Source organism: Pantoea sp. RIT-PI-b (assembly GCF_001187905.1).
In the GTDB taxonomy this organism is placed as follows: Bacteria; Pseudomonadota; Gammaproteobacteria; order Enterobacterales; family Enterobacteriaceae; genus Pantoea; species Pantoea nemavictus.
In genome coordinates this window covers 56,809-114,479 of the sequence record NZ_LGIS01000018.1, presented here as the reverse complement: position 1 = coordinate 114,479, position 57,671 = coordinate 56,809, and the positions used below count along the sequence as shown (strand labels likewise).

The following is a 57,671-nucleotide window of genomic DNA, read 5'->3' as shown; positions in this document are numbered from 1 at the left end:
TAAAAACCTCCTTTTATTACCCATGTGATTTGCTGGGGCGAACAACTTTGTGCCGCGTTCAGCACCAGCGTGTGTGCCGTAAGCTGCACGACTTGCCAGGGCGGCAGCGGAAAGGGTGTTTGCTCGGTCAGCCGATGACTTTTTCCCTGCGGAGAAACCAGCCACGCCACATAGTGCGGCGCTGCACCAATAATGCCCTGCAAACGCCAGCCTTGCGGCGCGGCAACCTGTGCCTGGCAAAGCCTTTCTGTCAGCGGCTGGAAAGGATCGCGCGCTAGCGCAAGGGAGCTGCAGAGCAGCAACAGCAGCGCGCTACTCCGCATCGTCACTCTCCAGCCAAAGTTGCGTGTTCAGTACGCCCTGCTCGGCTTGCAGCTGAAAACGCTGTGGTACGGCTAAGCGGGTCGTGGCGAGCTCGCTAAACAGCGGCAGAAACTGTGGCCAGATGAGCCGCAGCTGTAGCTGTTGCGGCTGGCTGTCCGGATGCCAGGCTTCCAGCTGGCTACCCCGTGCAGCAACAATTGTCTCCAGCGTTTGCTGCGCCGCCATGTCCGGCGCAGGTTGCTGCAGCGTGGCGATCTCATCCTGCAACAGATCAATGGCTGGAAAGAGTGCCAGCTGTTGCAAACGCTGTTGCTGCTGTTGCCTCATTTTTCCCAGCTGTTGCTGTTGCGCTTCATGCATCTGCTGCTGCGGACGAAGCACTACCCACCACATCAGCGCGAACAGCAGCAGCGATAACAGCAGTAATGCTACGATGCGTAGCGGTAGCGTTAACATCAGCCAGCGTTGCAGCAGATCATTCATCGGCCAACTCCTGTATGCGCGCATGCAGGGCGAAGCGATAATCGCCGCCGGACTGGCGCTGCACACCGCCCTGCTTCACGCTGCTGAACAACGGCTGCGTTATCAATTGATGACGAAAATCACTCACTGCCGCCATGCTCTGCGCCTGCCCCTCCAGCACCAACTGCCCTTGCCGCCGCTCAAGGCGATGTAGCCATAAGGTTTCAGGCATTAGTTCCGGCAATTGCTGCCAGAAATGCTGCCAGCGGTGGTGCTGATCTTGCCGCTGTTGCTGGGCGCGCTGCGCCTGAAGAAGTGACTCACGCAACTGCAGCAGCGATTGCTGCTGCTCAAGCTGCTGTTGCAGTGTGGTGAGGATGAAGGTGATATCCATCAGCGCTTCCGCCTGTTGCTGCCGTGCGATTGCGCCACGCCACCACAGCGCTGAAAGGATCAGCAAGGTGCACACCAACGTCAGTGCCAGCAGCGTGATGCTCTGCTGGCGCCGCCGCTGCCATTGCTGGATGCGCCAGGGAAGCAAGTTGACCGCCAGCATCAGGCATCCTCCGGGCGCAGTGCCAACCCAAGCGCGATAGCAAACTCCCCCTCCTGCTCGGGCAAAGGCGGTTGCAGATAGTGCAGCAGCGTAAACGGCTTGCAGCGTTTCACCTGCTCCTCAGGCAAGACCTGGGGTGACGTGCAGAGCACGCTCTCCATCTGTGGAAAGGTGTCACGCAGCTGCGCGAGAGTGAGGGGTTCGGTGGCTGCGCCTGAGGTGGTGCTTTCACCTGCCAGCGTCCATAGCCAGTGATCGCTAAGCGGATGAATCAATAGCTGATTGTGGCGTAAAGGCATGCGCATGCCGATTTGCGTCAGCGCCAGGCTACTCAGCTCAAATACGTCAGGTCTCAGACCCGCCTGTTTGAGCGGCGTCAGCCATTGGCCGATCACCTCGCGCCGCGCCGCAGTGACGCAAAGCTGCGAAGCCTTACCCGGCGATCGATAATCCAGCGATAGCGAAGCCGGCTCAACCGGGAAAAGACGCTGTGCGGAAGCCGCCACATAACGCCCTAATGCCGGTTCACGCAACGAGGTTTCCGGCAAGGGTAAGGTGCGTTGCAACACCAGCTGTGGCGGCAGACCAACGCGCAGCGAATAACGTTTCGGCAGATGGCGCTGCCAGCGTCCTAACATATCCAGTAACGCAGGCGTGGTTTGCAGCACACCGTTTCTTAACGTATCTTGCGGCAGCGTTTGTTGCCACCAGTGTCGCAACTGCCAACCATGACGACGGCGTTCAATGCCAAGGGCACAGATCTGCCCATTTTGGATGTCCAGTCCGATTTGCCAGCGCTCAAAAGCCATGCGCGCGATCTCCTTATCAATACCATTGAAGGGAATTAGGCCAATACTCGAAAGAATTGGCGTTGCAGGAAGTCGGCAATTGCATGAATCTCCAGCCGCTTACATGAGTTAGTGACTAGGGTGAGTACACCTGGCCAACGCACCGGCAACTTCAAGTCTGACGGGTATATCAAAGCGTCAGGCTTGTCTTTATACTACCGCGCGGTTGCTTATAAACTGCTCAAACGACAACAGATGGGAATTCTCAGGTGAAGTTCGTAAAGTATTTATTGATCCTTGCAGTGTGTTGCATTTTGCTGGGAGCCGGCACGGTTTATGGTTTGTACAAATACATAGAGCCGCAGCTGCCCGATGTGAACACATTGAAAGATGTGCGCCTGCAAACGCCTATGCAGGTTTACAGCGCGGATGGCGATCTGATCGCACAATACGGTGAGAAGCGCCGTGTGCCGCTGACCCTAAAGCAGATGCCGCCTGAGTTAATCAAAGCGTTTATTGCCACCGAAGACAGCCGTTTCTACGAGCATCACGGTGTCGATCCGGTGGGGATTTTCCGTGCTGCCAGCATTGCACTGATGTCGGGTCACGCATCGCAGGGTGCCAGTACCATCACCCAGCAGCTGGCGCGTAACTTCTTCCTCAGTCCAGAGCGCACCTTAATGCGTAAAATTAAGGAAGCGTTCCTGGCGATCCGCATTGAGCAGCTGCTGAGCAAAGATGAAATTCTTGAGCTGTACCTCAACAAGATTTATCTCGGCTATCGCGCGTACGGTGTGGGCGCTGCGGCGCAGGTCTACTTTGGAAAATCCATTGATCAGCTGTCGCTGAGCGAAATGGCGGTGATTGCCGGGTTGCCAAAAGCGCCTTCCACCTTCAACCCGCTCTATTCTCATACGCGTGCACTGTCGCGTCGTAATGTGGTGCTGGCACGTATGCTGGATCAAAACTACATCACGCAGCAGCAATATAACGAAGCGCGTAATGCACCGTTGACGGCCAGCTATCACGGCCCGGAAATCGCCTTCTCCGCACCTTATTTGAGTGAAATGGTGCGACAGGAGATGGTGAAGCGTTACGGCGATAAAGCGTATGAAGATGGCTATAAGGTTTACACCACCGTGACCCGCCACCTGCAGGAAGCCGCACAGCAGGCGGTGCGTAACAATGTGATGGCCTACGATATGCGTCACGGCTATCGCGGTCCGACTAACGTGCTGTGGAAAGTGGGTGAAGCTAGCTGGGATCAAACCCGCATCCAGAGCGCGCTGAAAAACTTGCCAACTTATGGCCCGTTGAATGCCGCAGTGATCACCAGTGCCAGCGTCGATCAGGCCACGGCTATGCTGAAAGATGGCAGTAGCGTCTCATTGAGCATGGCGGGCGTGCGCTGGGCGCGCCCTTACAAATCTGACACGCTGCAAGGCCCAACGCCGCGTAGCGTGACGCAGGTGCTGCAAGCCGGTCAGCAGATTTGGGTGCGTAAAGTGAATGATGATTGGTGGCTCGGCCAGGTTCCCTTGGTGAACTCCGCGCTGGTGTCGCTCAATCCTGAAGATGGTGCCGTACGCGCACTGGTCGGCGGTTTCGACTTCAACCAGAGCATGTTTAACCGCGCTACCCAGGCGCTGCGTCAGGTCGGCTCCAATATCAAACCGTTCCTGTACACCGCAGCGATGGATCGCGGTTTAACGCTGGCATCGATCCTCAATGACGTGCCGATTTCGCGCTGGGATGCGGGTGCAGGCGCCGACTGGCGTCCGAAGAACTCGCCACCTACCTATGCCGGTCCTATCCGTTTACGTCAGGGCTTGGGCGAATCGAAAAACGTGGTGATGGTGCGTGCGATGCGAGCAATGGGCGTAGATTACGCGGCGGAATACCTGCAGCGTTTCGGCTTCCCGGCGCAGAACATCGTGCATACCGAATCGTTAGCGTTAGGCGCGGCTTCGTTCACGCCAATGCAGGTGGTGCGCGGTTACGCGGTAATGGCAAACGGCGGCTTCCTGGTCGATCCGTACTTCATCACCAGGATTGAGAACGAACAAGGCGGCGTGATCTTTGAAGAGAAACCGAAAATTGCCTGCCCGCAGTGCAACTTGCCGGTGATCTATGGCGATACCAAAAAGTCGGTGGCGCTGAACGAAGAGAGCATTGAGAATGTCGCCACTTCCGAGCAATCGCAGAACCAAACTGTGCCGCAACCGGAGCTGGAGCAAGTCCCCGCGCAGCCGCAGCCGGGTGGCGATCAGCAATATGCACCGCACGTGATCAACACGCCACTGTCATTCCTGATCAAGAGCGCGCTGAACACCAACATCTTCGGCGAACCCGGCTGGATGGGAACCGGTTGGCGTGCAGGTCGTGACTTAAAACGTAACGATATCGGCGGTAAAACCGGTACCACCAACAGCTCGAAAGATGCGTGGTTCTCCGGTTACGGTCCGGGCGTAGTGACCTCAGTGTGGATTGGCTTCGATGATTCACGCGCGCTCGGTCGTTCAACGATGTCAGGCGCAATTCCAGATCAAATTTCCGGTTACGAAGGCGGTGCCAAGAGTGCTCAGCCAGCGTGGGATGATTATATGAAATCCGCGCTGGAAGGCGTGCCGGTTCAGCCGCTGACACCGCCAGATGGCGTAGTCACCGTTAATATCGATCGCGGTACCGGTAAACTGGCCAACGGCGGCAACTCGCGTCAGGAGTACTTCATCAACGGCACGCAGCCAACGGAATATTCGGTGCATGATGTAGGAACCACCATCATGGACAATGGCCAAAGCCACGAACTGTTCTGATCAAAAAAGCCGGCAACTCTGCCGGCTTTCTTTTTTTAAGCGATGCTCAAAGATTAGTAGCTTAAACGTCCCTGCTTCACCAACCATTCGCGCACCATAAACAGGGCGCTGACGTTACGCGCTTCGCGGAAATCAGGTTCCTCCAGCAGCGCCAACAGGTTATTTAACGGCCAGCGATGAACAATCAGCGGTTCCGGCTCATCACCTTCCAGCTTCTCTTCGTACAAACCTTCCGCGACCACAATGTTCATCTTGCTGGAGAAGTAAGAGGGCGCCATGGTCAGCTTGCCGAGCGCTTCCAGTTTAGTGGCACCAAATCCCGCCTCCTCTTTCAGCTCGCGGTCGGCGGCTTCAAAGGCGCTTTCACCGGGATCGATCAGCCCTTTCGGGAAACCGAGTTCATAGCTTTCCAGACCCACGGCGTACTCCTGTATCAGGATCACGTCATCGCCGATAATCGGCACAATCATCACCGCTTCCCGATCGGAAGGCTTCATGCGTTCATAGACGCGACGCGCGCCATTGCTGAAAGCGAGATCGACCGCTTCTATGGTGAACAAACGGGAGCGGGCAACCGCTTCCACATTGAGGATGTCAGGTTTTTTCATTGGGGTTTTCATATCAGCCTCAAACTTAGCACAACCCTGTGAAACGTGATGACGCCAGCATACCGAAGCCCGAACTATTGTGCGAGACGCGGTGTAGGTAAACTATGGTGACATACATTCACTCACTGCCGCTAACAACTTCTTGTTATCTATGCAGTTAAAAATTCACAATAAGTCAACGATGTTGTGCACAATTCAGATAATGCCGATATTTAATTGAGTTTTGTCTGGTTAACATCCCGTTAAGGAATAATCTACCAAACTATAATTAAATGATTTTGCGCGTTATTTTATCTGACTTTTCCCTTGTCAGAATCACTTCTGCTCGCCAAAATTGACTTGTATTGATGGATTCACCGGGAGTACATCGTTAACGTGAAGGCAGTTTTTTGGCTGGATTGAGCAAAGCATGAGCACTTACATTGTCATTCTGGCAGTCATGCTCGCCTGTTCGTTACTCGCAGGTATCGGCTATTGGTACGCTATGCGGCATCGTCCGCCGTTGGCGAAACCTCTGCCGTTTATCAGTCCGCCTCATCGCAAGCTTACTGACGAAGAACGTGATGCCGTTGAAAAGTACATTGCGTTGCTGGCCAAACAGCAGCAACACAGCAGTACCCGTTCCGCAAAGAAGTCACGCGAACCCGAAGCGCTGACGCTCACCGCGCAAAGCAGTAACGTTTATCCTGTCACTCGTTCCATCACCCGCTATGGCCTCTCCACCGACGATCCGCAGAAATGGCGCTACTATCTCGACGAAGTCGAGGTGCATCTGCCGCCGCTGTGGGAGCAGTACATCGCCGATGAAAACTATGTTGAGTTAATCCGTACGCAAACCCTGCCGCTGGTGATTTCGCTCAACGGTCATTCACTGGTGAGCTACGCCGTTGAACAACCGGCACTGCCGCCGCTGGTGCGACCGATGTCAACCAATGCGTCTATTCGTAAAGAAGAGAGCGAGAACGTTGAACTGCTGCAGGTGCGCAAAGAGACCTCGGAAGAGTATCAACTGTCACGCGCCGACGGCACGCGTGAAGCGGTCGCCATCTGTTTCGCTTTCCTCTTGTTCTTCCTTAGTCTGGTGCTGCCCGGCAGTCTGATGGTATGGATTGCCCTGCTCGGCTGCCTGATGATTGCCGTCAGCCTGTGGTTCCTCTACCGCTTCCCGGGTGCGAATGGTTTGCGTGACGTCCACTGCCTGCGCGGTGCGCCCAAGCGCTGGGGATTGTTCGGCGAATCAAATCAGGAGCAGAGCAACATCTCGCTTGGCATTATTGATCTGATCTACCCTGCACACTGGCAGCCTTATGTGGCGCATGATCTTGGCCAGATCACCGATGTTGAGATGTACCTCAATCGTCAGGTGGTGCGTCAGGGCCGCTTCCTGTCGCTGCAGGACGAAGTGCGTAACTTCCCGGTGCAGCGCTGGCGTAAAAACCTGGTGCTGGCGTGTGGTTCGCTACTGGTGTTGGTAATGCTGTTCACCTGGATTCCGCTCAGCATGCCGATCAAACTCAGCCTCGCGTGGGTAAAAGGCACCGAGAGCATCGAAGTGAACAGCGTTGATAAGCTGAATGCGCTGCCACTGCACATCGGCGACAGCCTGAAAGTGGGCGGCACCGGCATGTGTTCAGTGCCAGGCAACTACCAAAGCAATCGCAGCTACGCCTACATGCCGTTTGACTGCTCAGCCATTTACTGGAACAACGCCGCGCCGCTGCCACAGCCGCAATCGGATATCATCGATAAAGCTTCCGCGTTGCTCGACACCACCACGCGCCAGCTGCATCCGGAAACCAACACCGATCCGAAGCTCAACCCGCAGCTGGCCTCGGCGATTCAAAAATCCGGCATGATTCTGCTGGATGACTTCTCCGATCTGGTGCTGAAAACCCAGGAGCTTTGCAGCCAGCAGCAGGATTGTGTGCGCCTGAAAAATGCGCTGGTAAATCTGGGCAACGCCAAAGATTGGGATTCGCTGATCCACCGCGCAGATTCCGGCAAGCTGAATGGCATGAATGTGCTGCTGCGCCCGGTTAGCGCTGAAGCGCTGGAAAATCTGGTCAACACTGCTACTTCTACCTTCTTCGCGCGCGAGACCCGTCGCGCGGCAGAAAACCTCAATAGTCCGCCGCCGGGTGGTTTCCTGATCATCAGTGATGAAGGTCGCCAGATGGTGACGCAGCCGCAGCCGTCAGTTTCACTGTTTGATCTTGATGCCCCTTCGCAATGGCGTGAGCTACAGCGCATGTCTGAAATGCTGCTGCATACGCCATTCGCCGCCAGCGGCATCATCACCAGTATTACCACTGATGCTAACGGTACCCGTCATATCGCGCTGCATAACGAGCCAGATGCGATGGCACAATGGCGCTATTTAGGCACCGCGTTGCTGATGCTGGTACTGATTGCCAGCGCGGTGATCAACGGCTTGCTGGCGCTGCGTCGTATTCACCGTAATCGTCTGCGTATGGCGGAAATTCAGCAATATTACGACAAGTGCTTCAACCACAATCTGAACACTATGCAGAGCGTGCGCTCGCTGTTCTGAGCCCTTCCCTTCTGTGCTACCCTGTCGCCCACTTTTTAGCGGCGAGAAAGAAAATGCAGGTTACGCTTAACTGGTCAGAGATTGATACCGTGCTGCTGGATATGGACGGCACGCTGCTCGACCTCGCCTTTGATCGCCACTTCTGGCTGGAACACGTTCCGGAAACCTTAAGCCGTGAACGCGCGATCACGCTGGGTGAAGCCCATCAGCTGATTGAGCAGAAGTATCAGGCCGTGATGCATACGCTAAACTGGTATTGTCTCGATTACTGGTCGCAGGAACTGGCGCTGGATATTCGCGCCATGACGTGGGAAAAGCGCCATCGCGCCGCAATGCGTGAAGATACGCTGCCGTTATTGCAGGCGCTACGCGCCGCAGGCAAACGCACCATTCTGCTGACCAATGCGCATCCTTATAATCTGGATGTCAAACTGGAGCAGACCGGATTAGCTGCCCACCTTGATTTATTACTTTCCACCCATACCTTTGGGTATCCGAAAGAGGATCCGCGCCTCTGGCAGGCCGTTCAGCAGCACACTGCGTTTGAGCGTTCGCGCACGCTGTTCATTGATGACAGCGAAGCGATTCTGGATGCAGCGACAAGCTGGGGCATTCGCTGGTGTTTAGGCGTCAGCAATCCGGATTCCGGTCGGCCCGATCAATCTTTCCAGCGTCATCCGGCGGTACGAGATTATCGTCAGCTGTGTGAGACGCTGCGTTAAAGCAGGAGCCGCAATGAAAGAGAAAATCAGCGAAGGCGTCCGCCTCGACAAATGGCTGTGGGCCGCGCGCTTCTATAAAACCCGTGCGCTGGCTCGCGAGATGGTGGAAGGCGGCAAAGTGCATTACAACGGTCAGCGCAGCAAGCCCAGTAAACTGGTGGAGCTGAACGCCGAGCTGACGCTGCGTCAGGGCAATGATGAGCGCACCGTGGTGATCACCGCGGTCACCGATCAGCGTCGTCCCGCCACCGAAGCGCAAGCGCTGTATGCCGAAACCGACGCCAGTATCGAAAAGCGTGAGAAAACCGCGCTGGCGCGCAAGATGAATGCGTTAACCATGCCGCACCCCGATCGTCGCCCGGATAAGAAAGAGCGCCGCGATCTGATGAAATTTAAATTGTCGGGCGATAAATAACGCGCCCCCAACGAGAGAAACACTATGTCTGCAAACGATCAACTGCACCGCTACCTGTTCGAAAATGTCGCCGTGCGCGGTGAGCTGGTTAACGTGACGGAAACCTGGCGTGAAATTGTCAAAAATCACGACTACGTTGAGCCGGTAAAAACCTTGCTGGGCGAGCTGCTGGTGGCCACCAGTCTGCTGACGGCAACGCTGAAGTTTGACGGTGATATCACCGTGCAGTTGCAGGGCGATGGTCCGCTGACGCTGGCGGTGATCAACGGTAACAACCGCCAGGAGCTGCGTGGCGTGGCGCGCGTCAAAGAAGATGCCGAGATCGCACCGGGCAGCAGCCTGAAAGAGATGGTCGGTAACGGCTATCTGGTGATCACCATCTCGCCAGAGAAAGGCGAGCGTTATCAAGGCGTGGTGGGCCTGGAAGCGGATACGCTGGCGGGTTGCCTGGAAGATTACTTCATGCGCTCTGAGCAGCTGCCAACGCGCCTGTTTATCCGCACCAGCGAGAAAGGCGCGGCGGGCATTCTGCTGCAGGTGCTGCCAGCGCAAGAGCCGAGCCCGGATGATTTCAATCATCTCGCCACGTTGACCGAAACCGTGAAGAGCGAAGAGCTGATCGAACTGCCCGCCACCGACGTGCTATGGCGTCTGTATCATCAGGAAGAAGCCACGGTGTTTGATCCGTCGCCGGTTAGCTTCAAATGCACCTGCTCACGCGAGCGTTGCGGCGAAGTCCTGAGTACGCTGCCGATTGAAGAAGTGGATGAAATCCTCGCAGAGGATGGCAAAATCGATATGCATTGCGACTACTGCAATTCGCACTATGTGTACGATGCGGTGGATATTGCCGCCATTCGTAACGCGCCAACCAACAACAGCGATCAAGTGCATTAATTTCCTGCCGGGCGGTTCAGCCGCCCGCATTTCCCTCTGAACGTATCCCTATCATTTATCACGGTTATTAGCTAAATAACGCTGACTTTAATTACATAAGTGGCAGATTTCTCTACTTGTCACGTTCCAGCTCGCATTTCTGACTATCTTCTCTTTTCCGCTGTGCTCATAAGAGTACACTGCGCGCGATCTGCCCTGTGTGGCTATGCACGGCAGGCAGCAGAATCCCCCCATAAAAAATACGCAGTAACAGATACCGATTAAAGGAGCAGTCACATGCGCGTTAACGGCCTGACATCGCAAGACCTCGCCTCTATGGGCATCAGCGGCACCACCGAAGTGGTGTACAACCCTGACTTCGACACGCTATTTCAGGAAGAGACCCGCCCAGAGCTGGAAGGTTATGCGCGAGGCACTCTGACGCAGAGCGGCGCCATTGCCGTGGATACCGGCATCTTTACGGGTCGCTCGCCCAAAGATAAATATATCGTTCGCGATGACACCACGCGCGACACGCTGTGGTGGAACGATGTTGGCAACGGCAAAAATGATAACCAGCCGCTGTCGCAGGAAACCTGGCAGGCGTTGAAAGATCGCTGCACCCAGCAGCTTTCCGGCAAACGTCTGTTTGTGGTTGATGCGTTCTGCGGTGCCAATCCCGACACGCGCCTGAGCGTGCGCTTCGTGATGGAAGTGGCCTGGCAGGCGCACTTCGTCAAAAACATGTTTATCCGTCCGAGCGAGAGCGAGCTAGCTGACTTCAAGCCAGATTTCGTGGTGATGAACGCCGCGCAGTGCACCAATCCGGACTGGCAGGCGCAGGGTCTGCACTCTGAGAACTTCGTCGCCTTCAACCTCACTGAGCGCATGCAGTTGATTGGCGGCACCTGGTACGGCGGTGAGATGAAGAAAGGCCTGTTCGCCATCATGAACTACCTGCTGCCGCTGAAAGGCATTGCGTCGATGCACTGCTCGGCTAACGTCGGCAAAGCGGGCGATGTGGCGGTGTTCTTCGGCCTCTCCGGCACCGGCAAAACCACCTTATCCACCGATCCGGATCGCCAGCTGATCGGTGATGACGAACACGGCTGGGATGACGATGGCGTGTTCAACTTTGAAGGCGGCTGCTACGCCAAAACCATCAATCTGTCTGAGCAGGCGGAGCCGGAAATCTACCGCGCTATCCGCCGCGATGCACTGCTGGAAAACGTGGTGGTGCGCGCCGATGGCAGCGTGGATTACGCCGACGGCAGCAAAACCGAAAACACCCGCGTCTCCTATCCGATTGAGCATATCGAAAACATCGTGCAGCCGGTTTCCAAGGCGGGCCATGCGAAGCGGGTGATTTTCCTCACCGCCGATGCTTTTGGTGTGCTGCCGCCGGTTTCGCGCTTAACGCCGGAACAGACGCAGTATCACTTCCTGTCGGGCTTTACCGCCAAGCTGGCCGGCACCGAGCGCGGCGTAACCCAGCCGACGCCAACCTTCTCCGCCTGTTTCGGCGCGGCGTTCCTGACGCTGCATCCCACGCAATATTCCGACGTGCTGGTGAAGCGCATGGAAGCGGCGGGTGCGCAGGCCTATCTGGTCAATACCGGCTGGAACGGCAGCGGTAAGCGCATCTCACTGAAAGACACACGGGCTATCATCAACGCGATTCTGGCCGGTGAACTGGATAACGTGGAAACCGAACAGCTGCCGGTGTTTAACCTGCAGATGCCAAAGCATTTACCGCAGGTGAATAGCGCAATTCTCGATCCGCGCCGCAGCTGGCCAACGGAAGCGGCCTGGCAGCAAGCCGCGCAGGATCTGGCGCAGCGCTTTATCACTAACTTTGAGAAGTATACCGATAACGACGCCGGGAAGGCGCTGGTGCAGGCCGGTCCGCAGCTGTGATGTGACGTGGTTGAGGCCAAAAAAAAGCCGCTATCCTGCGAGGGATAGCGGCTTTGTTGTTTCTGCATCGACGGGTTTTGTAAGGTGATTTGTGCCCACATGGCCATCACGCGCTGTGGTTAATGCTCACCACTGCGCTGCTACTGCTGCCTTCGGGGATCGGCAGCCACGCGCGAATACGCAATCCGCCGCGATCGCTCTCACCAATCTCCAGCGAACCTTCATGGGCATCGATAATACGCTGCACAATCGCCAGGCCTAGGCCGGTTCCGCTGGTGCTGCGAGCGCTGTCGCCACGCACAAACGGCTGGAACAGATGTTGCAGTTGATCCGGTTTGATGCCGGGACCATCATCTTCCACCTGGAACCACGCGCGGTTCAGCTCTTTGCCGCTGCTAACCTTAATCCAACCGTTGCCGTAACGCGCCGCATTGACCACCAGGTTCGCCAGCGCGCGCTTAATCGATAACGGGTTGATATCCAGCATCACATCTTCGGACATTACCGCATTCTCAATCTCGCGCTCGTAGCCACTTTCAGCCGCCACCACTTCGCCCAGCACGCTGTTCAGGTCGGCACGTTCGGTCTGCATCTCCTGTCCGGTGCGCAGATAATCGATGAACTGCTCGATAATGGCGTTGCACTCTTCGATATCTTTGTTGATCGACTCCGCCAGATAACCATCCTGCTCACCCATCATTTCGGTGGCAAGGCGGATACGCGTCAGCGGCGTACGTAAGTCGTGGCTGACACCGGCCATCAACAAGGTACGATCGTCGGCCAACTGCTTCACCCCGGCCGCCATTTGGTTAAAGGCGCGCGTCACTGAACGCACTTCAGACGCACCGTATTCGCGCAGCGGCGGCGGAATGATGCCTTTGCCCACCTGTAATGCCGCATGTTCCAAATCCACCAAGGGTCGGTTTTGGATGCGGATAAACAGCCAGGCGCCGCCTATCGCCAGCAGCATAATCGCGAGCGTGTAGCGGAACAGCGGTGAGAAGTCGCCCTGATGGATTTCGGTGAGCGGTACGCGCACCCAGATATCCGGCGACAGCCAGGTTTTCAGCCACACCACCGGCGAGTTTTTATTCACCTCGACCCGGACATCGGTGGGGCCGCCCAGCTGTTGGCCCATCTGTTCACTGAGGAATTCGTAATGCTGCGCCCAGCGCAAACCGCTCTCTTCCGCCGCCGCGTTGGTATACAACGAGATGCCCAGCTCACGATAAATTTCGCGTCGGAAGGCCGGCGGCACTTCCAACTGTGTTCCATCTTCCAGCTGCAGCCGGTCAGTCATCAACATACGCACTTCGTACGCGAGGACCTTATTGAACTGCTGCAAACTGGGAAGAATGGCGAAATTGAGCACCACCAAATAGGTCGTTACCAGGCTGACGAACAGCAAGGTAACGATCAATAACAAGGTGCGGGCAAACGAACTGCGGGGTGAGAAGCGCAATCGCCTCATGCTTTGCTGCCGTCCGGAACGAATACGTAGCCAAGGCCCCAAACGGTCTGGATATAGCGCGGATGCGCCGGATCTTCTTCCACCATGCGACGCAGACGGGAAATCTGCACGTCGATGGAGCGTTCCATGGCGCTGTATTCACGGCCACGCGCCAGGTTCATCAGCTTATCGCGCGACAGCGGCTCACGCGGATGGCTCACCAGCGCTTTTAACACGGCAAACTCACCGCTGGTCAGCGGCATCGGCTCATCTTCACGGAACATTTCGCGGGTGCCGAGGTTCAGCTTAAATTTACCGAAGGCGATAACCGCTTCTTCCTGCGAAGGCGCGCCTGGCAGTTCATTGGCCTGACGACGCAGCACGGCACGAATTCGCGCCAGCAGCTCACGCGGGTTGAACGGTTTTGGAATGTAGTCATCCGCGCCGATCTCCAGACCGACGATACGATCCACTTCTTCACCCTTGGCGGTGACCATAATGATCGGCATCGGGTTACTTTGACTGCGCAGACGACGGCAGATAGATAAACCATCTTCGCCCGGCAACATCAAGTCGAGCACCATCAGATGGAAAGATTCGCGGGTTAACAGTCGATCCATTTGCTCGGCGTTGGCAACGCTACGCACCTGAAAGCCCTGCTCGGTGAGATAGCGCTCCAGCAACGCACGCAGACGCATATCGTCATCGACGACCAGAATTTTGTAGTTCTCTTGCATGTTCAACTCCCAAAGGCGCCATTGCCTGAGCCAATATTGTTAAAAAAAGAGGCCTCAGTGTGACAGTCATTAATGGTTTATATTCTAGCCGAAATTGTTACAAAGCATATTAAACAGCAGCTTATATTTATTTTTAGCCCCGAAATGCGCTTCGCTTCGCGTTTTTTATCTGTGCTTTCAAGCCGCTTAGCGCTTATCTGAAAATTTGGCGCCTATTCTTTCTGTTACTGGAACATTACACATTAAATCGCGGCCAGGAAGGCGCTCAGCGCGATTTGGCTTAAGGTAACGGTGCAGAATATGCCAGTACCAGCTGAAGGGCAGCATAAAATATTGTGCTTTCGCCATCAGCCGCGTATCTGCTCTCGGAACAATTCCACGCCAGGAAAAAACAAGGCCAGGATTAAATAAAGGCTGATAAATCAGGCAATAAACACGTCTTTCTTATCGCAGCGCGATCTCCGACACTGCATGCGTACCTGCTGTTATTGAGTTCATGTGGAGAGAGAAAGATGAAAAAAACCGTAATTCTGCTGGGCGCACTGGTACTGACCAGCATCACTCAGGTTCAGGCGGCCACCAGCGCGGGCGAAGCGGCTGGCGCTCAGGCGTCTACCACCGCGAAAGGAAACTCTGACGCTATCGGTATTGGCGCGGTGGGTGCGTTGCTGGGTGTTGCACTGGCGACCATGAGCGGCGGCGACAAAGGTGGCAACAGTACCTCAACCACCACCGCGACCACGCCAGGCAAATAATTCATACTATTGATGCGCGGCAAGGCTGCGGCGCTTTCCCCTCTTTTACTGTCAGCCCATTTCGCCACCGGAGAATAAGTTGCGCCCCGGCCTCGTTATCCAGGCCATTATTCTCCGACTCTTTTTAGGGCGTCTCTTTTACATAGTCGATGCTGTTCACAAACCAGATTTTCTGGCCTTCCGGCGTGTTCACCACCACTTCGTCATCCACTTCTTTCTTGATCAGCGCGCGCGCCATCGGCGAATCAATCGAAATGTACTCTTTCATCGTCTCGCCATAGATTTCATCCGGGCCGACAATGCGAAACCGCTTCACGTCGCCCTGCTCGTTCTCCACCTGCACCCACGCGCCAAAAAACACTTTGCCTTCCTGCTGCGGTGCGTAATCGACAATTTTCAGGTCGGCGAGGCATTTACGCAGATAGCGTACGCGGCGATCGATCTGGCGCAGCAGACGTTTGTTGTAGGTGTAATCGGCGTTTTCCGAACGATCGCCGAGGCTGGCCGCCCAGGAGACAATTTTGGTCACTTCGGGACGCTTTTCGTTCCACAAATGGTCGTGTTCAGCGCGCAGCTTGTTATAGCCTTCGCGGGTAATCAGTTGGGTTTTCATGACATCAACTCGTGGTAACGGCGTTTCTTCGCAGCAAAGAGGCTAACAATAAGCGACCGATTCGCCATCAGCAAGAAGCAGACTTTAAAGCGCGCGCTGCATTCAGAAAAAGACGGATTCACTGGCCCCCGGCTGGCAATTTTCGCCCTCAGCCCGTATAACTGTCCCCTATTTCTAACCCTGTGTAAGCATTGTTAATGATGATGAAAGATTCGCTGAGCCAGATTATCGCAAGTGAGCTAAAGGCACGCGCCGACCAGGTTGATGCCGCCGTGCGCTTACTTGATGAAGGGAACACCGTGCCGTTTATCGCACGTTATCGTAAGGAAGTGACCGGAGGCCTGGACGACACCCAGCTGCGTTTACTGGAAAGCCGTTTAGGTTACCTGCGCGAGCTGGACGATCGTCGCCAGTCGATTCTTAAATCTATCGACGAACAGGGCAAACTTACCCCTGAACTCGCTACCGCCATCAACAGCACGCTGAACAAAACCGAGCTGGAAGACCTTTACCTGCCGTACAAACAGAAGCGTCGTACGCGCGGACAGATCGCGATTGAAGCCGGTCTTGAGCCGCTGGCCGAGACGCTGTGGCAGGATGCGTCGCAGGATCCCGAGCAGCTGGCCGCGGGCTACGTTGACGCCGACAAAGGCGTTGCCGACGTACGCGCCGCGCTGGATGGCGCACGCTACATTCTGATGGAGCGCTTTGCGGAAGACGCCTCGCTGCTGGCGAAAGTGCGTGATTATCTGTGGAAGAACGCGCATGTGGTTTCTCGCGTGGTGGAAGGCAAAGAGGAAGAAGGCGCGAAATTCCGCGACTACTTCGATCATCACGAAGCGCTGAGCGGCGTGCCATCGCACCGCGCGCTGGCGATGTTCCGCGGCCGTAACGAAGGCGTGCTGCAGCTGTCGCTAAATGCCGATCCCCAGTTTGAAGAAGCCCCGCGTGAAAGCTACGGCGAAACGCTGATCGCCGAACACCTCAACCTGCGCCTGAATAACGCCCCGGCGGACAGCTGGCGCAAGGCGGTGGTGAGCTGGACCTGGCGCATCAAAGTGCTGCTGCACCTCGAAACCGAATTGATGGGCACCATTCGTGAACGCGCCGAAGATGAAGCCATCAACGTATTTGCCCGCAACCTGCACGATCTGCTGATGGCCGCACCGGCGGGAATGCGCGCCACTATGGGTCTCGATCCCGGTTTGCGTACCGGTGTAAAAGTCGCGGTGGTGGATGCCACCGGCAAACTGGTCGCCACCGACACCATTTATCCGCACACCGGTCAGGCAGCGAAAGCGGCCGCGGCCGTCGCGGCACTGTGCACCAAACATCAGGTTGAACTGGTGGCGATTGGTAACGGCACCGCTTCGCGCGAGACCGAACGCTTCTTCCTCGACGTGCAGAAGCAGTTCCCCCACGTTAACGCGCAGAAAGTGATTGTGAGTGAAGCGGGCGCATCGGTTTACTCTGCGTCGGAATTGGCGGCGCTGGAGTTCCCGGATCTCGACGTCTCGATTCGTGGTGCAGTTTCCATCGCGCGCCGCCTGCAGGATCCGCTTGCCGAACTGGTGAAAATCGATCCGAAATCCATCGGCGTGGGCCAATATCAGCATGATGTTAGCCAAAGCCAGCTGGCGAAGAAGCTGGATGCGGTGGTAGAAGACTGCGTAAACGCCGTGGGTGTTGATCTCAACACCGCATCGGTAGCGCTGTTAACCCGCGTAGCCGGTTTAACCCGCATGATGGCGCAGAATATTGTCAGCTGGCGCGATGAGAATGGACGTTTCCAGAATCGTCAGCAGCTACTGAAAGTCAGTCGTCTGGGACCGAAAGCCTTTGAGCAGTGTGCCGGCTTCCTGCGTATTAACCACGGCGATAACCCGCTGGATGCCTCAACCGTGCACCCGGAAGCTTACCCGCTGGTCGAGCGCATTCTGGCCGCCACCGAGCAGGCGCTGAATGAGTTGATGGGCAATCCGGGCAGCCTGCGCGATCTCAACGCACGTGAATTCACCGATGAGCGCTTCGGCTTGCCAACGGTGACGGACATCATCAAAGAGCTGGAAAAACCGGGTCGCGATCCGCGCCCTGAGTTTAAAACCGCGCAGTTTGCTGAAGGTGTGGAAACGCTCAACGATCTGTTGCCGGGCATGGTGCTGGAAGGCGCGGTGACCAACGTCACCAACTTCGGCGCGTTCGTTGATATCGGCGTGCATCAGGATGGTTTAGTGCACATCTCTTCCCTTTCCGACAAGTTCGTCGAGGATCCCCATCAGGTGGTGAAAGCCGGCGATATCGTCAAAGTGAAAGTAATGGAAGTGGATATGCAGCGTAAACGTATTGCGCTCACCATGCGTCTGGATGAGCAGCCAGGTGAAAGCAATGCGCGCGGGAACAACCGCAGCGCGGGCAAAGAAGCAGCGCGTCCGGCGGCCAATAACAAAGGCCGTGGCAAACCGGCCAGCGCTTCCGCCGGCAACAGCGCGATGGGCGATGCGCTTGCCGCAGCCTTCGGTAAAAAACGTTAAGATCCTGCCCTAAAAACGCGCGGAGATGACGCTATCTCCGCGCGTATAAGCCTTGATAAATCTCCTCGCCCAACTACGCTAAAAATTCTGTGTGAAAAAATGACCTTCCGCGTGGCCCAGCGATCCAATGGATATTATCAACGCCTTAATCGATGAGATTTATCACGGCAGCTTTCCTGCCGCAGCGCGTGAACGCCTGCTTTCACACATTCGAGCCGCGCGCGATACGGTTAAACTGCCGCGCAAGGCGCACTGGGATGAGAAAGATGTGGTGCTGATCAGCTACGCCGATCAGTTTCGCGAACCGGAACAACCCACCCTCGCCAGCTTTTCACGCTTTTATCAGCAGCATCTGCAATCCACTTTCAGCCTGGTGCATCTGCTGCCGTTCTTTCCTTATTCATCCGATGATGGCTTCTCGGTTATCGACTATCACCAGGTCAATCCGATCTGCGGCGAGTGGCAACATATCAGCGCGCTACATACTGAAACCCGCCTGATGTTCGATTTTGTCTGCAATCACATGTCGGCGCACAGCGCGTGGTTTCGCCATTTTCTGGCGCAGGATCCCGGCTGGGATGATTTCTTTATCAGCATGCCGCCCGCCACCGATCTCAGCGCGGTCACGCGCCCACGCACTTCACCCTTATTAACACCGTTTGAGATGGCCAACGGCGAGACACGCTACATCTGGACCACCTTCAGCGCCGACCAAATCGACCTCAACTTCGCCAACCCGGAAGTGTTGATTCGCATGGTCGACGTGCTGCTGGATTACCTGATCAAAGGCGCGGATTATGTGCGGCTCGACGCCGTTGGCTACATGTGGAAAACGCCCGGCACCCACTGCATTCATCTGCCGAAAACCCATCAACTGGTGAAACTGTTTCGCGCCATCGCCAATGAAGCGGCGCCCGGCACGGTGATCGTCACCGAAACCAATGTGCCGCACAAAGACAACATCAGCTATTTCGGCAACGGCAAAGATGAAGCGCAGATGGTGTACCAGTTTTCACTGCCGCCGCTGGTGCTGCACGCCATACACTCCGGTTCGGCGCGTGCGCTGCGTCAATGGGCCAGCACGCTGGATTTAGGCGGTGGCACCACCACCTTCTTTAACTTTCTCGCCTCGCACGACGGCATTGGGCTGAATCCGGCGCGCGGTATTTTGTCGGAAGTGGAGATTGTGGCGCTGGTACGCGATTTAGCGCTGGAGGGCGCGCTGGTCTCCTACAAGAACAATGCCGACGGCACCACCAGCCCTTACGAAATTAACGTCACCTATTTCGATGCGCTGAATCAGCAGAACGACGACGATGACACGCGTTTGCGTCGCTTCCTGCTGGCACATGCAATTCTGCTGTCGTTTCCCGGCGTGCCCGCCATCTACATTCAAAGCATTCTCGGCTCACGCAACGATAACGAAGGCGTGCGTGCCGCTGGCCACAACCGCGCCATCAACCGTGAGAAGTACAGCCTGCGCGAGATGGAGGCGTGGATTAGCGGCGGCAATCCGCTGCGACAGCAGGTGTATGAACGTCTCAGCGCGCTGATTCAGCTGCGCACGCGCCAGTCCGCGTTTCATCCGGACAATCCGATGACGCTGCTGGAGAGCGAGAATACCTTGCTGGTATTGCGTCGCCATAAACCGGATAGCGAAGGCTTACTGTGCGTGTTTAATCTCAGCAACCATGATGTAACCACACAGCTGCCGCTGGCGCACCAGGTGCAGGATCTCATTAGCGGGGAGAAGCTGGATGGCAGCCAGCCAATAACGCTGGCTGCATGGCAGTTTATGTGGCTGCGCGGACAAAATTCAGCACCTGCTGACAGAAAGCATCCGGATGGGAAATAAATGGCGCATGCGCCGCCTTCTCCATCACCACCGATGAAGAAGATGGCCAGCGCGTATCCAGCTCCTGTGCGATACCACGCGGCACCAGCCCATCGAGATAACCATAAATGCGCAGAAACGGCAGAGTGAGGTCGTCGAGTGAAGCCCGCAGATCGTCCTGACGCAGAATCTCCAGTCCGCCTTCTAATACCTCGACCGATGGCATCGGCTGCGACAACACCACCTCTTTCAGCTGACGTGCATCTTGTCGCGCATGCTCGGTGCCCATGGTTTGCAGCGCCAGAAAACGCTCCACGGTGCGTTGGAAATCTGTGCTCAGCTGTTGCTGGAAACTCTGTAGCGTCTCGGGCTTGATGCCCGGCCACGCATCACGTGCGGTAAAGCACGGCGATGATGCCACGGAGATCAGTGCTGTAACACGACCGGGCTGGGTTAAAGCCAATTGGCTGGCGACTAATCCGCCCAGCGACCAGCCGATCAGCACCGCGCGCGGCGGTAACTGCGGTAACAGTTGCTGCGCCATTTCCGCTAAGGTCAGCGGACCAAAACCCTGGCTGCGACCAAAGCCCGGCAGATCCACCAGGTGCAGGCGAAAATGCGAGCTGAGTCGAGGAACAATGTTTTGCCACACTTCGGCGTTCAAACCCCAGCCGTGCAGCAGCACAAGATCGCAATCGCCCGTGCCTGTGGTGTGCCAGTAAAGCGAACTCATCGGTTACACTCCCGAAAAGTGAAAAGGAGGTCGCTATGCTACCAATCCCGGCACTGTGTTGGCTATGCCGCCTGCCGCTGCAGATTGTCGGCCACGGTTTGTGCAGTCGCTGCGTGCAACAAATTCCACGGCTGCCGGCGCTATGCCCATGCTGCGGTTTACCGGCCAGTGGCGCCCAACCCTGCGGGCGCTGCATCCGCCAGCCGCCGCCGTGGCAAAGTCTAACCTGCGTCAGTGATTATCTGCCGCCGCTGAGTGATTGGGTGCAGCAGCTGAAGTTTTCTCGCATTACCGCACTCAGGGTGATGCTGGCGCGGCTGATTTTGTTAAAATTATTAACAATGCGTCGTGATTACCGGCTGCCGCGTGTAGATTTGGTGCTGAGCGTGCCGCTGCATCGTCGGCGCGCCTGGCAACGCGGCTATAATCAGGCGGCGCTGCTGGCAAAACCGCTGGCACGCTGGCTGGGCTGCGAATATCGCGAAGGAGTAAAACGCGTGCGGCACGGCGCGGTGCAGCATTCATTAAGCGCTAGCGCACGTAAAAAGAACCTGCGCGGTGCCTTTCGCCTTGAAATGCCGGTGCGCGGGCGCCATATCCTGCTTATCGACGATGTTGTGACTACCGGAAGTACCGTGGCGGAAATTAGCCGCATCCTGCTGGCGCAAGGCGCGGCCAGCGTACACATTGGTTGCCTGTGCCGTACCTTGTAGAGCGTCGGTGTTGGGCGTATTATAACCAAGTAATTTAGTCAACTATTGAGCAATCGCCATGATCGTTATTACTGATGCTGCGCAAGAGCACTTCTCAAAATTGCTGTCCAAACAAGAAGATGGCACTCAGATTCGCGTATTCGTCATTAATCCGGGTACGCCAACCGCAGAATGCGGTGTTTCTTACTGCCCACCTGATGCAGTAGAAGCTTCCGATACCGAATTTAAGTTCGAAAAACTGTCAGCCTTTGTTGATGAGCTGAGCGCACCGTACCTTGATGACGCGGAAATCGACTTTGTAACCGACAACCTCGGTTCGCAGCTGACGCTGAAAGCGCCCAACGCCAAAATGCGTAAGGTCTCTGACGATGCGCCAATGGTTGAGCGCGTGGAATATCTGCTGCAAGCGCAGATTAACCCGCAGCTGGCTGGCCACGGCGGTCGCGTATCGCTGATGGAAATCACCGATGACGGCATCGCCATTCTGCAATTTGGCGGCGGCTGTAACGGTTGTTCGATGATCGACGTCACCCTGAAAGATGGTATCGAGAAAGAGCTGCTGGCAGCCTTCCCTGAGCTGAAAGGCGTGCGTGATTTAACTGAGCACCAGCGCGGTGAGCACTCGTACTACTGATTCAGCACGCGGCAGCAACCCGATGCTGCCGCGCGTTTTAACTACGCTTTCCGCCCTTCATTTACTGCTTTTAATACCTTCTGCACCTCAGGCGTGAACATCGTTTCCAGCGTGACATTCAACTTGCGACGCCAGTTAGGATATTCATTGACCGTGCCCGGTACATTGACCGGCGAAGAGATACCGAGCCAATCTTCCGGCTGCAGCCCAAGTAGTGCGCTATGAGTGCGCGCCAAATAACGGTGAAACGCCAACGTCAGCGCAGGAGATAAAGCCAAACCATCAGCTCGTTTGCCGCTACGTGCAGGCAGCGCACCGGCCTGATGCAGTGCATCCAGCAGCGCTTGTTTTTGTTTCACCCGCTGTTGCTGGAGAGATTGCAGCACGCCGTCGCGAGCATAGATGCCCAGCTTGTCACCCAGCGTTAAATCATCCGCATGCCAGAATCCGCTCAACGTCGGTAGGTCATGCGTGCTGGCACTGGCAATCGACTGACGCGGATACGCGTGCGGCTGGCGATAGCTGCCGTCGCCGTGCTGCTCGAAGAACAGCACTTTCCACGAGAAAATGCCGCTGTTGCGCAGCAGGCTGACGATCTCTTGCGGTACCGTACCGAGATCTTCGCCGATCACCATGCAGCGATGGCGCTGACTCTCCAGCGCGAGGATCGCCAACAGATCGTGCACCGGATACGCCACGTAAGCCCCTTTATCAGCACTTTCGCCGTAGGGAATCCACCATAAACGCAGCAGCGCCATCACGTGATCGATGCGCAGTGCGCCGCAGTCGCGCATGTTGGCGCGCAGCAGATCGATAAACGGCTGATAACCGCGCGCGCGCATCACATGCGGATCGAGCGGCGGTAACGCCCAGTTTTGTCCCTGCGGACCGAGGCGATCCGGCGGTGCGCCGACTGATGCGCCAAGCTTATAAAGTTCCGGATCTTGCCAGGTTTCGGCACTGCCCTGCGCCACGCCGACCGCCAAATCGCGGTATAACCCTACCGCCATGCCCAGCTGCTGACTGTATTGCCAGCAGGCCGCAAACTGCTGCTGCGCCAGGTACTGCAACCAGCTCCAGAACTGAATCTCCTCTTCGTGTGCAGCACACCATTGCTGCACTTCCGGCAACAAGGCGTTACGCCAGCCTTCCGGCCAGTTTGCCCAACCCCACTCATCGGGATGTTGCTGGCTGCGCTCGGCGAGAATGCCGTCAAAGGCGGCCTGATAACGCAGATGCTCGGCACCGTCGGCGATAAATTGCTGGAATTCGACGTCGGCTGCCGCGCGTGGCTGATAGTTTTGCCAGGCAAAACGCAGCGCGGCTAATTTCAGTTCAGCCACCGCGCTGTAATCGACAAACTCGCTGGCGCGCGCTTGCTGCAGAGCCTTGCGCGTTTTAGCGCTTTTCCACCAGCGCTGGCCGTCCTGACTGTGCTGGAAATCCGCCACCTGATTGATGTCGAGATACAGCACATTGAGCCAGCGACGCGACGTGGGGCTATAAGGGCTGGCATGTTCTGGCAGCGCCGGATAGAGCGCATGCAGCGGATTAAGGCCAACAAAATCGCCGCCATGTTTAGCAATCTGTTCCAGCATCAGCCTCAAATCACCGAAATCGCCAATGCCCCAGTTGCTTTCTGAACGCAGCGTGTAGAGCTGCACTAATGCACCCCAGCGTTTTTCGCCCTGTTCCAGCGGCGCAGGCAGATAGCAACTGCGCGGGGCAATGATGATGCGCGTTTGCCACTGCTGGCGACCTTTGCGCAGAGTCAGCTGATGATAGCCCTGCGGCAGACGCGGCGGCAGCGTGAGCGGTTCGCCGCCCTGCACCTCGCCGCTGAAGCTTTTGCCCTGTTCGCTGTGCAACTGCCAGGAAAAGCTGCCGCTGCCTTGCGGCGTCAGTTGGCGTTTGGCGCGGGCGGCAAATACCTGCACCGGCGGTAGCGGTGGAGCCTTGCCGACTGGGGTTTCCATCACCGCCAGCAATGCGCGTTTGGTGGCATCACTGATCGTTTCCGGCTCGCCATGGGCATTGATAAAGCGCAGCGCGATGCCGGCATCCTGTGCCGCCTGATCCAACTTATTGAGCGTCATCCTTTCTCCTTCAACAAGGTGCGCATAAATGCGCACCTTACGGAATTTGTAGGGTCGCCATTCATGGCGACCGAAATATCGATTATCTTGCCGCCTGCCAAATCAACTGCTGATAATCACGAATCGATCGGTCAGAGCTAAAACGGCCAGTGTGCGCGGTATTCAGGATTGCCGCGCGCGTCCAGGCTTCCGGGTTTTTCCACAGCGCTTCCACCTGCTGCTGGGCCGCGATGTAGGCATCGAAATCGGCCAGCACCAGCCAGGGATCGCCACTCTTCGTCAGGCTGTGCAGCATCAGATCAAACGCGTGTTTATCACCCTCGCTGAACTTGCCCTTCTCCAGCTCCTTCAGCAAACCATCGAGGTAAGGATGGTGCTTACGCAGCTTTTTCGGGCTGTAACCGCCCGCCTTCAGCGCTTTCACCTCGTCCACGCTATTGCCGAAGATAAAGATATTCTTCTCGCCCACCGCTTGCGCAATCTCCACGTTGGCGCCGTCCAGCGTGCCAATGGTCAGCGCACCGTTTAGCGCCAGTTTCATGTTGCCGGTACCGGAGGCTTCATAACCGGCGGTTGAGATCTGCTCAGAGAGATCGGCGGCCGGGATCATTAATTCGGCGGCGGTAATGCGGTAATCCGGAATAAACACCACTTTCAGGCGATCGCCGACCCGCGGATCGTTGTTGATCACCTCCGCCACTTTGTTAATCGCATAGATGATGTTTTTGGCAAGGTAGTAGCCGGGCGCGGCTTTGGCGCCAAACAGAAATACACGCGGCACGAAGTCGGGATTGTCCGGATTATCGCGCAGCTGACGATAGCAGTGCAGCATATGCAGCAAGCTCAAATGCTGACGTTTGTACTCGTGTAGACGCTTGATCTGCACGTCAAACAGCGCATCCGGATTGATATCAATACCGGTCACGCGTTTGACGTAAAGCGTCAGCCGCTGCTTATTTTGCTGTTTGATGGCGCGAAACTGCTGGCGGAACGCTTTCTTGCGCGCGAACGGCGCCAGCCATGCCAGCGCATCGAGATCGTTAGCCCATTCCACCTGCAAACTGTCATCAATCAGCGTCGACAGCAGCGGGTTACACTGCTTTAACCACCGGCGCGGCGTAATGCCGTTGGTGACGTTATGGAATTTGTTCGGCCACAGTTGGTGATATTCCGGAAACAGATCTTTCACCACCAGCTCGGAGTGCAGCGCCGCCACGCCGTTCACCGCGAAGCAGCTCACCACGCACAGATTCGCCATCCGCACCTGGCCTTCAGCCACCACCGCCAGCTTGTGCCACATCGCCTTATCGCCCGGCCACTGCTGTTTCACCCGCTTTTTAAACCGGCGATTAATTTCGCGGATGATCAGCCAGTGGCGCGGCAGCAAGTCGCGCACCAGCCGTTCATCCCAGCGCTCCAGCGCTTCCGGCATCAGCGTGTGATTGGTGTAGGCAAAGGTGCGGCTGGTGATGTGCCACGCGTCGTCCCAACTCAACTGATGTTCATCCAGCAGCACGCGCAGCATTTCCGGAATGGCGATGGTGGGATGCGTGTCATTGAGCTGAATCACTTCGAAATCAGGCAAGCTGCGAATAGCGCGCCCGGCGAGATGATGACGGCGCAGAATATCGCCCACCGCGCAGGCGCACTGGAAATATTGCTGCATCAGGCGCAGGCGCTTACCTTCCGCATGATTATCATTGGGATAGAGCACCTTAGTCAGCTTGTCGGCCTCGATGCCTTGCTGCTCGGCCTGCAGGAATTGGCCGTTGTTAAACGCGGTGAGATCGAACGGCTGCGCGCTGCTGGCTTTCCACAATCGCAGCGGCAGCGTGATGCCATTGCGATAACCCACCACCGGTAAATCCCAGGCTTCTCCTTTCAGCAGGATGTTGGGACGCCACTGAAGGCTGCCATCCTGATTCTCTTTTACCTTGCCGCCGATGCCGACCTGCACATCCAGCGCCGCGTTGTAACGAAACCATGGATAGCGATCGCGTTGCCAGTCGTCCGGCGCTTCCTGCTGCTGCCCGTCGGCAAACGTCTGACGAAACAGACCATATTGATAGTTGAGGCCGTGGCCCATCGCAGCCTGGCCGACGGTTGCCATCGAATCCATATAGCAGGCGGCTAAGCGCCCCAACCCGCCGTTGCCGAGTGCCGGATCCACTTCCTCCTCCAGCAGTTCGCTCAGCTCAACCTGATGTTCCGCCAGCGCGGCTTGCACGTCGTTGTACCAGCCAAGGTTGAGCAAGTTATTGCCGGTCAGGCGACCAATCAAAAACTCCATCGACAGATAATTGACGTGGCGCTGCCCTTGCTTCGGCGGTGCCGGTGGCTGGGTCGCCAGCATTTCGGCCAGCACGCTGCTCAGCGCTTGCCACCATTGATGCGGTGTCATTTGCTGGGCGGAAGTGAGTCCAAGGTGCTGCCATTGGCGGGTGAGAGCGGCGTCGAAACGTGTTTTATTGAATTTTTGCTGCGACATATCAATCCCTTCGTGTCCGTTAACGGTAAAGCCGGGGCGAGCGCAAGAGGTGAATGGATAAGTAAAGCTGCGGGCGCAGAAAAAAGCGACAGGGAAATGCGCGTGTTAAGAAAAAAAACAGTGCGCATAAATGCGCACACTACATCGTAAGGTCGCCATTCATGGCGACCTGGTTATGTAACATCAACAGAGCTCGAGATGAACTTCGTGCTGTTCAATCACTTTCAGCACGCTGGCCGGCGGGCTTTGATCGGTATACATGTAATCAATCAGGCTCATATTGCCGAGGTTAACCATCGCATTACGGCCGAACTTCGAGTGATCCACCACCAGCATCACGCAGCGCGAGTTTTCGATAATCGCGCGTTTGGTGCGCACTTCGTGATAGTCAAACTCCAGCAGCGAACCGTCCATATCGATGCCGCTGATACCGAGAATGCCGTAATCAAGCCGGAACTGCGAGATGAAGTCCAGCGTCGCTTCGCCCATGATGCCGCCATCGCGCGTGCGTACTTCACCACCGGCGATGATCACGCGAAAATCCGGTTTCGCCATCAACAGAATCGCCACGTTGAGGTTGTTGGTGACCACGCGCAGATTGTTGTGATTAAGCAGCGCGTGCGCCACCGCTTCCGGCGTGGTGCCGATATCGATAAACAGCGTGGCGCCATCCGGGATCTGGCTCGCCACACGCTCGGCGATGCGCGCTTTCTCCGCTGACCACATCATCTTACGATCCTGCCAGGCGGTGTTCTCGGAACTGGACGGCAACGCCGCCCCGCCGTGATGGCGCATAATTTTATTCTGATCGGCCAGGTCGTTGAGATCGCGCCGAATGGTTTGCGGGCTGACCTCAAAGTGCTCTACCAGCTCTTCGGTACTGACATATCCCTGACGCCGGACCAGATCGATAATGGCGTCATGACGTTGCGTCTGCTTCACATCTCTCTCCTCGGCTCGAAGCCGCTGTTTTATTCGCGCTGCTAACGACGCGCGATGTTGCGCGTATCAACAAATGCCATCGCTAAACCGACCAGCAAGCCGGTAACGTGCGCCGCGTTGGCAATCGCCAAGCCAAACGCGCCGTAAAAACCAATCACCAACCACACCACCGCGAAGCCAATCAGGCCACGCTCCAGATAAATGCCACTTTCGGGATCGCGCTCACCGCGTAACCAGCAATATCCCATCAGCGCGTACACCACGCCCGACAAACCACCAAACAGCACGCCGCTAAACTTCGCCTGCATCCAGCCGGTGAGCAGCGCCGAGATCAACATAATCACAAACAGTTTGCCGGTGCCGAGACGTTTCTCGACCGCACCGCCGAGGTACCACCACCACATCAGGTTAAACAGGATATGCAGCAGCGAGAAGTGCAGCAGCGCATGACTGAACCAGCGCCACACCTGGAAATATTGCGACGCATCCGCCGGCCACGCCAGCCAGTCCAGCGCCACGTCATCGCCGACGATCTGCATCACGATAAACACCGCGATACAGGCAATCATGATGCTCATGGTGAGCGGACCGGCGCGCTGGCGAATGTTCGCCCAAATGTGGGTGCGCTCATAGCGCAGGCCGCTGGCGGTATTACCGCTATGCCAGCTGGCAGCCTGATAACGTGGATGGTTGGGATCGCGCACGAACTGCGCGAGTTCGTTTTCGACCATCTCCAGCTTACTTTCATCATCCAACATAATGACAAAGTGGCTTTCGCGCTCAATACGTAACTTCACGCCGCGCGTCGCCATGTAGTCGACAAACGCCTGCGCCATGCGCGGATTATTAAACTGGGTGATGCGCATCATGCGGTGCTCTCCTTCCTTATGCGATGGGCTTAGGCGTCGCCGGTGACAACCTGCGCCGGGAATGCCGCGCGCCAGGCGTCAAAGCCGCCGTCAACGCTATAGGCCGCGTTAAATCCCTGTCCAAGCAGGAACTGCGCCGCGCCTTTACTGCTGTTGCCGTGATAGCACATCACCAGTACCGGTAAATCCTGATTGGCCTTGGCGATGAAGTCCGCCAGGTTATCGTTGGTCAGATGCTGCGCGCCCGCAGCGTGGCCCATCATGAAACTTTGTGGATCGCGGATATCCACCAGCTGCGCACCTTGTGCCAGATGCTCTTGCGCCTGCAGGACATTAATACACTCGAAGGTTTCCATGGTGTCTCTCATTACTTCGTCACAATTAGCGCCTAGTTTACCCTGAGAATCGGTCGCGATAACCTGACAAGTCCTGTGGTTATGTGATTTTTTTCCTGTCGGAATGTTAGCTATATCACGCAAAAATGTTTTTATTCAGTTAACCGCTGGCGTCGATGTTGGTTTCCGATTATTATTACGCTCGAAAACGAACATTTTAGAACTATTCCGAACATCGGAGGAGATGACGTGGAAACCAAAGACCTGATCGTGATCGGCGGCGGCATTAACGGAGCCGGCATTGCAGTGGACGCTGCAGGACGCGGACTGTCGGTGCTGATGCTGGAGGCGCGGGATTTGGCCTGTGCAACCTCCTCCAACAGCTCGAAGCTGATTCACGGTGGCCTGCGCTACCTTGAACACTATGAATTCCGCCTGGTTGGCGAAGCCTTAGCCGAGCGTGAAGTGCTGCTGAAAATGGCACCGCATATCGCTTTCCCGATGCGCTTCCGTCTGCCGCACCGCCCGCACCTGCGTCCGGCGTGGATGATCCGCATGGGCCTGTTTATGTACGATCGCCTCGGCAAACGCACCACGCTGCCGGGCAGTAAAAGCCTGCGTTTTGGCGCGGATTCGGCCCTCAAACCGGAAATCACGCGCGGTTTCGAATATTCCGACTGCTGGGTTGATGATGCACGCATGGTCGTGCTCAACGCGCAGGAAGTGGAAAAACAGGGCGGCGAAGTGCGCACCCGTACTCGCGTGACCCGCGCCTGGCGCGAAGCCGGTTTGTGGATGGTGGAAGCCGAAGATATTGATAGCGGCAAAACCTATACCTGGCGCGCCAAAGGTCTGGTCAACGCGGCTGGTCCATGGGTAAAAGAGTTCTTCGACGACGGCCTGAAGCTGAAATCGCCGTACGGCATTCGTCTGATCAAAGGCAGCCACATCGTGGTGCCGCGCGTCCATCGCGAAAAGCAGGCGTATATCCTGCAGAACGAAGATAACCGTATCGTATTTGTCATTCCGTGGATGGATGAGTTCTCCATCATCGGCACTACCGACGTGGAGTACAAAGGCGATCCGAAAGACGTGAAGATTGATGACAACGAAATCAGCTACCTGCTGAAGGTGTTCAACGGACACTTCAAACAGCAGCTGAGCAAAGATGACATCGTCTGGACTTACTCGGGCGTGCGTCCGCTGTGCGATGACGAATCGGATTCGCCGCAGGCCATCACCCGCGATTACACGCTGGATGTGCATGATGAAAACGGCCAGGCACCGCTGCTGTCGGTGTTTGGCGGCAAGCTGACCACCTATCGTAAGCTGGCGGAACACGCGCTGGAAAAACTGACCAAGTACTACCCGAACATCGGCCCAGCCTGGACCAAAAGCGCGGTATTGCCGGGGGGGGATTTCTCCGGTACGCGTGAAGATTACGCTGCGGGCCTGCGTCGTCGCTATCCGTTTATCAGCGAAGGTATGGCGCGCCACTTTGCCCGTACCTACGGCAGCCGTACCGAAGTGCTGCTGGAAGGCGCGAAGAGCATTGATGATTTGGGTGAGAACTTCGGTCACGAGTTCTACGAAGCCGAGCTGCGCTACCTGGTGAAAAACGAATGGGTGCGCGAGCTGGATGATGCGATTTGGCGTCGTACCAAACAAGGTATGTGGCTGAGCGAAGCTGAACAGGCGCGCATTCGTGAGTGGCTGGCGGTCAACGCACAGAAACCGGCGTTGTCGTTAGCCTCATAATCCGAGCCAAATAAAAAGGCCGTTATTCCAAATTGGATAACGGCCTTTTTTATGGAAAAACGCGCGATGAATCGCGCCGCTACGAATGTGTGCACATACTGCAGCAGCGCACTTTATGGCACGTCGTTAAGCTTACAGCCCCGCATTCTCACGGATGTACTTACGCGCTTTCACCGCATATTCGAACGGATTGGCCAGCGCCGGATCCTGCTCCGCTTCCACCACCATCCAGCCTTTATAGCCGTAATCGTCAAGAATTTTGAACACCGGTTTGAAATCGATCACGCCATCGCCAGGCACGGTGAAGGTGCCCTTCTTCACGCCATCCAGGAACGACAACGATTTTTCGCGCACTTCCGCTACCACGCTGTCGCGCACGTCTTTCAGATGCACGTGGAAAATACGCGGCAGATATTTAGTCAGCACGTCCAGCATCGCCTGCTGTGACCCTTCGGAGTAGTAGATGTGACCGGTGTCATACAGCAGGCCGACATTGTCATTGGTCGATTCCATAAAGCGATCAATCTCGGCGGGCGTCTGGATGCCGGTGCCCATGTGATGGTGCAGCGTTAAACGCATGCCCTTTTTCGCGGCGATCTCGGCCAGCTCGTTGTAGCCTTCCGCCGTCAAGCGCCACTCTTCGTCACTGAAGATTGGCTTCTGCTCCAGCACCGCCAGCGTGGTGCCCTGAATACTTTTGCTCTGCTCAGAGCAGCCAATCACGCGCGCGCCCATGGCATGCAGGAAGTTCATGTGATTGGTGAATTCGTCGATGGTTTTCGCTTTGTCGCCGTTGGCGAAGAAGGTGCTGAACCACGCGTTGCAGATCTGAATACCACGGATATCCAGCATCGGCTTGAGAATCGCCGGGTCGCGCGGGTATTTGCTGCCCACTTCACTGCCGGTAAAGCCGGCCAGTGCCATCTCACTGACGGTTTGCTGGAAGGTGTTTTCGCTGCCCAGCTCCGGCATGTCATCGTTGGTCCAGCCGATTGGCGCAATCGCCAGTTTTACGTTGTCTTGGTTCATCTTCAGTTCCCTGATTCACAGAGGCGGCCGCTGAGCCGCCGAGGAGTTAGCGCACAGCTCAGTTATTTGGCGTAGAAATCCGGACGCGGCGGCATGGTTACCGGCTCAATCGCGCCGCTGTTCTGCGCTTTCTGGCAGGCATCGGCGGCCACGGAGGCAGCAAAGCCATCCCAGGCCGAAGGACCGGTCAACTCGCCGCTTTTTACGTCATTAATGAACGCCTGCAGCTCAACGTCGTAGGCATCAATGAAACGGTCTTTCCAATCGGTCAACAGCGGAACGCCGAGACGCGCGTTTTTGCGCGTTTGAATAGCAGAAGGTTCAGGCAGTTTCGCGATGCCCTCTTCACCCACCACTTCACACTGGATGTCGTAGCCGTACGCGCAGTTAACGAAAATCTCTACATCAATACGGATGCCTTTCTGCGTTTCGAACAGCACGATTTGCGGATCTTTCAGTTTGGCATGAGACTTCGACGTGGTACGCGGGAACACCACCTGCACGGTTTTATAATCGTCTTCCGTCAGCCAGCGCAGCACGTCCAGCTCGTGAATCAGGGTGTTGGTGATCGCCATATCGGTGGTGTAATTCTCGCCGACGCTCTGGTTGCGGTGCGCGCAGTGCAGCATCAGCGGTTCGCCGATTTCACCGTCGGTAATCACTTTTTTCAGCGCGCGATAGCCGGAATCATACGGGCGCATAAAGCCCACCTGCACCAGACGTTTGCCGTGTTTGATCTCGGCATCGACGATGCGACGGCAGCCTTCGGCGCTCAGTGCCAGCGGCTTTTCACAGAACACCGGTTTGCCCGCTGCGATGGCCGCCAGCGTGAACTCTTCGTGGGTCGGATCCCAGGATGTCACCAGCACGGCATCGACTTCTGGCGAGTTGATCACCTGATGGCCATCCTGATACACCTCGGCGTCGATATTCAGGCGTTGCAGCGCGGCACGCGCCCCTTCCACGTTGATATCAGAAACTGCCACCACTTTCGCACCCTGCAAGACGTTATTGCAGCGGCGAATGTGTTCCTGACCAATTGCACCGGTACCAATTACACCGAGTTTGAGCGTCATAATTACACCTGTAGAGTCGGATAAGTATCCCCTTCATACTTGAGGATGCAGGTACGTTGCCGCCTTCCTGCATCTCGAATTATGTTGGGAATAGGGTTAAACAAAGCCGGAGAAGCCCGGCCTAAAAGAGGATTTAGTACTTACGCGCCTGTTCGATATGCACGTTAAGGTTGTCAGCCACTTCCTGCGTGCGGGTCGAAGTTGAGGTCTGCGCCACGCCCACGTGCCACCAGCTGAAGTATTTGTGCACCATCGTTTTTGGCAGCACTTTGATATCGAACAGCGTCGAAACGGTCTGCTGCTGCGCGTCAATCAGCGCGGCCTCCAGCTGTTCCAGCGTGGTGATGCGGTAAGTTTTGCAACCGTAGCCGCCAGCAATCGCTGCGAAGTCCACCGGCACAAAGCCGCCATCCAGCTTGCCGCCTTCCGGATTACGGAAGCGGAACTCGGTGGTGAAACTGTCCATGCCGTGTTCCATCTGCAGGTTGTTGATACAACCGTTAGTCATGTTATCCAGCAGCACCACGTTGATTTTGGCCCCTTCCTGAATCGAGGTAACCAGCTCGGAGTGCAGCATCATGAACGAACCGTCGCCGACCATGACGTAGACTTCACGCTGCGGCTGCGCCAGCTTCACGCCCAGCGCGGCATTCACTTCATAGCCCATACAGGAGTAGCCGTACTCAACGTGGTACGAGTTGTAATCTTTGGTGCGCCACACGCGCTGCAGGTCGCCCGGCAGGCTGCCCGCTGCCGCGACAATCACCGCATCCTTTGGGAGCTGCTCGTTTAAGGTGCCCAGCACGCTGCTCTGCGTCAGCACCGATTGTGTCAGGCGCTCAAATTCGGCGAATAGCGCTTCACGATCGGCGTGGTCGGCGATTTCTGGAATGAAGTCGTCGGTGTTATAGGTCGCTGCGTACACGCGCTGCGTCTCTTTCAGCAGCTTGCTTTGCGACAGCTCAATCTGGCCGCCCCACTGATTTTCGAAACCTTTCAAGCCGCTTTCCAGCGCCGTCAGGCCTTCACGCGCATCCGCCAGCAGCTGCACCGCATCCAGCTTGTAGCTATCGAAGTTGCTGACGTTAAGGTTCAGATAGCTGACGTCCGGATTCTGGAAAATCCATTTCGACGCGGTGGTGAAATCGGTGTAGCGCGTACCAATGCCAATCACCAGATCGGCCTCTTTCGCCAGCAGGTTGGCCGCCAGACAGCCGGTTTCGCCCACGCCGCCGACGTTCAGCGGGTGGTCGGAAACGATGGTACCTTTACCGGCCTGGGTTTCAGCAAACGGAATATTGAAGCGCTCGGCAAACTTCAGCAGCGCATCACCGGCGTCGGAATATTTCAGACCGCCGCCGACAATGATCAGCGGTTTGTGTTTACGCGCAATCAGCGCCAGCGCATCGTCTAACTGCGCAGCGGTTGGCAGGCGACGATCCAGACGATGCACACGTTTCTGGAAGAAGTACTCCGGGAAGTCCCAGGCTTCAGCCTGCACATCCTGCGGCAACGCGATGGTTACTGCACCGGTTTCTGCCGGATCGGTCAGTACGCGCAGGGCGTTAATGCAGGCGGTCATCAGCTGCTCTGGGCGGCTAACGCGGTCCCAGTATTTGCTCACCGCACGGAACGCGTCATTGGTGCTGATGCTGAGATCGTGACTCTGTTCGATTTGCTGCAATACCGGATCAGGCTGGCGCGTAGCGAACACATCGCCCGGCAGCAGCAATAAAGGAATGCGGTTAGCGGTTGCCGTCGCAGCGGCCGTGATCATGTTGGCCGCGCCAGGTCCAACAGAGGAGGTACAGGCAATGATCTGACGACGCAGCGACTGTTTGGCAAAACCAATGGCAGCATGCGCCATGCCCTGCTCGTTACGGCCCTGATGCACTACCAGATCGCCGCTGTCCTGCTCCAGCGCCTGTCCCAATCCCAGCACGTTACCGTGACCGAAAATGGCAAAAATGCCCTTCACGAATTTGGTTTCCACGCCGTCAACGTTCAGGTACTGATTATCAAGGAATTTTACCAGCGCCTGTGCTGTGGTGAGTCTGATTGTGCCCATATGCTTCTTCCTTTACATGCTGGTACCTGCGGTGAGGTACATCGCGGTTCGGGTAAAAACTGCCGTTCACGGCGCCCGCGGATTAAGTGAAACGTGAGGCGATTATAAACAAATATTTTTTTCATTAAATACGATTACAGAAGAAACATTTCATTTTGCGATGGAGATCAAATTCAGCGATGAAACGTGCGCTGCATGAGCGCCGAAAGGCGGGAAAGTGGAACAATAAAAGGTCATTTGCCGGTCATAACGAAATTTCATTTCACTTCAGTAGCTTCCTTGATTCATCGCCACTTTCCTGAGACCTGGCTCACAAGCCTGACTATCACTGAAACGCCCGGTTTATGCGATGCCACATTGCGCCCTGGCCAGAGTTTTACCTGGCTCACAAAATCGTGATGGATGTTTCATTTCATATTGAAATTGGAATTTTTATTCCTCATACTGCGACCAAAGCCAATCAGGCACCTTGAAAACCCGGAAGCAAAGCGCTCGATGTTGGGCGGCAGCGCCCGCAGTGTCTGCTTATCACAGAAGGAAACAACAGGTATGAGTACACAACAGAAGCGGCTTGATGTGATTTGTATCGGACGCATCGCCGTCGACCTTTACGGTCAGCAAATTGGATCACGTCTGGAAGATATGACCAGCTTCAATAAGTATCTGGGCGGTTCTTCCGGTAACGTGGCTTACGGCACAGCCATTCAGGGCCTGAAATCTGCCATGCTGGCACGCGTTGGTGACGAACATAATGGCCGCTTTTTGCGTGAAGAACTGCAGCGTGCAGGCTGCAATACCGAAGGGCTGATCACCGATAAACATCGCCTCACCGGCCTGGTGATCCTCGGTATCAAAGATGAAGAGACTTTCCCGCTGATTTTCTACCGCGACAACTGCGCGGATATGGGCCTGGTACCGGAAGATATCAACGAAGCGTTCATTACCTCTTCACGGGCGGTGGCGGTCACCGGCACGCATCTTTCGCATCCGCAAACCCGCGCGGCAGTGCTGAAAGCGCTGGATATCGCCAAACGTAACGGGCTACGCACCGCGCTGGATATCGATTATCGCCCGGTGCTGTGGGGTCTGACTTCACTCGGCGACGGCGAAACGCGTTTCATTGAATCGGGCGAAGTGACGCAACAGCTGCAGGAAGTGCTGCACTATTTCGATTTGGTGGTCGGGACGGAAGAAGAGTTCCATATCGCCGGCGGCAGCACCGATACGCTGACTGCGCTGAAAAATGTGCGTAAAGCGAGCCAGGCCACGCTGGTGTGCAAACGCGGTCCGATGGGTTGCGTGGTATTTGAAGGTGATATCCCGGATAGCTGGGAACAGACCAAATTGCAGAGCGGCGTGCGCGTTGAAGTCCTGAACGTCTTGGGCGCGGGCGATGCCTTTATGTCTGGCCTGCTGCGCGGCTGGCTGAATGACGAAAGCTGGGAGCAGGCGTGCCGTTACGCGAACGCCTGTGGCGCACTGGTAGTTTCCCGCCACGGCTGCGCACCGGCGATGCCAACCAAAGAAGAGCTGGATGATTTCCTCAGTCGCGATAAAGAGGTGCAACGCCCGGATCTGGATGCGCGTCTGAACCATCTGCATCGCGTCACCACGCGTAAACAGCAGTGGCCAGAGCTGAATGTGTTTGCCTTCGACCACCGTAAGCAGCTGGCCGATATGGCGCGCGAAGCGGGCGTTAGCGAAGAGCGCATTCCGCAACTGAAACTGCTGCTGCTGCGCGCGGCAGAAGAAGCGGCGAATGAAGCCGGTTTGAATGAGAAGAGCGGCATCCTCGCGGATACCACTTACGGCCAAAAAGCCCTCAACGCGATTACCGGTAAAAACTGGTGGATTGGGCGTCCGATTGAACTGCCCAGCTCACGGCCACTGCGCCTTGAGCACGGCAACATTGGCTCGCAGCTGGTCGACTGGCCTGCCGAGCACGTGGTGAAATGCCTGGTGTTCTACCATCCGCACGACAGCGCTGAACTGCGTAAAGAGCAGGATGATCTGGTTCTTGATGTGTGGAATGGCTGTAACAAAAGTGGACATGAACTGCTGCTGGAGCTGATTCTGCCGGAGAGCAATCCGGACCGTAATGAATCCTACTATTACGAGATGCTGAGCCATTTCTACAGCCTCGGTATTCAGCCAGACTGGTGGAAACTGCCGCCGCTGTCAGCGGAGAGCTGGCAGGCCATTAGCGGATTGATCGAACAGAACGATCCGCACTGCCGCGGCATTCTGCTACTGGGTCTGGATGCGCCAGAAGAGACGCTGAAAGCCGGTTTCGCCGCAGCAGCACAAGCGCCGTGGGTGAAAGGTTTTGCCGTGGGCCGCACCATCTTCGGCCAGCCGTCACGTCAGTGGCTGCAGGGCGAACTGGACGACAAAGCGTTGATCGAAACCGTGAAAGGTAATTATCTGCGCCTGATCGGCTACTGGCGCGCGGTGCGCGGTTGAGTTGTTGAATGAGTCTGAGAGAAGCGGCCGATGGCCGCTTTTTTTTGGCACTGCGCGCGCTGGCCCTCATCCTAACCTTCTCCCGCAAGCGGGAGAAGGAACTGTCCTCTGCGACCTGATGCCCTCACTCCGGCCCTCTCCCACGGGAGAGGGAGACGCTGCCGCATGTGAGTGATAGATAAAACGTTCACTCGATCGGTTCCCTCGCCCGCTTGCGGGAGAGGGTTAGGGTGAGGGGAAAACATGCACATTCTGTGAGGCATTTCATAAACCGATGAAATAACCGTCACGAAGATGTCAAACGAATGAAATTTTCCATCCGTCTGGTACTATAGCGCTCATTATCCAGCCATATTTTCTTTTTTAGCGGGCCGAAGTAATGACCAATAATCCAACACAACTTACCCTGTTACAGGACGATATCCGTCGTCGCTATGAGACGCTGAGTAAACGCCTGAAGCAGGTGGCTCGTTATATTCTTGATAACAGCAACAGCATTGCGTTCGATACCGTTGCCTCCATCGCGCAACATGCCGATGTGCCGCCTTCAACGCTGATCCGCTTTGCCAACGCCTTTGGCTTTAGTGGCTTCAACGAAATGAAACAGGTTTTCCGTCAGCACCTGATGGAAGAGACGGTTAACTACACCGAGCGCGCACGTCTGTTCCGTCAAACCGCCACCGACGACAGCGCCACCTCACCCGAGAGCCCGGCCGAGATCCTCAACGTCTTCACCATGGTGAACAGCCAGGCGCTGCAACAGCTGGCGATGCAGGTGAATCCGGACCAGCTCAACCGTGCGGTGAAAATGCTCGATGAAGCCGAGAACATCTACATTATCGGCCTACGCCGCTCGTTCAGCGTGGCCTCCTATCTGGTCTATGCGCTGCGCCATCTGGAGCGCAGGGCATTCCTGATTGACGGCCTCGGCGGCATGTTCACCGAGCAGCTCAGTATGGTAAATCCCAAAGACGTGGTGATTGCCATTAGCTATTCGCCTTACGCGCGTGAAGCGGTGGAGTTGGTTGAATTGGGTGCTAAGCGTGGCGCGCATCTGATCGCCATCACCGATAGCCAGGTGAGCCCGCTGGCCGCCTTCAGCGATGTGTGCTTTGTGGTGCGTGAAGCGCAGGTGGATGGCTTCCGTTCGCAGGTGGCGTCGCTGTGCCTGGCACAGACGCTCGCCGTGTCGCTGGCGCTGAATAACAACGTTATTAGCGAATAAATACCTCGTAGAGTCGCCATTGATGGCGACCAGCCAGCAAAAAGGGCAGCCACATGGCTGCCCTTTTGCATTGGTGCGGCTTACTTGCTGCGCGGATACTTATCGCTGTTCACCCAGGCGTGATCTTGCTCCCAGGTAAATTTCCACAAGCGTTTTGGACCCGCCATCACGTTCAGATAGTAGTTATCGTAACCGGCAATGGTGGCCACCGGATGATAACCACGCGGCACCGTCACCACATCGCGATTGTACGGCGCCATGCACTCGTCGAGCGAACGATCGTCGGTATAAACGCGCTGCATGGCGAAGCCTGGCTCAGGATCGAAACGGTGATAGTACGTCTCTTCCAGATAGGTTTCGTCAGGGCTGTTTTTCTGGTCGTGCTTGTGGCTTGGATATGAACTGGTCGCGCCTTCGTCGGTATACACTTCCACCACCAGCAGGCTGTCGGCCTCTTTGTCATCCGGCAGAATGTTGTGCACCAGACGCTGGTTGCGGCCTTTGCCACGCTGCTCAACGCCAACATCTTCCGGCGCAATCAGGCGCGCCGGCAGGTTACCGCTGCTCGGTGCATTACACACCGCCAGCTCCAGATCGCTATCCGCATACACTTCAACGTCATCGTTATGCGGCACATACACCGAGTAAGGCGGAGTACGTTCAAACGGCGAGAGACGCTTACCGAGATTCGGGAACTCGGCGTGGCGGGTTTTCACCGACGCAAAGCCCGCCACCAGCACCAGACACAACTCTTTGTCGCCGCTGCTCAGTTTCAGGCTCTGCCCTTTTTTCAGCAGATAGGCATCAAAGCCAACATATTCCCAGCCCGCGCTCTCAGGCGTGACGTGCTGAATACGACCGTTGCTGTCGGGTTTTTGCGCTTTCGAAATCAGAGACATCCTGTTCCTCCTTGTTGAGCGAAATTAGCCCAGCGTCGGCATGCTGAACTCAGATACGGTTTGCTGACCGCTCGGCCAACGCACGGTAGCGGTTTTCATGCGGGTGTAGAAACGCACGCCGTCTGGACCGTGCACGTTCAACGCACCAAACACCGAACGCTTCCAACCGCCGAAGCTGTGGAACGCCATTGGCACCGGAACCGGTACGTTCACGCCAACCATGCCAGCTTCGACGTTCTGCACGAATTCACGCGCGGTGTGGCCATTGCTGGTGAAGATGGCGCTGCCGTTACCGAATTCGTGGCTGTTAACCAGTTGCAGTGCGCTGTCGAAATCAGTGGAACGCATGATGCTCAGCACCGGTCCGAAGATCTCTTCGCGCCAGATGGTCATCTCTGACGTCACGTTGTCGAACAGCGTGCCGCCCACGTAGTAACCTTCGGCATGGCCGGCCACCTGAATGCCACGACCATCAACCACCAGCTTCGCGCCTTCCTGCTCGCCTTTGTCGATGTAGCCCAGCACTTTCTTCTGGTGCGCAGCAGACACCACCGGCCCCATTTCATTCTCTTCGGCACCTTTCTGAATACCAGGACCGACGCGCAACGCTTTGATCAGCGGCGTTAAACGGGCAATCAGTTTGTCGGCCGTGTCGTCGCCGACCGCAACCACCACCGGCAGCGCCATGCAGCGTTCACCGGCAGAACCAAACGCGCCGCCCATAATGGCGTTCACGGTGGCATCGAGGTCGGCATCTGGCATCACGATCGCGTGGTTTTTCGCCGCGCCGAATGCCTGCACACGTTTGCCGTGGGCGCTGGCGGTTTTGTAGATGTGCTCAGCCACACCGGAAGAACCAACGAAGCTGACTGCCGCGATACGCGGATCTTTGTACAACTGCTCGGCATCTTCATTAGACGAATGCACCACGTTGAATACGCCATCTGGCAGGCCTGCTTCTTTCAGCAGTTCGGCCATGCGCACCGAGGCTGACGGATCCAGCGCCGGTGGCTTGAGGATAAAGGTGTTGCCGCACGCCAGCGCGATCGGGAACATCCACAGTGGCACCATCGCCGGGAAGTTGAATGGCGTGATGCCCGCCACCACGCCGACCGGCTGCATCAACGAGTAGCTATCTACGCCGGTGCCCACGCTTGGTGAGTTTTCACCTTTGATCAGATGCGGAATACCGCAAGCAAATTCAATCACTTCAATACCGCGCGTCAGTTCACCCAGCGCATCCGACCACACTTTACCGTGCTCAGAAACAATCAGCGCTGCCAGCTCTTCGCGATGCTTTTCCATCAAGGCTTTAAAGTTGAACATCACACGGGCACGACGTAACGGAGCGGTTTTCGACCATTCCGGGAACGCAGCGTGAGCGACTTCAATCGCCTTCTCCACTTCAGCAGAGGTGCTCTGCGTCAGTTCGCGCACAACTTTGCCAGTCGCCGGATCGTACACGGGAATGGTTTCATTGCTGGCGCTGTGGGTAATTTTGCCGCCGATAAAGTTTCCTACGATAGTCATGTCGTTGCCTCTTAGATGTGAAGTTCCCTGCAGGCAGCCGGTTCAAACCGCAACGCTGCGTGTGCAGGCAATACTTAAAGCGTGCTATGAAGCTATAGCAATGAAATAAATTTTTCAAATACTTCTTTTTGGAAAATTTCCTTTTAGCGGCATGGATCGCATTTTTTCCCTGTACGCTGACAGTCAGGTAAAAATCAGCCTGTAGCGCTTCCCTGCGGGCGATAAGCCCTTACCAAATCACACCGTCGCTAAGCCGTTGTGAGCAGAGAAATTGTGTCTGAAATCCTGCATCAACATGTAACGCGAAACGAAATATGAAATTTTTGCGAGGCAGATCCAATATCTGATATTTCATAATTCAACAATTATGAAATAAATGTTCTCTTTGCAGCACCTTATCCGTACCCTTTACAGGAGCCGCAAATGGCCATCGATCCAACCCGTTTCTGTATTAACCGTAAAATCGCGCCTCAGCTGTCGCTGGAAGCCTTCTTTCAGCTGGTGCAACGCTTAGGATTAAGCAAGGTTGAACTGCGTAATGATATGCCGAGCGGCAAGGTAACCGATGATCTCAGCGTAACCGAGCTGCGGGCGCTGACGGATAAGTATCATATTGAGATCGTGACGATTAACGCGCTTTACCCGTTCAATCGTGCCGATGACACGCTGCTGGCCAAAGCCGATGCGCTGCTTGAAGAAGCGCACGCCATGGGTGCGCAGGCGCTGGTGATGTGTCCGCTCAATGAAGGCGTTGAGGTTACGCCCGAGCAGACGCTGGAAGCGCTGCAGGTGCTCGCACCGCGCTTTGAGAAGTATGGCATTCAGGGATTGGTGGAACCGCTGGGTTTCCCGGTGAGTTCACTGCGCTCGGCGGTGCAGACGCAAAAGCTGATTCAGCAGGCAAACGTCCCGTTCAACGTGCTGCTCGATACCTTCCATCACCACCTGTATGAGAACGCCGAGCACGAGTTCCCGCAGGAGATTGATATTAATTACATTGGCCTGGTGCATCTTTCCGGCGTGGAAGACACCCGCCCAACGGCGCAGTTGACCGATGAAGAACGCATCATGCTCAGCGACCACGACGTACTCAACAGCGTGGCGCAGGTGAAACGTCTGGAGATACTCGGCTACAAAGGGATCTACGCGTTTGAGCCGTTTTCGTCGGAACTGGAGACGTGGAACACCGCAGAGATTGAGCGCCAGATTCGCCACAGCATCGAATTGCTGCAAGCCTGAAAGAACCCTTATCTGTGTCTTTTAGACACTTTTGCTAGTGTTAGGCCTCGGTCGGAGGCCCTTTTTTATCCCCGTAATAATTTACGTGATAGCTGCGTTGGCTGCGCGTGCTCACCCCAGTCACTTACGGGCGTAAGCTCCTGGGGATTCTCACGCTTGCCGCCTTGCTCTGACGTAAATTATTTAAGGGATACCTGAGTTATTGTGCCTGAGTTATATAGAACATTTACGCGTTCTCTTTAATCTCTACTGTGGCGGTTTCCGGCATTCTTTTGATCATGCGCAGCGTGCAGAACAGCGCTAAACACACCAGCAGCGCGGTGAGGAAATAGACCAGCGACACGCCGGCATAGCTCATGATGAAACCGGCGATTGGCCCGGTGATGCCGAGGGATAAATCCATAAACGCGGTATAGGTGGCGAGCGCGCTGCCCTGATTCTGCTGTGGCACCACTTTCACCGCCACCACGCCAATCGCCGGGAACACCAGCGAGAAACCCGCGCCGGTGAGGAATGCGCCCATCTTCGCCATCCACGGATCGAACGAACCGGCCACCAGAAACAGACCAATCGCCTCCACCGCAAAGCAGATACTCGCCACGCGTAATCCGCCCAGCTTATTAATGGCATTGGGAAACAGCAGGCGCGTGCCAACGAACGCGGCGCTGAACATGGTCAGCGCGAAGGCGGCACCATCCCAACCTTTATCCTGATAGAACAGCGTGATAAAGGTGGCGATGACACCAAAACCGGCGGACCCCATCGCCAGAATCAGGCCAAAACCGTATACCTTGCTCAGCACGTCCCGGAACGGCAGCGGCTTGGCTTTGCTGCCTTTTACCGGCGCACGCGGCAGCGCCAGCGCAATCGCCAGCAAACAAATGGCGATGATAATGCTGGAGAGCAGCAGCAAACCGCCGCTGCGGAAAATCACCACGCCGAGCGGCGCGCCGATCGCCATCGCGCCATAAGTGACAATGCCGTTCCACGAAATCACCCGACCGATATGCAGCGAACCGACGCGCGCCACGCCCCACAGCGAAGTGCCGGTGCCGGAGAAGCTCTGCCCTACGCCCAGAATTACGCGGCCCAGACACAGCAACACCAAACTCAGCACGCCCTGCCCTTCACTCAGCGCCGACAGCAGAATACAGATGCCGCTCAGCAAGCAGCCCACCAGCCCCAGCACCACCACTTTTTTCGGTCCCCACAGATCGGCGAAGCGCCCTGCGTGCGGACGACTCAGCAGCGTGGCGATGTATTGCAGGCTGATCACTAATCCGGCCCAGAAAGCGTTGTAACCCAGCCCGTCATGGACAAAACCCGGTAGCACCGCCAGCGGCAAGCCGATGGTGAGATAGCTGGCAAAGTTGAACTTCACGATGGACAGGATCAGTAAATTGAGGCGGAAACGGCCATTTTCAGGTGCGGTGGCGGGCAGGTCAGGCATGAGTGATTGCGCTCGTGGGTGACGGAATTTTTATAACAGAAGGATAACTATACGTCATTTGGCGTACAGCGCATCAGTGAAATGCCCAGTTTTACGGTCATCATTTCGTCATATCGCGCTCGTAGACTCGCCCCCTATCAAATCCCAAAGAGGATAACAATCTGATGACGCTCCTGATTTCCCCTCAGGCGCGCGTGCGCAACGCCTACTCTCTTGCCGGAGGTGGCCGATGACGCATGCGGCGCTGCCTATTGAACTGAAAAATCTCAGATGGTCGGTGGGTAACCTGACTATTCTGCACGATCTCTCCCTGACGATTCCCGCCGGTGAAATCCTGGCGCTACTCGGCCCGAGCGGCTGTGGCAAAAGCACGCTGCTGAAACTGCTGGCAGGCTTACTGCAACCGACAGAGGGCGAGCTGTGGATCGGTGAACGCTGCGTGGCGTCGGCGCGCCACTGTGACGCGCCAGAGAAGCGTAACCTTGGCATGGTGTTCCAGGATTACGCGCTGTGGCCACATATGTCGGTGGCACAGAACGTCGCCTTCCCGCTGCGCATGCGCGGCATAAAAAAAGCCGTCGCACATCAACAGGCCGATGCCGCCCTGGCGCAGGTTGGCCTTGCTGATTTTGGCGATCGTAAACCGGCGCTGCTCTCCGGCGGCCAGCAGCAGCGCGTGGCGCTGGCGCGCGCGTTGGTCGCGAAACCGGCGATTCTGCTGTTCGACGAACCCCTTTCCAACCTTGACCGCGACCTGCGTGAAACGCTGGTTCACACCATGGCCGATCTGCTGCGCACGGCGGGCATCACCGCCGTTTACGTTACGCACGATCGCGAGGAAGCCAACACCCTCGCGGACCGTATCATTCACCTGGCGCAGGGCCAGATTGTTTCCGTTACTCACCTCTCAGGGGACCGCAATGCCATCTCTCAAGTCAGTTAAACGAGCCATTAGCCAGAAAGGAGCCATCAGCGCGATGATTTTGACTTCCGCCATGATGATGAACGATGCCCAGGCGTTAACGGTGTATACCGCCGGTCCGGGATCGCTGTCGAAAAGCCTCGCCGCCGGGTTTGAAAAGCAAACCGGCATCAAAGTGAATATCTTCCAGGCCACCACCGGTAAAGTGATGGCGCGCCTGGAAGCCGAGCAGGCCAATCCGCAGGCCGATGTGCTGATCTCAGCCTCGTGGGATACCGCCGAAGATCTGCAACAGCGCGGTTGGCTGCTGCCGTTCCACAGCGCCAACGCGGCGAACGTACCGGCTCAGTTCAAAACCGCCCACTACGTGGCGCAGGGCATCTCCGCGCTGGGCATCGTGTGGAATACGCAAAGCAACACGCCAGAGCCAAAAACCTGGCAGGATCTCACCGCACCCGCCTTCAAAGACAAGGTCACCACGCCGGATCCGGCGCTGTCAGGTGCGTCACTCGATCTGCTGATTGGCCTGCAAAATAGCGAAGGCGAAAAAGCCTGGCAGCTGTTTGACCAGTTGAAAGCTAACGGCATGGTCATGAGCGGTCCGAATGCGCAGGCGGTAACGCCGGTGCTGCAAGGCGCCAAGGCGGCGGTGTTTGGCGCGGTCGATTACGTCACCTATAACAACATTGCGCAGGGCGAGAGCGTGAAGGTGATCTTCCCGGAGAACGGCACCGTGGTGGCACCGCGTCCGATGATGATTCTGAAAAGCAGCCAGCACGCCGCAGATGCCAAAGCCTTCGTTGATTACGTGCTGTCGGATGAGGGCCAGCAACAGGTGGCGAAAGCCTGGCTGATGCCGGCGCGTACCGATATCAAAGCCCAGCGTCCGCTGATTACCGAGATTAAGCTGTTACCGACCCAGCAGGACGGCAGCAGCGAGCGCTCGGCAGTCCTGAAGCGCTTCGGCGCGCTGTTCGGGCAATAACAATGTCCCGTGCCTTGAACGGATTGATTCTGCTAGCGTTACTGCTGCTGGTGGCGCTCCCGCTGCTGTTTATCGTGCTGCAGGCGCTGTTTCCACACTTTAGTGCAGGCAGCTGGCATGGCGCTCTGAGTACCTTACCGGCGCTGCTGGACGATCCGCAGCTGCTCTCCATGTGGCTGGGCACGCTGAAAATCGGCGGCGGCGTGGCGCTGTGCAGTTTACTGCTGGGCTTACCGCTCGGCGCACTGCGCGGCCTGTTCCGCCTGCCGGGCGCGGCGCTGTGGGATCTGCTGTTCCTGATCCCCTTCCTCACGCCGCCCTATATCGTGGCGCTGTCATGGACGCTGGCGCTGCAACGCAACGGCTACATTGAACAACTTACCGGTATTCATTTCGCCAGCCTGCTGTTTAGCAGCAGCGGTATGATTCTGGTGATGACCCTGAACATCTTCCCGGTGGTCTATTTCGCGGTGTCACGTTCGCTGCTGGCGAGCGGACAGCGCCTCGCCTGGGTGGCGCGGGTGCACGGCGCATCGGCGTGGAGCAGCTTCTGGCATATCACGCTGCCGCTGACGTTACCGGCGCTGGCGGGCGGCGTGCTGCTGGCGTTCACCCTGGCGATTGAGGAGTACGGCGTGCCCGCCGCGCTCGGCGCGCAGGCGAAGCTGACGCTGATGACCGTTGGCATTGAAACCAAACTCGCCGATTGGCCTATCGATCTGCCCGGCGCGGCGTCATTGTCGCTGATGCTGAGTGTGATAGCGCTCGCGGCGTGGTTGCTGCAGCGCAAACTGACCGGCAGCAGCGATGTGACAGCGGTGAGCGGCAAACCGGTGAATCAGGAACTGGCGCATGTCGGTCGCTGGCAGATATTGCTGCTGCTGCCGTTTGTGCTCACGCTGCTGCTGGCGGTGGTGCTGCCGCTGGGTGCTATGACGTTGAGCGGCCTGCTAAATACTCTCTCCGGCGGATTACAGCTCAATAACCTGACGCTGCGCCACTTTGGCGCGCTGTTTAGCCAACAGGGCGATGCGCTGGCCGCCTTCTCCACCAGCATAGGACTGGCGCTCGGCGCGGCGCTGCTGACCGGCGCGCTCGGGTTTCTCATCGCCTGGCGCGTATCGGAAGGCAAAACCCGCATGCTGGCGATGATGGATGGTCTGGCGTTGCTGCCTGCCGCGATGCCCGGCGTGGTGGTTGGCGTGGGGTTAATTCTGCTGTGGAATCGCGGTTTCTGGCCAGTTTCGCCCTATAACACGATGTTTATTCTACTGTTATCGTACAGCTGTTTGCTGCTGCCGTGGCCGGTGCGCTATGTCAGCAGCGCATTGCGCCAGCTGGCCCCGACGCTGGAACCGGCCGCGCGCGTGCATGGCGCCTCACGCCTGCAGGCGCTGCGCCTGATTGTGCTGCCGCTGGTGGCACCCAGCCTGCTGGCGGCAATGATGATGGTGTTCGCGGTGGCCTCACGCGAGCTGGTGACTTCGCTGCTGCTGGCACCGGCCGGCACACAAACCGTGGCGATCTTTATCTGGCGCCAGTTCGAGCAGGGCTCTGTGGGGCAAGGCATGGCGATGGCGACCTTAACGCTGCTCGCCAGTTTGAGTTTGATGTTAGCGGCCACCGCATTGCTGAGGCGTCAGGGAAAATGAATAGCTGCAGATACCGTAGCGGCGCGATTTATCGCGCACATCAATGCAGGCACCACGCCCAACTAAGTAATGCGCAATAAATTGCGCCGCTACGAATGTTACGAAATGGATGCTTTCTCTTTATCTTAAAATACAGAGAGTTAATTTTAATCAGCTACACTTGCCTGAGCAAAATATGTCTCAGGAGATAGAATGAATAACCTGCTACAGGAAAAAATTGGCCAGAACATCCTGGTAAAACTGGCGATGCTGGTGATTATTCTGGCGGGCATTCGCGCCGCCTCGGACATCCTGGTGCCCTTCTTATTAGCCAGCTTCCTGGCGATTGTGTTGAATCCGCTGGTGACGATGTTGATGCGCCGCGGCGTCAAGCGCAGCCTGGCGATTACGCTGGTGATCACGGTGATTTTCATTGTGTTACTGCTGCTGGTCGCGGTGCTCGCCAGCTCGGCGAGTGATTTCAGCGATACCTATCCGCAAATTCGTACCATGCTGGAACAGAAGCTCGCTGTGGTTCAGCACTTCGCCGGACGTTTTCACATCAACATCTCTACCGATGCGCTGGCGGCACGCCTCGATCCCAACGTAGTAATGAATATGGCCACCACCATATTAACGCAGCTGTCAGGCGCGATGACCAACGTGCTGCTGCTGATTCTGACGGTGGTGTTTATGCTGTTTGAAGTGCGCCATCTGCCCTACAAAATGCGTAACGCGATGGTCAATCCGCAGATCCGTATTGCCGGTTTACACCGCGCGCTAAAAGGGGTGACGCACTACCTGGCCTTGAAAACCCTGGTGAGCTTGATTACCGGCGTGGCCGTTTGGCTGTCGCTGCTGCTGCTCGGCGTGAAGTTTGCGCTGTTCTGGGGCGTGGTGGCGTTCATCCTCAACTTTATCCCTAACATCGGGCCGATCATCGCCGGCATTCCACCGTTTATTCAGGCGCTGGTGCTGAACAACATTTATGACGCCATGCTGGTGGCCGCGCTGTTCAGTGCAATTCATATGGTGTTTGGCAATATGCTCGAGCCGCGACTGATGGGGCGCGGGCTGGGACTCTCAACGTTGGTGGTGTTTCTGTCGTTGATTTTCTGGGGTTGGCTGCTGGGCCCGGTTGGCATGTTGCTCTCGGTGCCGCTCACCAGCGTGACCAAGATTTTGATGGAGACCACGCCGGGCGGTAGCCGGTTGGCGATTATGCTGGGTAATGGGCGGCCGGGTAAACGGGCGCGATAACGCCTTTTCACAACACATTGCGCAATAAATTGCGCCGCTACAAATGGTTGCACAGGTTCCGTAGCGGCGCGATTTATCGCGCGGTTTTCGATCAGTGCGTTTGGAACACGCTGTTATCAGTAATCGCCTGGACATCGACTTTGTTTGGCAAGATTTTCAACTCGCTGAACAGATCCGATACCTTCTGCACTTTCGCCACATCATCCGCCGTTACGCCGCGCACGCCGTGTGAAATTCGCGCGGTAATCTGCTGCGCATCCGCCGGTTGCAGCCGCGTTAGCTGCGCATACACCGCGTTATACTGCTGCGGATGGGCCAGCGCCCATGCGCGCGCTTTGGCCAGACGATGCGTAAAATCGGCAATCGCCGCCCGCTTGCCAGGATCGTCAAGCGAGCTTTGCGTCGCGGTAACAAACGACAGCGCGGTGGTGAGCCCTTTGCCGTCACGCAGCAGGCGCGCACCGTGCTGCTCAGCAATGCCCAGATAAGGATCGAAGGTCGCCCACGCAGCAATCTGTCCAGAATTGAACGCTGCGCTGGCGTCGGTTGGCAACACAAAGCGCACCGGCACCGTATCGCGCGGCACCTGTGCCTCTTCCAGCGCTTCATACAACAAGTGCTGCGAGATACTACCGCGCGCCGATGACACCACCACCTGCTTGCCCGCCAAATCCTTCACGCTGTGGATCGGCGAATCGGCGGGGACGATCAGGCCATTCGAACCACCATCGCCGACATTGGTGGCGATGATTTTGAGCGGCACGCCGCCCGATGCGGCCATCAATACCGGCAAATCTCCGGCGTAGGAGGTATCAACCGCGCCGGCACGCTGCGCTTCAAACAGCGGTGCAGCGCCCTGGAAGTTCGCCCAGCGATATTGATAGGGCGCATCTTTCATCACATCCGCCGCTTCGATCAGCGAGCGCAGATTGCGCGCCTGATCGCCCAGCACCAGCGTGACCATACTCAAATCAGGCGCGGCCTGGCTGCCAAACGCCGCGCACAGCAATAGCGCAGCAACCACCGGTTTCATCCATTTCATCAGGTCAGCTCTCAGAGTGCGTTGCGGTTGAGCTGGCGGATGTAAGCATCCCAGTGCAGCTGATATTTGTGATTACGGATGCTGTTATCAAATGCCTGGGCGGCTTTCTCGGCGACCGCATCCGGCAGGATGATCAGCTGCGCGCCGCCAGATTGCGCCGCCAACTGGGCCTGGCAGGCACGCTCAAGATAATAGAGGTTATAGAACGCCTCTTCGATACTGCCGCCGTTGGTCAGCAAACCGTGATTACGCAGAATCAGCGCGTTGCGATCGCCGAGGTCGGTGACGATGCGCTGCTGCTCATCAAGATCCAGCGCGATGCCTTCATAATCATGATAACCAAGGCGATTATGAAAACGGGTGCTGTGCTGCGAAATCATCAGCAGGCCATTTTTCTGCGCCGAAACGCCAATGCCTGCGGCCGTGTGCGTATGCAGCACCGCATGCGCATCGGGACGCGCGCGATGAATCGCGCTGTGAATAACAAATCCAGCAAGGTTAATTCCCAGCCCGGTTGGGTCGTCAATAATGTTGCCGTCGATGTCGATCTTCACCAGCGTTTCCGCCTGAATTTCATCGAAGGTTTGGCCAAAAGCATTGATGAGAAAGTGCGGCTTATCGCCCGGCACGCGCAGGGAAAAATGGGTGTAGATATGATCGGTCCAGCGCAGTTTCGCCGCCAGATGATAGGCCTGAGCCAGCTTCACGCGCGCCTGCCATTCGCCTTCGCTGATACGCTGCCGTAATGACGCGACATCCAGTGTTTCAGTGCTCATTTCCGTTCCTCATTTCAGGTCAATATGCTTGCCTAACATCGTGGCATAGCGATTTTGCCGCTGGGAAATGCCAATAACGGCAAAACATTGTCATTAAACGCAAAGTGAGGTTGATAATTGACCTATATCAGATCGGTTAATTCTTAAATCGCTAACATGCAGCGCCCGATGAAAGTGGTATGCTGCTGACGCCGCTGTTTGCCTGCTTTCAACTGCTTTAACCGACCGAGGAATGCCTGGTGCCTCCGCAAAAACGAAATCGCGATTTTGGCTGGCTATTAATTATCTGCGCCGGATTATTACCGCTGGTGCTCGGCATCCTTTGTACCGCCATCGAAGCACGCCATACCGTCAGCCAGCAGCAGATTTCCACCGCCAATGCGTTGCTCACCCAAGCCGAAAAGATGAGCGACACTGCGTGGGATATGATTACCGAATTGCGCCAGTATCATTACCAATCCTGTGCGCAGATTGAGGACAAATTGCAGCGCGCCGGCACGCTTAATCCCTATTTTCGCTCGATTGGCATGCTGAAAGGCGATGATATCAGCTGCTCTTCCGCCTTCGGCCTGGCGCCCGGCACGCTGACCGAAATGATGATGCAGCCGCCGCCGATTACCGGCAAAGCCTGGTGGAGCATCTCGGTGCGCGGTACGGTGGGCGTGCCCAATCGTCCGGCGGTAGTCTTTGTTCGTCAGCTGCCGGATACCACCGGTTTTTGGGCGGTGATTGATGGCCAATATCTGCTGGACTTTATGCACGCGATTGGCGAATCGCGCGATTATCAAATGAGCCTGCAGTTTAGCGGCGGCACGGTGATCAGCAGCGGACCAAACGACAACACACCTGAGCTGTATCTGCAAAGCGAGACCTTCCAGACCGAATCCAGCCGCTATCCAATTAGCGTTACTGTTACGGCGCCCGCCTCCGAATTGCTCAAAGCCTGGCGTCAGGCGCTGTTCATCTTCCTGCCCATGGCGGCAATTTTCTCGATTCTGCTGATGATCCTCACCGCTAACTGGCTGCGTCGCCGCATCTCCTGGCACGATGAGATTGCCCGCGCCATCCGTGCCCGCCAGTTTTCAGTGCACTATCAACCGGTTTACAGCAATAAGTTACAGGCCTGTTCCGGTGCAGAAGCTCTGCTGCGCTGGCAACTGCCGAACGGTGAGATGATTCGCCCTGATATCTTTATCAGCGCTGCCGAAACTGAAGGAATGATTGTGCCGTTGACGCAGCATTTGCTGGAGCTGATGGCCGAAGATATTCAGAGCTGGCAGGTAAAACCTGGTTTTCATATCGGGCTGAACCTGGCAGCGGAACACTTGCAGCATGCTGATTTTGTGGCAGATATCGAGCTATTTGCGGCGCGCATTAAAGATAAACAGATGTCCATTACGCTAGAGCTGACCGAACGTAGCCTGATTGAAGATGGCGAAATGGTGGCCGAGAAACTGCGCCATTTGCGCGCGCAGGGCATGAAAGTGGCGATCGATGATTTCGGTACCGGCCACTGTTCCTTGACGTATCTGATGAAGTTCCCGCTGGATTACCTGAAGATCGATCGCGGCTTTATCAACGCCATTGAAGGCCTCGAGATTGAGACGCCGGTGCTGGATGCCATTATTAATCTGTGCCACAAGCTGGAGTTGGATGTGCTCGGTGAAGGCGTCGAAACCGCGACACAATTTGAGTACTTACGCCGGCGTGGTGTGATATTTATTCAGGGCTTCTATTATGCCCGTCCATTGGATAATGACCGGCTACTTGCCTGGCTCAATGAGCATGGGCACCAGCCGATTCTCGTTGAGGAACATCATGAACCTGAACTGCATCATTCTTGATGATTATCAGAACGTCGCCCTAACGCTTGCCGATTGGGCGTCTCTCGAACCGCTGGTTCACACCACTTCCCTCACTGAACATTACGCCGACCAGGATGAACTGGTTAAGAAAATCGCCCATGCTGACATTTTGGTGGTGATGCGTGAGCGCACGCCGCTCAGCGCCGAGCTCATTGGCCGCCTACCTGATCTGAAAATGGTGGTCACCTCCGGCATGCGCAATGCTTCAATTGATTTGGATGCCTGCGCCGAACGCTATATCGCGGTATGCGGCACCGCCAGCAGCAGCGCCGCGCCGATGGAGCTCAGCTGGGGATTGCTGCTTGGACTGGCGCGTCACATCGTGCCGGAGAACCAGGCGCTGCGCAGCAACGGGCCGTGGCAGCACACCTTAGGGATGAGCCTGCATGGCAAAACGCTGGGCTTACTCGGCTTGGGTAAAATTGGCGGCGAAATGGCCAAAGTGGCGCAGGCGTTTGGCATGCAGGTGTGCGCATGGAGCCAAAATTTAACCGCGCAACGCGCGGCAGAGTGCGGCGTGGAACGCATGCCGTCGCTGACTGCGCTGCTGAATACAAGTGATGTGGTGTCGATCCATCTGGTGCTTAGCGATCGTACGCGCCATTTGCTGGACGAAGCCGCGCTGGCGCAGATGAAGCCGGACGCGCTGCTGATTAACACCTCGCGCGCGGGTATTGTCGATCAAGCCGCGATGATCGCCGCGCTGCAATCCGGACAGTTGGCCGGTGCGGGATTAGATGTGTTTGAACAGGAGCCGCTGCCCGCGGATCATCCATTGCGCCAGCTACCTAATGTGCTGGCCACGCCGCATCTCGGCTATGTTGCCGACAGTAACTATCACAGCTACTTTACCCAGGCGGTGGAGGATATTCAGGGATGGTTAACGGGTGCGCCGCTGCGCTCACTGCTCTGAGCGGCCCGCGCGACGTTTTTCGGCAATGCGTAGTGCCACTTCAAGGCTGTCTTCCGCCAGTGCGCTGGTTGGCAGATCGCGCTGCGCGTTAAGACGTTGGTTGATGCGTTCCAGCGTGGGCGTTAATTGCCCTACCAGCTGTTGATATTCATCAAGCTGCGTGATGGGTTGGTTGCGTGCGATGCTGGTTTGCGTCAGCCGTTGTAGCTGGCGCACGCTTTCCAGCGCCTGACTGGAGAGTAATCCCGCCTGGCGCCAGCTTTTCAGGCGCAGCAACAGCTCATCCGGTTGTTGCGCCAGTAATGCCAGCTGCGCATCCGCACGCTCACCACAGTTTATCCATTCGATCGAGGCAGCAGGAACGGCAGCCGTACGCGGTGCCGCAGGCACAAGATTGATAAGATTCCTTTCTACACTGTCAATCATTGATAGCCAGGGATTCTCAAAAAGCTGGGCGTTTTTCCTCGACATGAACACTCCACCAAAGCAAGGCGGCAGAGTATTACTGAATGTTTTAGAGCTGGCAAGCAGTGGTTACCGCCTCGCTTAATGGTAAGTTTTTCTTATTTATTTGCGCAACAATCAGGTATGGCAATAAAGCCGCGGCATACCAGCATAATTGATTATTTGGTCACCATTCGGCAGTTGATACATCTGATAAAAATCATTATTTGCTTCACGGGCCGAGGTGAAAAGGATGATGGGTGCGAGGGCCGCAGGTAAGGTATCGTCGCCCATGACCTGGACTTTTTGCGTATAGACCCGCATGAAATCCCCCTGGCGATGCCATGTGCCGCTGGAGATGCGGTGCAGCCGATAGTGGCTATCGCTTGAAGTTACCGTGCCAAGCAGCATGGCACTGCCGCTGCCATCGGCTTTATAGCGATTACGTGAAGTCGCCTCAATCGTTCCTGCTGGCTTTCCTTCATTATCAATGCGGTAGGGAAACTCACACCATTCTGGCACCGGCTCAGCGGGACGAATGAGCAATACCAGCGCCCACGGCAAGATAAAGGCGACAAAAATAGCGCTGCCCAGCAAAGATTTACGCATCCGGTAACTCCTGGAAAAAAACCATCCACGACATGCATTCGTTATTCTTTTGCGCCATCGGTTTAGCGCAGAGGAAGGCGCTGGTAAATACGCGGGTGCGCGAGCGGTTGATGTACAACAACTGCGGGACGGAGCCATCGGGCAAGTGAGGTTTTAAGGCACGGAACCGGGTGAGTGCATCTTTCACCACGTACGAATCTGCGGAGAGGCTTTCGGTAATAAACACCTGCGTCTGCTGCTCCTGCCCATAAGATTTGTAGCGCGTACCTTCATGGTCGGTTGGCACAAACTCCTGGCGTGCCATCAATGCCAGGCCTGCATTGAGCAGCAGCGCCGCCGCCAGCACGCCGCGCAGTCGCCAGGATTTTTTCTTTACTAGCGGCGGTTTCGTCAGCGGTTCGGGCGACGCCACTGGCGTTGTTTCTGCGGCCGGAAGAGAAGGCGCATCGTCATCGACAGGCACAACATCCACCTGCTCCGCCAGCACGCAGCCGATTAACGGCACATGATGAATCAACGGACCCGGAGCATCTGCCAGCTGCGCCAGACGATTGATCTCAATGATGGCAACGGTAAGCCGCTCGGCAAAGGGAGCATCCGAGGTTTCACGCTGGAACAGCACATGCAGCGCCTGATTGCGCACCAGCTTCCCCTGCGCGTTAACCACACGATGCAACATGGCGCTTTGCAAAGGCGTCAGCGCCACGCGCTGGGCGGGAGAATTCAGCGGATATAACACCTGTTGTTTGGCATCAAAACAGAGACTTTTGGCAAACAAAACAAAGCGCGCCATGCGGATCCTGATTTCCAAAAAGCAATTGGCGCAAGTATAAGTAGTTTCAGCGTTTGGCGCACGCTTACCGCAAATTACTACGAGATTTAGCTGGTTTTTTTGACTCGTTTAAACACGCTATAAGCCACAGCATTAGCTAAAAAATAGACAGTTAATGGCGGAAACATGACAAATATCACACAAAATCGGTATACTCTGTCGCGGTTGGCAATCATTACCCCCCTAATAATTGCCAGGCAGGCCAGGGAAAATCGTTATTTCACGGCTATGCTTTAATTTTCTCAACGCCGCGGACTGTTAGCATTCTTTGAGTCCGCAGCGTTGAGGATTTTTCGAATTCCAATACAGGGTAACTGCATGAAACTACGTAGGAAGCGTGTAAAACCTATCGGGATTGATGATGTCACAATTATCGACGACTCCCGTTTACGTAAAGCCATTACCGCGGCTTCGCTGGGCAACGCGATGGAGTGGTTTGATTTTGGTGTTTATGGCTTTGTGGCGTATGCGCTGGGTAAAGTGTTTTTCCCGGACGTAACGCCAGGTATTCAGATGATTGCCGCACTGGCAACCTTCTCGGTGCCATTCCTGATCCGTCCGCTGGGCGGCCTGTTCTTCGGTATGCTGGGCGACAAATACGGTCGTCAAAAAATCCTCTCCATCACCATTGTCATCATGTCGATCAGTACCTTCTGTATCGGCCTGATACCCTCTTATGCCTCGATTGGCATCTGGGCACCGGTGCTGCTGCTGTTGGCGAAAATGGCGCAGGGCTTCTCGGTCGGCGGTGAATACACCGGCGCCTCAATCTTCGTCGCCGAATACTCGCCAGACCGTAAGCGCGGCTTTATGGGCAGCTGGCTTGATTTCGGCTCCATTGCCGGCTTCGTGCTGGGTGCGGGCGTCGTGGTCCTGATTTCCACTATCATTGGTGAAGAGAAGTTCCTCGAATGGGGCTGGCGTCTGCCGTTCTTCCTCGCGCTGCCGCTGGGTATTATCGGTCTGTATCTGCGTCATGCGCTGGAAGAGACCCCGGCGTTCCAGCAGCACGTTGAGAAGCTGGAACAGGGTGACCGCGAAGGTCTGCGCGATGGCCCGAAAGTCTCGTTCAAAGAGATCGCGACTAAACACTGGAAAAGCCTGCTGGCCTGTATCGGTCTGGTGATCGCCACCAACGTGACCTACTACATGTTGCTGACCTACATGCCGAGCTACCTGTCGCATAACCTGCACTACTCGGAAGATCACGGTGTGCTGATTATCATCGCCATCATGATGGGTATGCTGTTTGTGCAGCCGGTAATGGGGATGCTGAGTGACCGCTTTGGTCGTCGTCCGTTTGTTATCATCGGCAGCATCGCATTGTTCATCTTCGCGATTCCGGCCTTCATGTTGATCAATAGCGGCGTGCTGGGCCTGATTTTTGCTGGTCTGCTGCTGATGGCGGTGATCCTCAACGCCTTTACCGGTGTGATGGCTTCGTCGCTGCCTGCGATGTTCCCGACGCACATCCGCTACAGTGCGCTGGCGAGTGCGTTCAACATTTCGGTATTGGTTGCCGGTTTAACGCCAACGCTGACTGCCTATCTGGTTGAAGCCACCAACAATCTGTATATGCCGGCTTACTACCTGATGGTGGTGGCAGTGATTGGCTTAATCACCGGTATCTACATGAAAGAGACCGCCAACAAGCCGCTGCGCGGCGCAACACCGGCGGCCTCGGACATGGAAGAGGCGCGTGAAATCCTGCAGGAGCATCACGACAACATCGAGCAGAAAATCGAAGATATTGATGGTGAGATCGCCAAGCTTGAGGCGAAACGTAAAAACCTGGTGCAGCAGCACCCGGACATCAACGAGTAATCTTCCCCACTCCCGCCGCCCGGCGGGAGTTTTCGTTTCCGCACACAATCCTTCATCCGCAGCCGTGAAAAGGGGTAAACTATTGCCACTTTTTTAACCTGCAAAAGTTGTCAAGCATGTCTGAATTTAATCTTATCCAGCGCCCAAGAAGGCTGCGTAAAAGCGCGTCAATGCGCGAAATGTTCCAGGAATCCAACCTGAGCCTGAACGATCTGGCGCTGCCGATCTTCGTCGAAGAGGGCGTAGATGACTACGTGCCTATTAACGCCATGCCGGGCGTGATGCGTATTCCTGAGAAACGACTGGCGTATGAGATCGAGCGTATTGCCAAAGCGGGCATCCGTTCTGTGATGACCTTTGGCATTTCACACCACACCGACGCCACCGGCAGCGATGCCTGGAATGAAAATGGCCTGGTGGCGCGTATGTCGCGTATTTGCAAAGACACCGTGCCGGAAATGATCGTGATGTCCGATACCTGCTTCTGCGAATACACCAGCCACGGCCATTGCGGCGTACTGTGCGATCACGGCGTCGATAACGACCAAACGCTGATCAACCTCGGTAAGCAAGCGGTAGTGGCGGCGCAGGCCGGTGCGGACTTTATCGCACCTTCTGCCGCGATGGATGGTCAGGTAAAAGCGATCCGTCAGGCGCTGGACGCTGCCGGCTTCACCGATACCGCTATCATGTCGTACTCCACCAAGTTCGCTTCTTCCTTCTACGGTCCGTTCCGTGAAGCGGCAGGTACCGCGCTGAAAGGCGACCGTAAGACTTATCAGATGAATCCCATGAACCGCCGCGAAGCGATTCGTGAGTCGCTGATTGATGAAGCGGAAGGCGCTGATTCCCTGATGGTCAAACCGGCCGGAGCCTACCTCGATATCCTGCGTGACATCCGCGAGCGCACCACGCTGCCGCTGGCTGCGTACCAGGTTAGCGGTGAATACGCGATGATTAAATTCGCCGCGCAGGCCGGTGCCATCGACGAACGCAATGTGGTTCTGGAAAGCCTCGGTGCGATTAAACGTGCCGGCGCCGATCTCATTTTCAGCTATTTTGCCCT

The 57,671-nt window shown here is 56.3% G+C and carries 49 protein-coding genes (3 of these 49 cut by a window edge); 23 read left to right on the top strand and 26 right to left on the bottom strand.

Annotated features, from left to right (window positions below):
- Window position 1: a 1-nt sliver of a DNA uptake porin HofQ gene (gene hofQ, locus AC790_RS12100; protein ID WP_072093422.1), read on the bottom strand. 1,259 nt of this gene lie to the left of the window's left edge; only 1 of the gene's 1,260 nt is visible here; its start codon straddles the left edge of the window (only 1 of its three bases is visible, at window position 1); the stop codon falls past the left edge of the window.
- A protein-coding gene (locus AC790_RS12095) for a HofP DNA utilization family protein (RefSeq protein ID WP_049851939.1) crosses the window boundary here: on the bottom strand, window positions 1–323 show its 5' portion. It extends 58 nt beyond the left edge of the window; the window shows 323 of its 381 coding nt (coding positions 1–323); the start codon lies at window positions 321–323; the stop codon falls past the left edge of the window. The genes hofQ and AC790_RS12095 overlap by 59 nt, the downstream gene beginning before the upstream one ends.
- Window positions 313–807 carry a hypothetical protein gene (locus tag AC790_RS12090; protein WP_049851938.1) on the bottom strand — a complete coding sequence of 165 codons (495 nt, stop codon included), beginning with the start codon at window positions 805–807 and terminating at the stop codon, window positions 313–315. The genes AC790_RS12095 and AC790_RS12090 overlap by 11 nt, the downstream gene beginning before the upstream one ends.
- The gene (locus AC790_RS12085; protein WP_049851937.1) at window positions 800–1,342 is read right to left on the bottom strand and encodes a PilN domain-containing protein; all 543 of its coding nucleotides are present in this window, start codon (window positions 1,340–1,342) and stop codon (window positions 800–802) included. The genes AC790_RS12090 and AC790_RS12085 overlap by 8 nt, the downstream gene beginning before the upstream one ends.
- Window positions 1,342–2,151, bottom strand: coding sequence for a pilus assembly protein PilM (pilM, locus tag AC790_RS12080; RefSeq protein ID WP_049851936.1), 810 nt, complete (start codon window positions 2,149–2,151; stop codon window positions 1,342–1,344). The genes AC790_RS12085 and pilM overlap by 1 nt, the downstream gene beginning before the upstream one ends.
- 248 nt (window positions 2,152–2,399) lie before the next feature.
- Here pilM and mrcA point away from each other — a divergent pair, with 248 nt between their 5' ends.
- Window positions 2,400–4,946 carry a peptidoglycan glycosyltransferase/peptidoglycan DD-transpeptidase MrcA gene (gene mrcA, locus AC790_RS12075; RefSeq protein ID WP_049851935.1) on the top strand — a complete coding sequence of 849 codons (2,547 nt, stop codon included), beginning with the start codon at window positions 2,400–2,402 and terminating at the stop codon, window positions 4,944–4,946.
- 53 nt (window positions 4,947–4,999) lie between these two features.
- Here the strand turns inward: mrcA and nudE are convergent, their stop codons facing one another.
- Window positions 5,000–5,566: an ADP compounds hydrolase NudE gene (nudE, locus tag AC790_RS12070; protein WP_007892292.1), complete on the bottom strand. Its 567-nt coding sequence runs from the start codon at window positions 5,564–5,566 to the stop codon at window positions 5,000–5,002.
- A 397-nt stretch (window positions 5,567–5,963) separates the two neighbouring features.
- On the opposite strand from nudE, the gene AC790_RS12065 reads away from it, so the two are divergent.
- The 5 genes from AC790_RS12065 (at window position 5,964) to pckA (ending at window position 12,035) form a co-directional block, all read left to right on the top strand.
- Window positions 5,964–8,105, top strand: a complete 2,142-nt coding sequence (locus AC790_RS12065) for an intracellular growth attenuator family protein (protein WP_007892294.1) — start codon at window positions 5,964–5,966, stop codon at window positions 8,103–8,105.
- 53 nt (window positions 8,106–8,158) lie between these two features.
- Window positions 8,159–8,827, top strand: a complete 669-nt coding sequence (gene yrfG, locus AC790_RS12060; protein ID WP_007892297.1) for a GMP/IMP nucleotidase — start codon at window positions 8,159–8,161, stop codon at window positions 8,825–8,827.
- 13 nt (window positions 8,828–8,840) lie between these two features.
- On the top strand, window positions 8,841–9,242 hold the full coding sequence (gene hslR / locus AC790_RS12055) for a ribosome-associated heat shock protein Hsp15 (RefSeq protein ID WP_007892299.1): 402 nt from the start codon (window positions 8,841–8,843) through the stop codon (window positions 9,240–9,242).
- A 24-nt stretch (window positions 9,243–9,266) separates the two neighbouring features.
- Complete coding sequence (gene hslO, locus AC790_RS12050) at window positions 9,267–10,139, top strand: Hsp33 family molecular chaperone HslO (RefSeq protein ID WP_007892300.1); 873 nt, start codon at window positions 9,267–9,269, stop codon at window positions 10,137–10,139.
- Window positions 10,140–10,415: 276 nt separating this feature from the next.
- The gene (pckA, locus tag AC790_RS12045) at window positions 10,416–12,035 is read left to right on the top strand and encodes a phosphoenolpyruvate carboxykinase (ATP) (protein ID WP_049851934.1); all 1,620 of its coding nucleotides are present in this window, start codon (window positions 10,416–10,418) and stop codon (window positions 12,033–12,035) included.
- 106 nt (window positions 12,036–12,141) lie between these two features.
- Here pckA and envZ read toward each other — a convergent pair whose 3' ends face one another.
- Together envZ and ompR are read right to left on the bottom strand one after the other, a co-directional pair.
- Window positions 12,142–13,506, bottom strand: a complete 1,365-nt coding sequence (gene envZ, locus AC790_RS12040) for a two-component system sensor histidine kinase EnvZ (protein WP_007892307.1) — start codon at window positions 13,504–13,506, stop codon at window positions 12,142–12,144.
- A complete protein-coding gene (gene ompR, locus AC790_RS12035) occupies window positions 13,503–14,222 on the bottom strand; it encodes a two-component system response regulator OmpR (protein ID WP_001157751.1) in 720 nt (239 codons plus the stop codon). Before ompR ends, envZ begins: the two co-directional genes overlap by 4 nt.
- A 512-nt stretch (window positions 14,223–14,734) precedes the next feature.
- On the opposite strand from ompR, the gene yjbE reads away from it, so the two are divergent.
- The gene (gene yjbE, locus AC790_RS12030) at window positions 14,735–14,977 is read left to right on the top strand and encodes an exopolysaccharide production protein YjbE (RefSeq protein WP_007892310.1); all 243 of its coding nucleotides are present in this window, start codon (window positions 14,735–14,737) and stop codon (window positions 14,975–14,977) included.
- A gap of 124 nt (window positions 14,978–15,101) precedes the next feature.
- Here yjbE and greB read toward each other — a convergent pair whose 3' ends face one another.
- Window positions 15,102–15,590, bottom strand: a complete 489-nt coding sequence (gene greB / locus AC790_RS12025; protein WP_007892311.1) for a transcription elongation factor GreB — start codon at window positions 15,588–15,590, stop codon at window positions 15,102–15,104.
- Window positions 15,591–15,793: 203 nt separating this feature from the next.
- Between greB and AC790_RS12020 the strand changes: the two genes are divergently transcribed.
- Both AC790_RS12020 and AC790_RS12015 read left to right on the top strand, forming a co-directional pair.
- Window positions 15,794–18,121 (top strand): Tex family protein, encoded by a 2,328-nt coding sequence (locus AC790_RS12020; RefSeq protein ID WP_049851969.1) that lies wholly within the window; start codon window positions 15,794–15,796, stop codon window positions 18,119–18,121.
- A gap of 127 nt (window positions 18,122–18,248) precedes the next feature.
- Window positions 18,249–19,976 (top strand): alpha-amylase family glycosyl hydrolase, encoded by a 1,728-nt coding sequence (locus AC790_RS12015; RefSeq protein ID WP_049851933.1) that lies wholly within the window; start codon window positions 18,249–18,251, stop codon window positions 19,974–19,976.
- Here AC790_RS12015 and bioH read toward each other — a convergent pair.
- Complete coding sequence (bioH, locus tag AC790_RS12010) at window positions 19,915–20,688, bottom strand: pimeloyl-ACP methyl ester esterase BioH (RefSeq protein WP_049851932.1); 774 nt, start codon at window positions 20,686–20,688, stop codon at window positions 19,915–19,917. The genes AC790_RS12015 and bioH overlap by 62 nt on opposite strands.
- A 35-nt stretch (window positions 20,689–20,723) precedes the next feature.
- Between bioH and gntX the strand changes: the two genes are divergently transcribed.
- Together gntX and nfuA are read left to right on the top strand one after the other, a co-directional pair.
- Window positions 20,724–21,401 carry a DNA utilization protein GntX gene (gene gntX, locus AC790_RS12005; RefSeq protein ID WP_049851931.1) on the top strand — a complete coding sequence of 226 codons (678 nt, stop codon included), beginning with the start codon at window positions 20,724–20,726 and terminating at the stop codon, window positions 21,399–21,401.
- Window positions 21,402–21,459: 58 nt separating this feature from the next.
- A complete protein-coding gene (nfuA, locus tag AC790_RS12000) occupies window positions 21,460–22,035 on the top strand; it encodes a Fe-S biogenesis protein NfuA (protein ID WP_007892316.1) in 576 nt (191 codons plus the stop codon).
- A 41-nt stretch (window positions 22,036–22,076) separates the two neighbouring features.
- On the opposite strand, the gene malQ is transcribed toward nfuA, so the two are convergent.
- From malQ to glpE, 5 genes are all read right to left on the bottom strand, one after another.
- Window positions 22,077–24,131 carry a 4-alpha-glucanotransferase gene (gene malQ / locus AC790_RS11995; RefSeq protein ID WP_049851930.1) on the bottom strand — a complete coding sequence of 685 codons (2,055 nt, stop codon included), beginning with the start codon at window positions 24,129–24,131 and terminating at the stop codon, window positions 22,077–22,079.
- 82 nt (window positions 24,132–24,213) lie between these two features.
- Window positions 24,214–26,619, bottom strand: a complete 2,406-nt coding sequence (gene malP, locus AC790_RS11990) for a maltodextrin phosphorylase (protein ID WP_049851929.1) — start codon at window positions 26,617–26,619, stop codon at window positions 24,214–24,216.
- A 183-nt stretch (window positions 26,620–26,802) separates the two neighbouring features.
- On the bottom strand, window positions 26,803–27,561 hold the full coding sequence (locus AC790_RS11985; RefSeq protein ID WP_007892319.1) for a DeoR/GlpR family transcriptional regulator: 759 nt from the start codon (window positions 27,559–27,561) through the stop codon (window positions 26,803–26,805).
- 41 nt (window positions 27,562–27,602) lie between these two features.
- Complete coding sequence (glpG, locus tag AC790_RS11980; protein WP_049851968.1) at window positions 27,603–28,427, bottom strand: rhomboid family intramembrane serine protease GlpG; 825 nt, start codon at window positions 28,425–28,427, stop codon at window positions 27,603–27,605.
- A gap of 32 nt (window positions 28,428–28,459) precedes the next feature.
- Window positions 28,460–28,786 carry a thiosulfate sulfurtransferase GlpE gene (glpE, locus tag AC790_RS11975; protein ID WP_049851928.1) on the bottom strand — a complete coding sequence of 109 codons (327 nt, stop codon included), beginning with the start codon at window positions 28,784–28,786 and terminating at the stop codon, window positions 28,460–28,462.
- 228 nt (window positions 28,787–29,014) lie between these two features.
- On the opposite strand from glpE, the gene glpD reads away from it, so the two are divergent.
- A complete protein-coding gene (gene glpD / locus AC790_RS11970; protein WP_049851927.1) occupies window positions 29,015–30,523 on the top strand; it encodes a glycerol-3-phosphate dehydrogenase in 1,509 nt (502 codons plus the stop codon).
- Window positions 30,524–30,655: 132 nt separating this feature from the next.
- On the opposite strand, the gene iolE is transcribed toward glpD, so the two are convergent.
- From iolE to iolD, 3 genes are all read right to left on the bottom strand, one after another.
- Window positions 30,656–31,552, bottom strand: coding sequence for a myo-inosose-2 dehydratase (gene iolE, locus AC790_RS11965; protein ID WP_049851926.1), 897 nt, complete (start codon window positions 31,550–31,552; stop codon window positions 30,656–30,658).
- 62 nt (window positions 31,553–31,614) lie between these two features.
- Window positions 31,615–32,628 (bottom strand): Gfo/Idh/MocA family protein, encoded by a 1,014-nt coding sequence (locus tag AC790_RS11960; protein ID WP_007892325.1) that lies wholly within the window; start codon window positions 32,626–32,628, stop codon window positions 31,615–31,617.
- A gap of 133 nt (window positions 32,629–32,761) precedes the next feature.
- Window positions 32,762–34,696: a 3D-(3,5/4)-trihydroxycyclohexane-1,2-dione acylhydrolase (decyclizing) gene (gene iolD / locus AC790_RS11955; protein ID WP_049851925.1), complete on the bottom strand. Its 1,935-nt coding sequence runs from the start codon at window positions 34,694–34,696 to the stop codon at window positions 32,762–32,764.
- Window positions 34,697–35,245: 549 nt separating this feature from the next.
- On the opposite strand from iolD, the gene iolC reads away from it, so the two are divergent.
- Together iolC and AC790_RS11945 are read left to right on the top strand one after the other, a co-directional pair.
- The gene (gene iolC, locus AC790_RS11950; RefSeq protein WP_007892328.1) at window positions 35,246–37,159 is read left to right on the top strand and encodes a 5-dehydro-2-deoxygluconokinase; all 1,914 of its coding nucleotides are present in this window, start codon (window positions 35,246–35,248) and stop codon (window positions 37,157–37,159) included.
- A gap of 379 nt (window positions 37,160–37,538) precedes the next feature.
- A complete protein-coding gene (locus AC790_RS11945; protein WP_007892332.1) occupies window positions 37,539–38,384 on the top strand; it encodes a MurR/RpiR family transcriptional regulator in 846 nt (281 codons plus the stop codon).
- 80 nt (window positions 38,385–38,464) lie between these two features.
- On the opposite strand, the gene iolB is transcribed toward AC790_RS11945, so the two are convergent.
- Together iolB and AC790_RS11935 are read right to left on the bottom strand one after the other, a co-directional pair.
- Complete coding sequence (iolB, locus tag AC790_RS11940; RefSeq protein ID WP_007892333.1) at window positions 38,465–39,283, bottom strand: 5-deoxy-glucuronate isomerase; 819 nt, start codon at window positions 39,281–39,283, stop codon at window positions 38,465–38,467.
- A gap of 24 nt (window positions 39,284–39,307) precedes the next feature.
- Window positions 39,308–40,813, bottom strand: a complete 1,506-nt coding sequence (locus AC790_RS11935; RefSeq protein WP_049851924.1) for a CoA-acylating methylmalonate-semialdehyde dehydrogenase — start codon at window positions 40,811–40,813, stop codon at window positions 39,308–39,310.
- A 423-nt stretch (window positions 40,814–41,236) separates the two neighbouring features.
- On the opposite strand from AC790_RS11935, the gene AC790_RS11930 reads away from it, so the two are divergent.
- Complete coding sequence (locus tag AC790_RS11930; RefSeq protein ID WP_049851923.1) at window positions 41,237–42,052, top strand: TIM barrel protein; 816 nt, start codon at window positions 41,237–41,239, stop codon at window positions 42,050–42,052.
- Window positions 42,053–42,278: 226 nt separating this feature from the next.
- On the opposite strand, the gene AC790_RS11925 is transcribed toward AC790_RS11930, so the two are convergent.
- Entirely contained in the window at window positions 42,279–43,502 is a 1,224-nt protein-coding gene (locus tag AC790_RS11925) for an MFS transporter (RefSeq protein WP_049851922.1), read from the bottom strand.
- Between the two features lie 229 nt (window positions 43,503–43,731).
- Between AC790_RS11925 and AC790_RS11920 the strand changes: the two genes are divergently transcribed.
- The 4 genes from AC790_RS11920 (at window position 43,732) to AC790_RS11905 (ending at window position 48,300) form a co-directional block, all read left to right on the top strand.
- Window positions 43,732–44,445, top strand: a complete 714-nt coding sequence (locus AC790_RS11920) for an ABC transporter ATP-binding protein (protein ID WP_049851921.1) — start codon at window positions 43,732–43,734, stop codon at window positions 44,443–44,445.
- Window positions 44,423–45,409 (top strand): ABC transporter substrate-binding protein, encoded by a 987-nt coding sequence (locus AC790_RS11915; protein ID WP_161804878.1) that lies wholly within the window; start codon window positions 44,423–44,425, stop codon window positions 45,407–45,409. Before AC790_RS11920 ends, AC790_RS11915 begins: the two co-directional genes overlap by 23 nt.
- A gap of 2 nt (window positions 45,410–45,411) precedes the next feature.
- Window positions 45,412–47,061: an iron ABC transporter permease gene (locus AC790_RS11910; protein WP_049851919.1), complete on the top strand. Its 1,650-nt coding sequence runs from the start codon at window positions 45,412–45,414 to the stop codon at window positions 47,059–47,061.
- A 192-nt stretch (window positions 47,062–47,253) separates the two neighbouring features.
- Complete coding sequence (locus AC790_RS11905) at window positions 47,254–48,300, top strand: AI-2E family transporter (protein ID WP_049851918.1); 1,047 nt, start codon at window positions 47,254–47,256, stop codon at window positions 48,298–48,300.
- Between the two features lie 91 nt (window positions 48,301–48,391).
- On the opposite strand, the gene AC790_RS11900 is transcribed toward AC790_RS11905, so the two are convergent.
- Together AC790_RS11900 and AC790_RS11895 are read right to left on the bottom strand one after the other, a co-directional pair.
- Window positions 48,392–49,342, bottom strand: a complete 951-nt coding sequence (locus AC790_RS11900) for an ABC transporter substrate-binding protein (protein ID WP_049851917.1) — start codon at window positions 49,340–49,342, stop codon at window positions 48,392–48,394.
- Window positions 49,343–49,353: 11 nt separating this feature from the next.
- Window positions 49,354–50,118 (bottom strand): class II aldolase/adducin family protein, encoded by a 765-nt coding sequence (locus tag AC790_RS11895; protein ID WP_049851916.1) that lies wholly within the window; start codon window positions 50,116–50,118, stop codon window positions 49,354–49,356.
- 239 nt (window positions 50,119–50,357) lie between these two features.
- On the opposite strand from AC790_RS11895, the gene AC790_RS11890 reads away from it, so the two are divergent.
- Window positions 50,358–51,962, top strand: a complete 1,605-nt coding sequence (locus tag AC790_RS11890) for an EAL domain-containing protein (protein ID WP_049851915.1) — start codon at window positions 50,358–50,360, stop codon at window positions 51,960–51,962.
- Window positions 51,937–52,896 carry a D-2-hydroxyacid dehydrogenase family protein gene (locus AC790_RS11885; RefSeq protein ID WP_049851914.1) on the top strand — a complete coding sequence of 320 codons (960 nt, stop codon included), beginning with the start codon at window positions 51,937–51,939 and terminating at the stop codon, window positions 52,894–52,896. Before AC790_RS11890 ends, AC790_RS11885 begins: the two co-directional genes overlap by 26 nt.
- Here the strand turns inward: AC790_RS11885 and AC790_RS11880 are convergent.
- From AC790_RS11880 to AC790_RS11870, 3 genes are all read right to left on the bottom strand, one after another.
- On the bottom strand, window positions 52,885–53,367 hold the full coding sequence (locus tag AC790_RS11880; protein ID WP_049851913.1) for a hypothetical protein: 483 nt from the start codon (window positions 53,365–53,367) through the stop codon (window positions 52,885–52,887). The two genes, AC790_RS11885 and AC790_RS11880, sit on opposite strands and share 12 nt — an antisense overlap.
- Window positions 53,368–53,478: 111 nt before the next feature.
- Window positions 53,479–53,949 (bottom strand): hypothetical protein, encoded by a 471-nt coding sequence (locus AC790_RS11875; protein WP_049851912.1) that lies wholly within the window; start codon window positions 53,947–53,949, stop codon window positions 53,479–53,481.
- Window positions 53,942–54,742, bottom strand: coding sequence for a hypothetical protein (locus AC790_RS11870; RefSeq protein ID WP_049851911.1), 801 nt, complete (start codon window positions 54,740–54,742; stop codon window positions 53,942–53,944). Before AC790_RS11870 ends, AC790_RS11875 begins: the two co-directional genes overlap by 8 nt.
- Before the next feature lie 357 nt (window positions 54,743–55,099).
- On the opposite strand from AC790_RS11870, the gene proP reads away from it, so the two are divergent.
- Window positions 55,100–56,605: a glycine betaine/L-proline transporter ProP gene (proP, locus tag AC790_RS11865; RefSeq protein ID WP_049851910.1), complete on the top strand. Its 1,506-nt coding sequence runs from the start codon at window positions 55,100–55,102 to the stop codon at window positions 56,603–56,605.
- A 116-nt stretch (window positions 56,606–56,721) separates the two neighbouring features.
- Window positions 56,722–57,671, top strand: partial view of a porphobilinogen synthase gene (hemB, locus tag AC790_RS11860; RefSeq protein WP_007889868.1) — the 5' portion only. Its footprint extends 28 nt past the window's final position; 950 of the gene's 978 nt are visible here — the first part of the coding sequence; it begins with the start codon at window positions 56,722–56,724; the stop codon falls past the right edge of the window.

Coding starts and splice junctions, on each gene's coding strand:
- AC790_RS12090 (WP_049851938.1), bottom strand. CDS start 807: ATGAATGATCTGCTGCAACGCTGGCTGATGTTAACGCTACCGCTACGC.
- AC790_RS12085 (WP_049851937.1), bottom strand. CDS start 1,342: ATGCTGGCGGTCAACTTGCTTCCCTGGCGCATCCAGCAATGGCAGCGG.
- pilM (WP_049851936.1), bottom strand. CDS start 2,151: ATGGCTTTTGAGCGCTGGCAAATCGGACTGGACATCCAAAATGGGCAG.
- nudE (WP_007892292.1), bottom strand. CDS start 5,566: ATGAAAACCCCAATGAAAAAACCTGACATCCTCAATGTGGAAGCGGTT.
- AC790_RS12065 (WP_007892294.1), top strand. CDS start 5,964: ATGAGCACTTACATTGTCATTCTGGCAGTCATGCTCGCCTGTTCGTTA.
- yrfG (WP_007892297.1), top strand. CDS start 8,159: ATGCAGGTTACGCTTAACTGGTCAGAGATTGATACCGTGCTGCTGGAT.
- hslR (WP_007892299.1), top strand. CDS start 8,841: ATGAAAGAGAAAATCAGCGAAGGCGTCCGCCTCGACAAATGGCTGTGG.
- hslO (WP_007892300.1), top strand. CDS start 9,267: ATGTCTGCAAACGATCAACTGCACCGCTACCTGTTCGAAAATGTCGCC.
- pckA (WP_049851934.1), top strand. CDS start 10,416: ATGCGCGTTAACGGCCTGACATCGCAAGACCTCGCCTCTATGGGCATC.
- envZ (WP_007892307.1), bottom strand. CDS start 13,506: ATGAGGCGATTGCGCTTCTCACCCCGCAGTTCGTTTGCCCGCACCTTG.
- ompR (WP_001157751.1), bottom strand. CDS start 14,222: ATGCAAGAGAACTACAAAATTCTGGTCGTCGATGACGATATGCGTCTG.
- yjbE (WP_007892310.1), top strand. CDS start 14,735: ATGAAAAAAACCGTAATTCTGCTGGGCGCACTGGTACTGACCAGCATC.
- greB (WP_007892311.1), bottom strand. CDS start 15,590: ATGAAAACCCAACTGATTACCCGCGAAGGCTATAACAAGCTGCGCGCT.
- AC790_RS12020 (WP_049851969.1), top strand. CDS start 15,794: ATGAAAGATTCGCTGAGCCAGATTATCGCAAGTGAGCTAAAGGCACGC.
- AC790_RS12015 (WP_049851933.1), top strand. CDS start 18,249: ATGGATATTATCAACGCCTTAATCGATGAGATTTATCACGGCAGCTTT.
- bioH (WP_049851932.1), bottom strand. CDS start 20,688: ATGAGTTCGCTTTACTGGCACACCACAGGCACGGGCGATTGCGATCTT.
- gntX (WP_049851931.1), top strand. CDS start 20,724: ATGCTACCAATCCCGGCACTGTGTTGGCTATGCCGCCTGCCGCTGCAG.
- nfuA (WP_007892316.1), top strand. CDS start 21,460: ATGATCGTTATTACTGATGCTGCGCAAGAGCACTTCTCAAAATTGCTG.
- malQ (WP_049851930.1), bottom strand. CDS start 24,131: ATGACGCTCAATAAGTTGGATCAGGCGGCACAGGATGCCGGCATCGCG.
- malP (WP_049851929.1), bottom strand. CDS start 26,619: ATGTCGCAGCAAAAATTCAATAAAACACGTTTCGACGCCGCTCTCACC.
- glpG (WP_049851968.1), bottom strand. CDS start 28,427: ATGCGCATCACCCAGTTTAATAATCCGCGCATGGCGCAGGCGTTTGTC.
- glpE (WP_049851928.1), bottom strand. CDS start 28,786: ATGGAAACCTTCGAGTGTATTAATGTCCTGCAGGCGCAAGAGCATCTG.
- iolE (WP_049851926.1), bottom strand. CDS start 31,552: ATGAACCAAGACAACGTAAAACTGGCGATTGCGCCAATCGGCTGGACC.
- AC790_RS11960 (WP_007892325.1), bottom strand. CDS start 32,628: ATGACGCTCAAACTCGGTGTAATTGGTACCGGTGCAATTGGTCAGGAA.
- iolD (WP_049851925.1), bottom strand. CDS start 34,696: ATGGGCACAATCAGACTCACCACAGCACAGGCGCTGGTAAAATTCCTT.
- iolC (WP_007892328.1), top strand. CDS start 35,246: ATGAGTACACAACAGAAGCGGCTTGATGTGATTTGTATCGGACGCATC.
- AC790_RS11945 (WP_007892332.1), top strand. CDS start 37,539: ATGACCAATAATCCAACACAACTTACCCTGTTACAGGACGATATCCGT.
- iolB (WP_007892333.1), bottom strand. CDS start 39,283: ATGTCTCTGATTTCGAAAGCGCAAAAACCCGACAGCAACGGTCGTATT.
- AC790_RS11935 (WP_049851924.1), bottom strand. CDS start 40,813: ATGACTATCGTAGGAAACTTTATCGGCGGCAAAATTACCCACAGCGCC.
- AC790_RS11930 (WP_049851923.1), top strand. CDS start 41,237: ATGGCCATCGATCCAACCCGTTTCTGTATTAACCGTAAAATCGCGCCT.
- AC790_RS11925 (WP_049851922.1), bottom strand. CDS start 43,502: ATGCCTGACCTGCCCGCCACCGCACCTGAAAATGGCCGTTTCCGCCTC.
- AC790_RS11920 (WP_049851921.1), top strand. CDS start 43,732: ATGACGCATGCGGCGCTGCCTATTGAACTGAAAAATCTCAGATGGTCG.
- AC790_RS11915 (WP_161804878.1), top strand. CDS start 44,423: ATGCCATCTCTCAAGTCAGTTAAACGAGCCATTAGCCAGAAAGGAGCC.
- AC790_RS11910 (WP_049851919.1), top strand. CDS start 45,412: ATGTCCCGTGCCTTGAACGGATTGATTCTGCTAGCGTTACTGCTGCTG.
- AC790_RS11905 (WP_049851918.1), top strand. CDS start 47,254: ATGAATAACCTGCTACAGGAAAAAATTGGCCAGAACATCCTGGTAAAA.
- AC790_RS11900 (WP_049851917.1), bottom strand. CDS start 49,342: ATGAAATGGATGAAACCGGTGGTTGCTGCGCTATTGCTGTGCGCGGCG.
- AC790_RS11895 (WP_049851916.1), bottom strand. CDS start 50,118: ATGAGCACTGAAACACTGGATGTCGCGTCATTACGGCAGCGTATCAGC.
- AC790_RS11885 (WP_049851914.1), top strand. CDS start 51,937: ATGAACCTGAACTGCATCATTCTTGATGATTATCAGAACGTCGCCCTA.
- AC790_RS11880 (WP_049851913.1), bottom strand. CDS start 53,367: ATGTCGAGGAAAAACGCCCAGCTTTTTGAGAATCCCTGGCTATCAATG.
- AC790_RS11875 (WP_049851912.1), bottom strand. CDS start 53,949: ATGCGTAAATCTTTGCTGGGCAGCGCTATTTTTGTCGCCTTTATCTTG.
- AC790_RS11870 (WP_049851911.1), bottom strand. CDS start 54,742: ATGGCGCGCTTTGTTTTGTTTGCCAAAAGTCTCTGTTTTGATGCCAAA.
- proP (WP_049851910.1), top strand. CDS start 55,100: ATGAAACTACGTAGGAAGCGTGTAAAACCTATCGGGATTGATGATGTC.